At 55.0% G+C, this 41,258-nt stretch carries 42 protein-coding genes and 1 riboswitch; of the genes, 22 read left to right on the forward strand and 20 right to left on the reverse strand.

Going from position 1 to position 41,258, the window contains the following annotated elements:
- On the reverse strand, nucleotides 1-974 hold a 974-nt coding region (locus VI895_02790; protein ID HLG18728.1), incomplete at its 3' end, for a protein kinase.
- Nucleotides 975-983: 9 nt separating this feature from the next.
- A complete protein-coding gene (gene moaA, locus VI895_02795) occupies nucleotides 984-2,006 on the reverse strand; it encodes a GTP 3',8-cyclase MoaA (protein ID HLG18729.1) in 1,023 nt (340 codons plus the stop codon).
- 122 nt (nucleotides 2,007-2,128) lie between these two features.
- Between moaA and VI895_02800 the strand changes: the two genes are divergently transcribed.
- Both VI895_02800 and VI895_02805 read left to right on the forward strand, forming a co-directional pair.
- Nucleotides 2,129-2,704, forward strand: coding sequence for a hypothetical protein (locus VI895_02800; GenBank protein ID HLG18730.1), 576 nt, complete (start codon nucleotides 2,129-2,131; stop codon nucleotides 2,702-2,704).
- Between the two features lie 105 nt (nucleotides 2,705-2,809).
- Nucleotides 2,810-4,102, forward strand: coding sequence for a phosphoribosylamine--glycine ligase (locus VI895_02805; protein ID HLG18731.1), 1,293 nt, complete (start codon nucleotides 2,810-2,812; stop codon nucleotides 4,100-4,102).
- Here the strand turns inward: VI895_02805 and VI895_02810 are convergent.
- Complete coding sequence (locus VI895_02810) at nucleotides 4,090-4,680, reverse strand: hypothetical protein (GenBank protein ID HLG18732.1); 591 nt, start codon at nucleotides 4,678-4,680, stop codon at nucleotides 4,090-4,092. The genes VI895_02805 and VI895_02810 overlap by 13 nt on opposite strands.
- A gap of 80 nt (nucleotides 4,681-4,760) precedes the next feature.
- Here VI895_02810 and VI895_02815 point away from each other — a divergent pair, with 80 nt between their 5' ends.
- From VI895_02815 to VI895_02830, 4 genes are all read left to right on the forward strand, one after another.
- Entirely contained in the window at nucleotides 4,761-5,528 is a 768-nt protein-coding gene (locus VI895_02815) for a YggS family pyridoxal phosphate-dependent enzyme (GenBank protein HLG18733.1), read from the forward strand.
- Between the two features lie 207 nt (nucleotides 5,529-5,735).
- A complete protein-coding gene (locus tag VI895_02820; protein HLG18734.1) occupies nucleotides 5,736-6,803 on the forward strand; it encodes an AI-2E family transporter in 1,068 nt (355 codons plus the stop codon).
- A 157-nt stretch (nucleotides 6,804-6,960) separates the two neighbouring features.
- A complete protein-coding gene (locus VI895_02825) occupies nucleotides 6,961-7,311 on the forward strand; it encodes an RNA-binding protein (GenBank protein HLG18735.1) in 351 nt (116 codons plus the stop codon).
- 191 nt (nucleotides 7,312-7,502) lie between these two features.
- Entirely contained in the window at nucleotides 7,503-8,309 is an 807-nt protein-coding gene (locus tag VI895_02830; protein HLG18736.1) for a DUF1207 domain-containing protein, read from the forward strand.
- On the opposite strand, the gene VI895_02835 is transcribed toward VI895_02830, so the two are convergent.
- A complete protein-coding gene (locus tag VI895_02835; protein ID HLG18737.1) occupies nucleotides 8,292-9,230 on the reverse strand; it encodes a 2-dehydropantoate 2-reductase in 939 nt (312 codons plus the stop codon). The two genes, VI895_02830 and VI895_02835, sit on opposite strands and share 18 nt — an antisense overlap.
- 109 nt (nucleotides 9,231-9,339) lie before the next feature.
- Here VI895_02835 and VI895_02840 point away from each other — a divergent pair, with 109 nt between their 5' ends.
- The 8 genes from VI895_02840 to VI895_02875 all read left to right on the forward strand — a co-directional run bounded on the left by VI895_02840 (nucleotide 9,340) and on the right by VI895_02875 (nucleotide 17,695).
- Nucleotides 9,340-10,173: a biosynthetic peptidoglycan transglycosylase gene (locus VI895_02840; GenBank protein ID HLG18738.1), complete on the forward strand. Its 834-nt coding sequence runs from the start codon at nucleotides 9,340-9,342 to the stop codon at nucleotides 10,171-10,173.
- Between the two features lie 263 nt (nucleotides 10,174-10,436).
- The gene (locus VI895_02845) at nucleotides 10,437-11,099 is read left to right on the forward strand and encodes a MarC family protein (protein ID HLG18739.1); all 663 of its coding nucleotides are present in this window, start codon (nucleotides 10,437-10,439) and stop codon (nucleotides 11,097-11,099) included.
- 48 nt (nucleotides 11,100-11,147) lie between these two features.
- A complete protein-coding gene (gene efp / locus VI895_02850; GenBank protein HLG18740.1) occupies nucleotides 11,148-11,705 on the forward strand; it encodes an elongation factor P in 558 nt (185 codons plus the stop codon).
- Between the two features lie 8 nt (nucleotides 11,706-11,713).
- Nucleotides 11,714-12,313 (forward strand): nitroreductase family protein, encoded by a 600-nt coding sequence (locus VI895_02855; protein HLG18741.1) that lies wholly within the window; start codon nucleotides 11,714-11,716, stop codon nucleotides 12,311-12,313.
- A 119-nt stretch (nucleotides 12,314-12,432) separates the two neighbouring features.
- Entirely contained in the window at nucleotides 12,433-12,765 is a 333-nt protein-coding gene (locus tag VI895_02860) for a hypothetical protein (protein HLG18742.1), read from the forward strand.
- Between the two features lie 84 nt (nucleotides 12,766-12,849).
- Nucleotides 12,850-14,148: a dicarboxylate/amino acid:cation symporter gene (locus VI895_02865; protein HLG18743.1), complete on the forward strand. Its 1,299-nt coding sequence runs from the start codon at nucleotides 12,850-12,852 to the stop codon at nucleotides 14,146-14,148.
- 71 nt (nucleotides 14,149-14,219) lie between these two features.
- Nucleotides 14,220-16,658 carry a sodium-translocating pyrophosphatase gene (locus VI895_02870; protein HLG18744.1) on the forward strand — a complete coding sequence of 813 codons (2,439 nt, stop codon included), beginning with the start codon at nucleotides 14,220-14,222 and terminating at the stop codon, nucleotides 16,656-16,658.
- A complete protein-coding gene (locus VI895_02875) occupies nucleotides 16,655-17,695 on the forward strand; it encodes a cytochrome c peroxidase (protein HLG18745.1) in 1,041 nt (346 codons plus the stop codon). The genes VI895_02870 and VI895_02875 overlap by 4 nt, the downstream gene beginning before the upstream one ends.
- Before the next feature lie 14 nt (nucleotides 17,696-17,709).
- Here VI895_02875 and VI895_02880 read toward each other — a convergent pair whose 3' ends face one another.
- From VI895_02880 to VI895_02910, 7 genes are all read right to left on the reverse strand, one after another.
- Nucleotides 17,710-18,123 carry a putative toxin-antitoxin system toxin component, PIN family gene (locus VI895_02880; GenBank protein ID HLG18746.1) on the reverse strand — a complete coding sequence of 138 codons (414 nt, stop codon included), beginning with the start codon at nucleotides 18,121-18,123 and terminating at the stop codon, nucleotides 17,710-17,712.
- Complete coding sequence (locus tag VI895_02885; GenBank protein HLG18747.1) at nucleotides 18,120-18,338, reverse strand: ribbon-helix-helix protein, CopG family; 219 nt, start codon at nucleotides 18,336-18,338, stop codon at nucleotides 18,120-18,122. Before VI895_02885 ends, VI895_02880 begins: the two co-directional genes overlap by 4 nt.
- 36 nt (nucleotides 18,339-18,374) lie before the next feature.
- Nucleotides 18,375-19,058, reverse strand: a complete 684-nt coding sequence (locus VI895_02890) for a DUF554 domain-containing protein (GenBank protein ID HLG18748.1) — start codon at nucleotides 19,056-19,058, stop codon at nucleotides 18,375-18,377.
- A gap of 28 nt (nucleotides 19,059-19,086) precedes the next feature.
- A complete protein-coding gene (locus VI895_02895; GenBank protein HLG18749.1) occupies nucleotides 19,087-19,458 on the reverse strand; it encodes a type II toxin-antitoxin system VapC family toxin in 372 nt (123 codons plus the stop codon).
- A 3-nt stretch (nucleotides 19,459-19,461) separates the two neighbouring features.
- Nucleotides 19,462-19,698, reverse strand: a complete 237-nt coding sequence (locus tag VI895_02900) for a hypothetical protein (protein HLG18750.1) — start codon at nucleotides 19,696-19,698, stop codon at nucleotides 19,462-19,464.
- A gap of 77 nt (nucleotides 19,699-19,775) precedes the next feature.
- A complete protein-coding gene (locus VI895_02905; protein ID HLG18751.1) occupies nucleotides 19,776-22,508 on the reverse strand; it encodes a vitamin B12-dependent ribonucleotide reductase in 2,733 nt (910 codons plus the stop codon).
- 563 nt (nucleotides 22,509-23,071) lie between these two features.
- On the reverse strand, nucleotides 23,072-23,902 hold the full coding sequence (locus VI895_02910; protein HLG18752.1) for a hypothetical protein: 831 nt from the start codon (nucleotides 23,900-23,902) through the stop codon (nucleotides 23,072-23,074).
- Between the two features lie 212 nt (nucleotides 23,903-24,114).
- Nucleotides 24,115-24,213, forward strand: a riboswitch (TPP riboswitch).
- 32 nt (nucleotides 24,214-24,245) lie between these two features.
- Here VI895_02910 and thiC point away from each other — a divergent pair.
- The 7 genes from thiC to VI895_02945 are packed head-to-tail and all read left to right on the forward strand — an operon-like array spanning nucleotide 24,246 to nucleotide 28,934.
- On the forward strand, nucleotides 24,246-25,598 hold the full coding sequence (gene thiC, locus VI895_02915; protein HLG18753.1) for a phosphomethylpyrimidine synthase ThiC: 1,353 nt from the start codon (nucleotides 24,246-24,248) through the stop codon (nucleotides 25,596-25,598).
- Nucleotides 25,595-25,810, forward strand: a complete 216-nt coding sequence (gene thiS, locus VI895_02920) for a sulfur carrier protein ThiS (GenBank protein HLG18754.1) — start codon at nucleotides 25,595-25,597, stop codon at nucleotides 25,808-25,810. Before thiC ends, thiS begins: the two co-directional genes overlap by 4 nt.
- Before the next feature lies 1 nt (nucleotide 25,811).
- A complete protein-coding gene (locus VI895_02925) occupies nucleotides 25,812-26,597 on the forward strand; it encodes a thiazole synthase (GenBank protein HLG18755.1) in 786 nt (261 codons plus the stop codon).
- Nucleotides 26,575-27,261 carry a thiamine phosphate synthase gene (locus VI895_02930; GenBank protein ID HLG18756.1) on the forward strand — a complete coding sequence of 229 codons (687 nt, stop codon included), beginning with the start codon at nucleotides 26,575-26,577 and terminating at the stop codon, nucleotides 27,259-27,261. The genes VI895_02925 and VI895_02930 overlap by 23 nt, the downstream gene beginning before the upstream one ends.
- Nucleotides 27,258-28,235, forward strand: coding sequence for a glycine cleavage T C-terminal barrel domain-containing protein (locus VI895_02935; protein ID HLG18757.1), 978 nt, complete (start codon nucleotides 27,258-27,260; stop codon nucleotides 28,233-28,235). The genes VI895_02930 and VI895_02935 overlap by 4 nt, the downstream gene beginning before the upstream one ends.
- A gap of 55 nt (nucleotides 28,236-28,290) precedes the next feature.
- Nucleotides 28,291-28,623: a type II toxin-antitoxin system RelE/ParE family toxin gene (locus VI895_02940; GenBank protein HLG18758.1), complete on the forward strand. Its 333-nt coding sequence runs from the start codon at nucleotides 28,291-28,293 to the stop codon at nucleotides 28,621-28,623.
- On the forward strand, nucleotides 28,620-28,934 hold the full coding sequence (locus VI895_02945; protein HLG18759.1) for a helix-turn-helix domain-containing protein: 315 nt from the start codon (nucleotides 28,620-28,622) through the stop codon (nucleotides 28,932-28,934). Before VI895_02940 ends, VI895_02945 begins: the two co-directional genes overlap by 4 nt.
- A gap of 98 nt (nucleotides 28,935-29,032) precedes the next feature.
- Here VI895_02945 and VI895_02950 read toward each other — a convergent pair whose 3' ends face one another.
- On the reverse strand, nucleotides 29,033-29,461 hold the full coding sequence (locus tag VI895_02950; protein ID HLG18760.1) for a cupin domain-containing protein: 429 nt from the start codon (nucleotides 29,459-29,461) through the stop codon (nucleotides 29,033-29,035).
- A gap of 12 nt (nucleotides 29,462-29,473) precedes the next feature.
- Here VI895_02950 and VI895_02955 point away from each other — a divergent pair, with 12 nt between their 5' ends.
- Nucleotides 29,474-30,130 carry an MBL fold metallo-hydrolase gene (locus VI895_02955; GenBank protein HLG18761.1) on the forward strand — a complete coding sequence of 219 codons (657 nt, stop codon included), beginning with the start codon at nucleotides 29,474-29,476 and terminating at the stop codon, nucleotides 30,128-30,130.
- Between the two features lie 11 nt (nucleotides 30,131-30,141).
- Here the strand turns inward: VI895_02955 and VI895_02960 are convergent, their stop codons facing one another.
- The 8 genes from VI895_02960 to VI895_02995 all read right to left on the reverse strand — a co-directional run.
- Nucleotides 30,142-31,035: a methyltransferase domain-containing protein gene (locus VI895_02960; protein HLG18762.1), complete on the reverse strand. Its 894-nt coding sequence runs from the start codon at nucleotides 31,033-31,035 to the stop codon at nucleotides 30,142-30,144.
- Nucleotides 30,953-31,939 (reverse strand): glycosyltransferase family 2 protein, encoded by a 987-nt coding sequence (locus VI895_02965; protein ID HLG18763.1) that lies wholly within the window; start codon nucleotides 31,937-31,939, stop codon nucleotides 30,953-30,955. The genes VI895_02960 and VI895_02965 overlap by 83 nt, the downstream gene beginning before the upstream one ends.
- Before the next feature lie 39 nt (nucleotides 31,940-31,978).
- Nucleotides 31,979-32,563 carry a class I SAM-dependent methyltransferase gene (locus tag VI895_02970; protein ID HLG18764.1) on the reverse strand — a complete coding sequence of 195 codons (585 nt, stop codon included), beginning with the start codon at nucleotides 32,561-32,563 and terminating at the stop codon, nucleotides 31,979-31,981.
- Between the two features lie 69 nt (nucleotides 32,564-32,632).
- Nucleotides 32,633-33,958, reverse strand: coding sequence for a DUF2079 domain-containing protein (locus VI895_02975; GenBank protein HLG18765.1), 1,326 nt, complete (start codon nucleotides 33,956-33,958; stop codon nucleotides 32,633-32,635).
- A gap of 52 nt (nucleotides 33,959-34,010) precedes the next feature.
- Entirely contained in the window at nucleotides 34,011-35,942 is a 1,932-nt protein-coding gene (locus VI895_02980; protein HLG18766.1) for a hypothetical protein, read from the reverse strand.
- Nucleotides 35,918-37,930, reverse strand: coding sequence for a transketolase (tkt, locus tag VI895_02985; GenBank protein ID HLG18767.1), 2,013 nt, complete (start codon nucleotides 37,928-37,930; stop codon nucleotides 35,918-35,920). The genes VI895_02980 and tkt overlap by 25 nt, the downstream gene beginning before the upstream one ends.
- A 78-nt stretch (nucleotides 37,931-38,008) precedes the next feature.
- The gene (locus VI895_02990; protein HLG18768.1) at nucleotides 38,009-39,781 is read right to left on the reverse strand and encodes a tetratricopeptide repeat protein; all 1,773 of its coding nucleotides are present in this window, start codon (nucleotides 39,779-39,781) and stop codon (nucleotides 38,009-38,011) included.
- Between the two features lie 54 nt (nucleotides 39,782-39,835).
- Nucleotides 39,836-41,258 (reverse strand): radical SAM protein (locus tag VI895_02995; GenBank protein HLG18769.1); only part of this gene is annotated, 1,423 nt, incomplete at its 5' end.

Raw genomic sequence — 41,258 nt, forward strand, 5'->3', positions numbered from 1 at the left:
AGGAGGGAAATTCCAAAGATGAAAGCGGAGAGGAGTGTTCCCGCCGCGACGAGCTTCGCCACAGGAAGACGCGAAAACGGCGTCAGCGCGAAATCGGCTCCGGTCTGGACCGAAGCGCGAAGCGCGCGGAAAGGGGTTCGAAAGCGCGGCCAACCGGCCGTGCGAACTCTCTTCGGACCGTCCAGAGCCTCGAGAAGTTCGGAGGCGCTCGCGTAGCGCCGAACCGGTCTTTTCTGCAGCAATCTTTGCAACACCCTGCGAACTTTGGGCGTCGCTCCCATGATCTTGTATATCTCGTCGGCCGGTTCGGCGGACCAGATGGCTCGGATTTCGTTGAGCCAGCCTTCTCCCGGGAACGGATAACGGCCGTAGCACAATTCATGATAGATCACGCCGGCTGCGAAAAGATCGCTTCGAGGGGTCGGGCGGTAACCCCGAAGCTGTTCCGGAGAAAGATAAATCGCGCGCGAATCGTTCATTTTGGGCCACCAAGCCGGCGGAAAGGCCGACTCCGGGCTATCCACGATGACGAGCCTTCCTTCGTTCGACAGGATCAAATTGCCGGGGTGGAGATTCCCGTGCGCCATCCCCTTGTCGTGGAGCGCGCTGAGACCGTCGGCGATTTGGAGGAGCTTGGATGTCGCCGCAAAAGCGTCGCCTGCCGCCAGCGTTCGGATGACAATCGAGAGCGGCGTACCCGGAATGAACTCACGCCAGGTGTATACGATCCCATCTTCCTCCAGAAGCCCCATTACTCGGGCCAAGGAAGGCTGTTGGATCGACGTTAACCGAGAAACCCGTTTTCGGATTTTTCTTCGAGAGATCCCATCCGGGCGTTTTAATACGAAGCTCGAATTCCCACTCTCCGAGGCGACATGAAACGTCACGCCCCTTCGAAGGACGCCGATCACACGGTACGGGCCGATCCATTCCGCTTCCCGTTCCCTGCTCTCGACCGTCCCCGCCTCGTTCATCACGAGCGCTCAGCCGCCGCGTGTGTGCATTTCAAGGTGCGGGTCGCGGCGAAGGCGATCCAAGTCGAAGAGAGGACCTCGTTCCGCCGTCGCCAGTCGTTGTTCGGCCCCTCGATCCGTTCGGTTCTCCCATCTTCGTGCGATAGCGTTACGCAAAACATTTGAAGACGCCCCTCCACGGAGCATATTTCGCAGGTCGATTCCGTGCGTGGCGTACAGACAGGGGTACCAAACGCCGTCGGCCGTCAGACGACTGCGGTCACAAGAGCGGCAGAACGGCTCGGTCACCGAGGCGATGACGCCGAAGGTTGTCCCGTCCGGAAGCCGAAATCTTCCGGCGGGGGCGGAGGAATCTCCCTCCACCGGCTCGACCGACCCGTAGTGCCGGCGCAATCGCCGGAGAATCTCCTTGCGCGGGACCACTTGGTCGATCGACCATCGGGTGGCGCCCCCAACATCCATATACTCGATAAAACGAACCTCGGCTTTCATCTGCTTGGCGAATTCGATAAGGGGCACGATTTCGTCGTCATTGAGGCCTAGGATGATCACGCTGTTGATCTTCAGGGAAACAAAACCGGTCCCCCGGGCGGTTCGCAGGCCCTCCAACACGTTGGCGTGGCTATCGCGGCCGGCGATCTTTTTGAATCGGTCTGGGCGAAGCGTATCGAGGCTGATGGTAACGCGGTCGAGACCGGCGGCTTTTAAAGCCGCCGCTTGTTCAGCAAGAAGAACGCCGTTGGTCGTCAAGGCGATATCGACGATTCCCGCCTTCCCTCGAAGCATTCGGACAAGCTCGGCCACGTCTCGGCGCACCAGCGGGTCCCCTCCCGTTATCCGGATCTTGTCGACGCCGAGATCCAAGAAACAGTCCACCAAAACCGAGATTTCCTCGAATTGCAGAATTTCGTCCCGCGGGACCCAACGGTATTCCTCCTCCGGCATGCAATACTGGCACCGAAGATTGCACCGATCGGTGACGGAGATTCGAAGGCTCTGGAGCGGCCGTTGATATCGGTCCCTAATCGCCATGGAGGTTACCTAGCTGAAAATGGGGCAAATGAAAACGAGACGACTTTTTTGACAACGCCCGCCGTTCAGTATTTACAAATGAGCCAAATTTTAAACGGGGCGACGCCCCAGGAAGGCAGGAAGTGATGAAGAAGCTTATGTCGGCCGCACTTTTGACGAGCGCGGTGATCTGGAGCGTGGCGTCAGCCGCGCAAAACTACAGCGTGATGGCCGGAAACTGGGCCGGATCGGTCACGACGAACCTAAAAGACACGTCCGGCGGCGGAAAGCCAATGGCTGAGGAAACGGGAACGCCGGTCACGATCACGTTCAGCAAAGTGAATAACGGACTGGCGGGAGAGAGCTTGGTCGGCGCCACAAAAGAAAAGTGGGCCATCCAAGGGGACAACTATACGTGGGATGACGGCGAGATTACCGTGACCTCAACCGCCGTGACGTTTGACAAACTCCCCGAGTGGGTAAAAAAGGAATCCGGAGTTACGCCGACGGATACCTATTTTGCGTTCAAGTATCTCACCTGCACGGTCAACGCGACGAAGAAGCCTTGCGAGATCGGCAAACATCTTCCCGACGGAATCGACAAATCGGGGATTTGGGTGTTCGCCGTAAAGGGCAATAAGCTGCAGAGCAACGTCTATTACACCTATTCCAACGGTGGGAAGCGGATTCTGGAGCAAAGCTTGTCGGCGAAGAAGTAGTTCGGCGGTACAGACTTGTCTTTGAAAACCTCGTGACGGAAACGTCGCGGGGTTTTTTTCAAACTTCTCTTGAAGTGGACGGAGTAAATCTGAGACACTAGAACCATGCCCAACGGGGCGCCGAAGAAATTTCTCTTCGTTTCCGACGACGGCCTTATCCACGACCTGGCGTGGGTTGTACGCAAGGAAGGAAACGAAGTCCGCTATTACATCCACGCGAAATCTGAAAAGACGGTTGCGGACGGGTTTGTCGACAAGACCGAGAATCTGGAGGAATCGATTCTTTGGGCCGACGTGATCGTCTTTGACGACGTCGGTTTCGGCGCCCAGGCGGACAAACTTCGAAAGGCGGGAAAGTTGGTCGTCGGCGGGTCGGTTTACGGCGATCGCCTGGAGCACGACCGCGATTTCGGCCAGGAGGAAATGAAAGCGGTCGGAATGACGACGCTGACCTCCCTTGATTTCCAGACCTTTGATGACGCGATCGCGTACGTGAGAGCCAATCCCAACCGTTATGTCGTGAAACCGAGCGGCAAAGCACAGAACGACAAGGTCCTCTCGTTCGTGGGCCAGGAAGACCAGGGCGAGGACATTGTTACGATTCTGGAACATTACAAGAAGACTTGGGGGGGAAAGATCAAGAGTTTCCAGCTTCAGAAATACGCCGCCGGCGTCGAAGTGGCCGTCGGCGCTTTTTTCAACGGCAATGATTTCATCCTCCCGGTCAACGTGAACTTCGAACACAAACGGATGTTCAACGACGAGGTCGGACCGTCGACGGGTGAAATGGGAACGTCGATGTTCTGGTCCGGTGAAAACCAGCTCTATCGAACCACGCTGGGCCGAATGACGGCCAAACTTCGAGAGGCTAAATACGTTGGGTACATCGACGTGAACTGTATCGTGAACGGGCGGGGGATCTATCCGCTCGAGTTCACCAGCCGTTTCGGTTACCCGACGATCAACATTCAGATCGAGGGGATCCTCTCCCGGTGGAGCGATTTTCTCCGCGCGCTTGCTGCCGGCGAGAATTTTGCTCTTCGGGCGAAGAAGGGATTCCAGGTCGGCGTCGTGATCGCCGTGCCGCCGTTTCCGTTCACCGACCGAGACACGTTTGAGAAATACTCCGGTGACGCGCCGATCATTTTCAAGAAGCCGATGACCGAAGGGCTCCATCCGGGGGACGTAAAGATCGTGGACAATGAGTGGGTTTTGGCGGGAAGCAGCGGTTATGCGCTGGTCGTGACCGGTTCCGGCTCAACGATGGAAGCGTCCCGGAAGGAAGCGTACAACCGCGTTCACAATATTCTGATCCCCAATATGTTTTATCGCACGGACATCGGCGAGCGCTGGGCTCGCGAGAGCGACCTGCTCCACACGTGGGGTTATTTGACCTGAAGCGCTTCGAACTTCGGGTAAGCTTCGCATACAGCCACTATGGCGTCGGCCGCCGCCTGAATCGACGTTTCTTTGCAGAAAACTTTCTCGTGGTTGTAATCCCCACCCGAACAGGGGATTCCCAGGAAAAACGTGTGCGGGCATTTTTCGCGGTATACGTCCACTTCGTCGGAATCAGCGATCGGGTCGGGAGAATCCTCGAAGAGCCGATAACGGAACCCCCGGAGTGCTTGAGATACGAACTGCCGGGTCACCGGGTCCGCGCACTTTTCGATCGTGAAATCCCAATCCCCGATAATTCCGGTGACATCCACCACCACGACAAGGTCGGTTGGGCGGATCTGATCTCGAAGTTCATAGGCTCCCGCGAAGGTCGTTTCCTCATGGTCGGTGAGGGCGAGGCGAGTCTGATCGCCCGTCATTCGGCCGGAAAAATAGGCGCGCATGACCGCGTGCACTCCGGCGAAGTTGTCGAGGTGGCCGAGGTACCCGTCCCTTTCTCGCGTGAGCTCGTGGTGCGTGAAGTTCGTATCCGCATGGCAAGAGATAATGAGCATATTGGGTGAGCGGGGCGGCATAGCAGTCTCCAAGTTTCCCGGTCAAGGAATTCGTTTGGTCGTTGACGGGCCGCAAAAAGTGTTTAATAACAAGTAGTTCTATGCAACTTCCGTCCGCAGGCGAACCTCAAGTCCTGACTCCGGCCGCGCGCCGGATTCTCGAGATTCGCCAAAAAATCGCCCGCGCGGCCGAAAAAACCGGGCGAGATCCCCTCTCCATTCGACTTATAGCCTCCAGCCGCGGGCTCATGGTGGATCCGGTACTGGATGCGGTGAACGCCGGAATCCGCGAGCTTTGCGAGGAGTACTTGCCCGAAGGGATCACCAAACGGCCGCCGGTGGATCACCGGGTCCCCGGGATCACGTGGCATTTCGTCGGTGAACTGCCTCCGCAGAAAATTCATTTGGCCGTGGAGTTTTTCGAGTGGATTCATTCGGTGGATCGAATCACGACGATTCGTTCGCTGTCCGAGGCCGTGGCGGCAAAAGGGAAAAAGGAGCTGAAGCTTCTGGTTGAAGTGAACCCCTTGGGAAAGCGGAAGCGGATGGGCGCCTCGCCCGAGGAGGTTCCGTTTCTGATCGAGGCTGTTCAAAGGATCCCCGGTGTTCGGTTAATGGGGCTCTCCATGAAGAACGAATCGGCATTTTCGGCGAAGGAATCCGTGGAGGCGTTTCGCGCCATGGAAAAACTGCGAAACGAATTTCTGAACAAAGGAGTTCTCCCAACGCAGGCGATCGATTTAGCCATGGGGAGTTCCCGTGACTTTGAGGAGGCGATCAGCCGTGGGGCCACGATTGTTCGGTTGGGGAAAGCTGTCTTTGGAACGCGTGCAGAGCAACAGTGGGCGGATGAGGGGTGGGAATCCTAGTGTCCAGAGTCCGAGATATCTTGATCGTCGGCCGCCGCTTCATCCCGGCTGGCCGCGTTGCTCCTCCTCGACGTACAGCCTTGCAAGTACGCCTTCGTCGTCGCGCCTTGCCATCCGGGCGTATCGGCGTCCTTTGTTATCAACCTATCTCGGACTCGGGACACGAAGGCGAGACTTAGTTCTCGGTCTCGGATAAGAGAAGTCGCCATGCGCGTCCAAAACACCGAGCGGATCTTTTTCGGCGTTCTATTTATCCTCGTCCTTTATTTCACGTACCAAACGATGCGTCCGTTTCTCCCGGGAATTATCTGGGCCGCGATGCTGGTGGTCGTTTTTTCCTCCTCCTATGAAAGAGTTCGACGGGCCTTCGGGGGGCGTCGGTTGTTGTCCGCTATCCTCATGAGCACTGTGATTACGGCTTTTATCGTGACGCCGATCGTATTTGCATTGATCAAAGTAAGCCAAGGGGTATTTCTCTTTTATCAATGGGTGGAAGCTAAGATCGCGTCGGGCGCATTCGATCCGGGATTGCTTCTAAACCGGTTCCCGAATCTGGCATCGGTGTTCAGTTGGCTCGGCCGAACCGATCCACAAGATCTCAATCTTCAGGAATGGAGCGGTTCCGTCGCCAAGGCCGTGGGGAAACTGTTGAGCGGGACCACAAACGTCCTGGCCGGTTTGGTGGGAAACGTCTTTACGCTGGTTGTGTTTTATTTCACGGCGATCGTTCTTTTTCATCACTCCCATAAGATCGTGCTGTCTATCCGGCGATTTCTGCCGATCGATGAAGAGGAAAAAGATCGGACGTTTCGTGCCGTGCGTGACGTCACACGCGCGGTTTTTTACGGAATTCTAGTCACCGCGTTGGTCCAGGGACTCTTGGCGACCATCGGCTTCGCGGTGGTCGGACTCTCTCGGGCGGTTATGCTCGGCGCGATGACGTTTATGGTGTCACTCATCCCCGGTGGAACGATGTTGGTTTGGGGCCCGGCGGTGGTCTATTTGTTTGCTACAGGCGCGGCGTGGTGGAAGCCGATTCTCCTACTGATCTGGAGTGTGGGAGTGGTTTCGACGGCCGATAATTTCATTCGACCGATCTTCATCAGTCGCAGCGTCGAGCTTCCGGTGATCTTGGTCTTCTTCGGCGTACTTGGAGGACTGTTGGCGTTCGGTTTAATCGGTCTCTTCCTGGGACCGGTGGTCCTCACGGTTTTTCTTCTCTTGTTGGATGTGATCGGACGGGATCTTGCGAGGTCGGAAAAGGCTTCCCCCTAAGATCGCACCTCGCTCGACTTTGCAAAGCTCCTGCATTATAAAAAGGTGTTCCGTTTGGTCAGCTCGCCTTCCGGTCTTTCCTTGGTTTGATCGTGAATTCGGCCGCGCTCCAAAACGTTCCTGTTAACTTCAAAAAACCAGGGGAGGGCAATCACAAGTGAATAAGAAACTGTACGTGGGAAATCTCCCTTTCAGCGCAGACGAAAATGCGCTTCGAGAATTGTTCGCGGGCGAAGGACGAAAAGTGGCATCCTCTCAAATCATCAGCGACCGGCAGACGGGCCGATCCCGCGGTTTCGGTTTCGTGGAGATGGAGACGGAAGAAGACGCCGAAAAGGCGATTGCCGCTCTCAACGGAAAGGAATGGGAAGGGCGGGCGCTGGTCGTGAACGAAGCCCGGGAAAAGGGCCCCGGCGAGGGTCGCGGCCCGCAACGTTCCGGTGGTGGATTCGGTCGCGGGGGCGGGCGGCCCGGCCGAGGCGGTTCCGGCGGTGGAGACCGATACTAACCGGCTGTTGGAAAAGGCTCATTTGCTTCGTTGCCGCTGCACTCGCGGTCCTCACAGCCATCCCAAGGCTGCTCCGGCCGCTCGTTTGCGGCGGCCTCGCAACTGAGACCTTTTTGAGCAGCCCGGGAAAGCGCACTTTTTTCAGAAGAATATTTTTTGCGGCGGTGGCTCTGCTTTGGAGCGCTCCCGCCGTGGCGGATTCTTCAGATGTCTCCGCGTTTCCCCGGGGGCATTTATTTCTTCCGCTTTTGGCCGACCCGAAACAGCCTCAGTTTCGGCTGAGCACCTGGTGGGTAGATACGTCGGCGCCGCTGGATGTCGGAGGCTTTGCCGTTTTCGGCGAGACATTCGGATTGATGAGGCTTCAAAACGAGCCGTCGAATTCGGCGTTTCAGATTGAAGTGGCCGGAGGGGTTTTCGCCCAGTTCGATCTCGCATCGCCCTCGTCGGACTTGATCAATGCGGACTATACTGGCGGGCTTCCGATCACTTATCGGAAGGAGAATTTTTCGGCCCGGTTTCGCGTATACCACCAAAGTTCACACTTAGGGGATGAGTTCCTCATCAATCAGAATCCGGCACGAATTAACTTAAGTTACGAGGCGATCGAAATTCTCGGCGCGTACGATGTAGGTGGTTTCCGGTTCTACGGCGGAGGTGAATATTTCGTGCGTACCGATCCGGACGATGTGGACCCGGGTGTCATTCATCTTGGCGTGGAATACAGGCATGGAACCCCGTTCGCTCGTTTCACGGAAAACACGGCCGGAAGGTGGGTAGGGGGTGTCGATCTCAGAATGTGGCAAGAAGACGATTTCATTCCCGCCGTCAGCTTCAAAGGGGGCATGGAGATCGGCCCCGAGAGTAACCCGGAAGAAAAAGAACGGTACCTCCGAGTCCTCTTTGAATTTTATCGAGGCATTTCGCCCCACGGACAATTCTTCCTCCAGGACGTCCACGTCCTCGGCGTCGGAATGGGCTTACAGATCGGACTCTGAACCGGTCCGGCTCGTTTCGAGCGCGTGGACGAGCGTGACGATGGCCTGATTGATAGGCGTTGGGACCTTGCGGCTTGCGCCGTGGCGAACGACGGCGCCGTTGAGAAAATCGATTTCGGTCGGCTTTCCGGCCACGAAATCGGACCACATCGACGTGCGTGTATGCAGGATGCCCGAGCCTTGATCGTCTTTAGCGGAAAAGAACCGATTTGCGTAATCGGCCGCCAGACGGATTCCGAGAGCTTGGGCCACGGACATGACTTCGGAAGATATCTGATGCCCCAGGTCGGCGAGAGACGGTTGCTTCCGGATCTCTCCCACCGTCAGTCGGGTCAGAAGACAGAGTGGATTGAAAACGGCATTCCAGCTTAATTTTTTCCATTTGGTCAGACGAATGTCGGGAGCCGACGAAACCTGCACGTCGCTTTTTTGAAACGCATCGAGGATGGATTGGAATGAGCGGCTCGATTCGGCTCCCCATTTGCCCAACGCCAATCTTCCGGGGGACGTCACCTCAAGGACGCCGGGCTCCAAGATCTTGGCGTCGATATAAACCACGCCGCCAAGAATTTCGTTTTTCGGGAAAAACCCACTGCAAATCTCTTCGGCGTCCACGCCGTTCTGAAGCGTAACGAAGGTGACGTTTGAAGAAATATGTTCTTCGAGCGATTGGAGGGCGTTCTCCAAATCCGTGCATTTGAGTCCGAGGACAAGAACGTCGAACGTTCCGGCCGCTTTTACGTGATCGAACGTTTGTATCCGAACTTCCGCGTTTTCAAATCCCGTGTAACGCAATCCTTTTTTCGCAATCGCTTCCCTATGCGCGCCACGGACCACAGCTGCAACGTCCACACCGGCCTGCGCCAGCCTTGACGCGAAGTAGCCGCCGACGCCTCCGACACCCAAGAATACGAATCTCATTTTCGGAACTCATACCGGAGCTTGAGGAGCGAGACAAATGGGGCGTTCACGAAGACCCCTGAATTGTGCGGCAAACAGCGGTATGTTAATGGCGGCTGCCAAGGTCCGAATGCACCGCATAAAAATCGTCATTGCCATCCTGGCATTAGGGAGCATCGGCTTGGTTGCGTATCTCATCGTGCGCGGCGTGGCGGAAGTCGGTCAGCTCAAACATCGGTATCCGGTCATTCATTATAACGGCGCGAAAGAACAGCCCCTGGTCACTCTGGAGAAGAAGCGTCCGGCATCCTGGGTTACGATCGACCAGGTCTCTCGTTCCGTCGTCGGTGCGGTTTTGGTGAGCGAGGACTGGGCCTTTTATCAACATAAAGGTTTCGATCCGAAACAGATCGAAGAGTCCATCAAGGTTAATCTGAAAAAAAAGGGGCTTGTTCGTGGCGCCAGCACGATTACGCAACAGGTCGCGCGCAACGTGTTCTTAAGTCACAAGAAGAGTCTTTGGCGCAAATTCCGGGAACTCGTTTTGGCGATGTTGTTGGAGCGGGAGATGACCAAGCGGCAGATCCTGGAGGTCTATATGAACGTCGCCGAATGGGGGGAAGGAACGTACGGAATATCGGCCGCGTCGCATCTGTATTTCAACGAGCCGCCGGCGCGGCTCGGCGCCAAGGAAGGGGCGTTCCTGGCCATGCTTCTGCCAAGCCCAAAACGGTACGGCGTTTCTTTCCGGCAACGAATGCTCACACCGCATGCCGGAAGAACGATCCACGCGATACTCGATAAAATGGTTCAGGCGGGCTACTTGAGTCCTGCCGAATTGGAAAATGAAGAGTTGAAACCGCTGGCTTTTGAAAAACCGATCGGAGAGGAAGAGATGCGATTGGTCGATCCCAAGGAGTTGCAGGAGGAGGCCCTACCGGAGATCGCGGATGACTGGTATTAGACGGTACCGTCACCGGAGAGAATTCCTGTCGGTCGATGGAGTATGAGGACCCATTCGACGTCATGGGCTCGTTCGACATTGTATTTGACGCACCCGCCCCGATCGCAGCTCCAAAACCCCCCACGGGGTATTAAGACTAAATTATTCTTTCGCCGCATTTGGCGTAATCAATTTTGGAGCTAGCGCTCCGCGGCGGGATTTTTTGATTGCCAAAAGGGGGGAGAAGTCCCATCGTATCGGGTCGCAATCGATTGCAGGCGGCCATGTTCGCGGGTGTTTCCACAGAATTTCTTCTCGTCTCGATCGTCTCGCTTTTCACGATCGTCAATCCATTGGGGGCGACCCCTTTCTTTCTGGCTCACACGTCAAACCTTGGGAAAAAAGAACGAAATTCAATCGCTCGGAGAGCGAGCGTAGCTTGCTTTCTGGTGCTCGTTTTCTTCGCTCTGGCGGGTAAAGTCCTTTTTGAATTGATGGGAATTACGATCCCGGCTTTTCGTATCGCCGGAGGAATTTTGGTCGGTATGTCCGCTCTAGATATGGTGAAAGGAGCGAATGTTCGTAGCCGAACTCTTCCGGAAGAGCAGGAAGAAGCGCTGGCAAAAAGCGACATTTCGATCATTCCGTTGGCGATCCCCTTGCTTTCAGGTCCCGGGGCTATTTCCACGGTGATGGTACTTATGGCCCGCGGAAGGAGCTGGAACCAGGATGCGGTCATTCTGGGAATCGTGTTTCTCGTGAGCGTGTCGACCTATCTAATCCTGGTGCACTCATCGTATCTGTTGCGGATCATCGGGCCGTCGGGAGTTCGCGTGATGAACCGTCTCATGGGACTGATGTTGGCCGCGATTTCCGTCCAATTTGTGATCAATGGTCTCAAGGACATCGTCCCCGAGCTGGTCGGTTCGATTCACCGCGGACGCTGAACCTCCTGGTTGACATCGGCCGCCGGGACTCTATCATCCGCGGCCGCCATGATCGCCAAACAGCTTAAAGTCGGGATGATCGTGGAGTACCAGAAGGGGCTCTACCGCGTTCTCCACACCCAAATTATCGCTCCGGGGAACTGGAGGGCGTTCGTTCAGGCTAAGCTTCGGAATATCGTGTCGGGCACACAAACCGAAACCCGCTTTCGGACGGATGAGGATCTTCAGCGGGCCGTGCTGGATCGCAAAGACGTTGAATTCCTTTACGCCGACGGGGAGAGCTATCACGTGATGGACACCCAATCGTACGAACAATTTCACTTGACGGCCGAGCTCTTGGGAGACGCCGTCAGGTTCCTAAAACCGAACATGCGATTTGCCGTCGATAGTTACGAGGGGAGACCCGTGGGTGTGGAGTTGCCTCAGACGGTAACCCTGAAAGTGGTGGAAACCGATCCTTTTATGAAGAGTGCGACAGTGACCAACTCCTACAAGACGGCCAAGTTGGAGACCGGAGCATCGATTCAAGTGCCCGGATTCATCTCTGAAGGGGAGATGGTCGAAATCGACACGGCTACCGGCGAGTATCTCGGAAAGGCCAAATAAGAAAAAAAATGGAAAAACCCGCGCCGACGGAGTTCCCGGTTCACGATCTGATTCGCCGGCGGTGGAGTCCGCGGGCGATCGATCCGACGCGGCTTGTTGAGCGCGAAAAGCTTCTGGTTCTTTTGGAGGCTGCCCGTTGGGCGCCTTCCTGTTTCAACGAACAACCCTGGCATTATTTAGTATTCGAACCCTCGAATGCGGCTGTGCTTGAGGAGGCCCGCTCTTGTCTTGTGGAAGGGAATCGATGGGCCAAAAGCGCGCCGGTACTTCTTTTGTCCGTCGCCAAAGAGACCTTCACTCGAAACGGCAAACCCAATCGACATGCGCACCACGATGTCGGCTTGGCCTCCGAAAACCTGGTGCTTCAGGCGGTGGATGTGGGGCTGACGGCCCATCAAATGGCCGGGTTCGACGCCGAAAAGGCGCGTCAATTATTCGGGATTCCCGAAGGGTTCACGCCGATGGCCATGATTGCGCTGGGTTACGCGCCAGATCCTCAATCGTTGGCGGATGACGTTCGGAAACGAGAAGAAGAACCTCGTACGCGAAAGCCGATGATCGAATGGGCGCACGACGGCCATTGGTCGAAGCCGATGAACATGAAATAGTGATTTTGATCAGCCTGGCGCGGACGCTGGCGGTTTCTGGACTTTAGCGCGCGCTCGGGTACAAGGATGTCGCTGTCAGTTCAATTGGAATCCATTACTCTTTTAAGGAGGTCTTTTCGATGAAATTTTTTGCATTACTCGTTCTTGGAACTGCTTTGACCGTAGGATCCGCTTTAGCTGCGGACCCTGCCAAGAAAGCTGAGACAAAAGCAAAAACGACGACAACAACGACGGCTGCCACCACGGCGACGTGGACGGATCAGGCGAACGTGACCAAGCATGTGAAAGAGCATCTGACTTTCACGGCCACCGGCATGACAAAAGCGGAGATCCTGAAGGTCTGCAATAACATGACGGATATTTCCGAAAACGACAAGAAGCTGTTTGCTCAAAAGCTCCCGGAAGGGACCTACAAGAGCGCGGAAGAAGTCATTAAAGCCGTCGGGCTGTAAGGTTTTTTAGGGACACCCTATTTGGTTTCCGAGTGGTCGCCCAATCGGGGTGGCGCTCGGAAGCAAGTAGGGTGTCCTCTCGCGATGCCATTACACACGCGAATGTTGATCGGCGCTTTTACCGGCGCCGCCCTGGGAGTCGCCGCGTTTCTCCTGTTCGGACAGGATCCTCGTCTCGCTTGGGTCATTCGATACTTTACACAACCTGCGGGGCAAATTTTTCTGCGCCTGCTTTTCATGCTCATTATCCCCCTTGTTTTTTCGGCTCTCGTTCTGGGCGTCGTAGGCCTGGGGGACGTTCGGAGACTCGGTCGCATCGGTCTGAAGACGCTGATCTACACCATTTTTGTCTCGTCGATCGCCGTGGGAATCGGAATTTTTCTCGTAAACGTTCTGAGACCGGGGGAGGGGATGTCGGAAGCTGCCAAAGCCCGTCTCTTGGAGGGGGCGGCGCAGCGGGCCTCCATCCTTTCTACGGCGACGGCTCCAAAGACCGGAATGGACCTTTTGATTCAAATCGTTCCGGACAACCCGATCAAAGCCGCCGTCAATGGGGACCTCTTGGCGGTGATGTTCTTTTCTCTCATGCTCGGTATCGGTCTTTCAATGACGCAAACGGAGGCTTCCAAACGTTTTCAGGAGGCCGTGGAAGGCTTGTACGACGTGACGATGAAGTTGATCCACGTCGTCATCTCGTTCGCGCCGATCGGTGTGGCGGCACTTTTATTTACGCTCACGGCTCAACTGGGGTACGAGATCGTGTGGCAACTCGCGCGCTTCGTGGGGGTCGTTCTTCTCGGACTCGCGATTCATCAATTCGTTGTCTACTCGTTCACGGTGAAGTTCATGGGGAAAATGAGCCCCGTTACGTTCTTTCGGGGAATCAGCGAAGCGATGCTGACCGCCTTTTCCACCGCTTCAAGTAACGCAACCCTTCCGACGTCGATTCAGGTGGCGGAGGAAAATCTAAAGCTTCCCCCGCACGTCAGCCGATTTGTCCTTACGGTGGGATCCACGGCCAACCAAAACGGAACGGCTCTGTTTGAGGGGGTGACGGTTCTGTTCTTGGCGCAATTCTACGGAATTCACCTCGTCCTGACGCAGCAGCTGATGGTAGTGGGAGTTTGTATTCTGGGTGGCATCGGCACGGCGGGTGTTCCGGCCGGCTCGATACCTGTTGTGGCGATGATCTTGGGAATGGTGGGAGTCCCGGTGGAAGGGATCGGCCTCATCTTGGGAGTGGATCGGTTCCTCGATATGTGCCGGACGACGCTGAACGTAACAGGCGATCTGGCGGCGGCGGTCGTGATCTCGCGCGGGGAAGAATGGCTCGTTCCGGGAACCGTCCCGGTCTCACTCCAAAGCGGCGCTCCAACCACCTAGCTTTTTCTCGACCGGAACGTTGTCCCCTGATACAACCTCCCCGCTCTAGGATCTAACCCGTGGAGATAATTATGAATTTACGAACTCTTGGATCCCGCCTGGGCCTCTTTTTCACCCTCCTTTTCGTTCAGACTTCGGCGGCCTTGGCCGGCGAGGCGGAGCTCATCCTTCCGGATGTCCGGACGGTGACCTTCAGCGGCGCTTCCGGCGGAACCATCCTGACGTTTGGACTCCTCATCAGCGCCATCGGTTTCCTCTTTGGCGTCGTGATGTATTCCAAGCTCCGGCGATTGCCGGTGCACAGCTCGATGCTGGAGATTTCGGACCTGATCTACGAGAGCTGCAAGCAGTACCTCATCACGCAAGGGAAATTCATCCTTCTGCTCGAGCTCTTTATCGGGGCCATTATGGTCGTTTACTTCGGATGGCTTCGACACCTCCCCGTCAATCGGGTGGCCGTCATCCTCTTTTTCAGTTTGGTCGGTATCGCCGGCAGTTACGGCGTGGCGTGGTTCGGCATCCGGATCAACACGGTGGCCAATTCCCGGGCGGCGTTTGCGAGTCTTCAGGGTAAACCGTTCCCGACGTACGCCATTCCACTCAAGGCGGGGATGAGCATCGGCCTCGCGCTCATCAGCGTGGAACTCTTCATCATGCTCGCGATTCTTCTTTTTATTCCGGGGGACTATGCCGGCCCCTGCTTCATCGGGTTCGCCATCGGCGAATCGCTCGGGGCGGCGGCCCTTCGGATCGCCGGCGGAATCTTCACCAAGATCGCCGACATCGGCTCCGATCTCATGAAGATCGTCTTCAAGATTAAGGAAGATGACGCCCGAAATCCCGGGGTCGTGGCCGACTGTGCCGGAGACAACGCCGGCGACTCGGTCGGCCCCAGCGCCGACGGGTTCGAGACGTATGGCGTGACCGGCGTTGCGCTCATCGCCTTCATCCTGATCGCCGTAAAAGATCCGGCCATTCAGGTTCAGCTTCTCGTTTGGATCTTTGCGATGCGCATCATGATGATCGTGACCAGTATGGTTTCGTACTTAGTCAACGAGTCGTTCGCTCGTGCGAGGTATCTAAATGCCGAGAAAATGAATTTTGAGGCGCCGCTGACGTCACTTGTATGGCTGACCTCGATCATTTCCGTGGTCGTAACCTATATTGTTTCTTATCTCCTGATCCCCGGTTTGGGAGACGGGACGCTTTGGTGGAAACTCTCGACGATTATCACATGCGGCACGATCGCGGGCGCCGTGATTCCCGAACTGGTCAAAATTTTTACATCTACGGAGTCGGGCCACGTCCAAGAAATTGTCACTTCCTCGCGGGAAGGGGGCGCCTCTCTGAATATTCTTTCCGGTCTGATCGCCGGGAATTTCAGCGCGTATTGGATGGGCCTTGTCATCGTGGGATTGATGGGCATTGCTTACTACATGAGCCTTCAAGGGCTCGTTGTTTTGATGATAGCCCCGGCCGTCTTTGCGTTCGGCCTTGTGGCGTTCGGGTTTTTGGGGATGGGACCGGTGACGATCGCCGTGGATTCATATGGACCTGTGACGGACAACGCACAGTCGGTCTATGAACTTTCGACGATCGAGACGTTGCCGGGAATCAAGGATGATCTCAAGAAGAACTTCGGGTTCGAACCAAACTTCGCCCGAGCCAAACACCTTTTGGAGAGTAATGACAGTGCGGGGAACACGTTCAAGGCGACGGCCAAACCGGTCTTGATCGGAACGGCCGTCGTGGGCGCCACGACGCTGATCTTTTCAATCATCGTTCTCTTAACGCACGGCTTAGTCGAGAACGTGGATAAGCTCTCGCTGCTCCATCCGCCGTTTCTTCTCGGATTGGTGACGGGAGGAGCGATTATTTACTGGTTCACGGGCGCTTCGTGCCAAGCCGTGACGACCGGTGCTTATCGAGCGGTCCAGTTCATCAAGGCGAACATCAAACTGGAGGGTTCGACCAAGGCGTCCGTTTCCGACAGCAAGCACGTCGTCGAGATCTGCACGCAGTATGCGCAAAAAGGGATGTTCAATATCTTTCTGACCGTCTTTTTCTCGACGTTGGCGTTCGCTTGCCTCGAGCCGTTTTTCTTCATCGGCTATCTGATCTCTATCGCTCTCTTCGGTCTCTATCAGGCTATTTTCATGGCCAATGCCGGCGGCGCTTGGGATAACGCCAAGAAATGGGTGGAGGTGGAGCTCAACGAAAAGGGGACCCCCCTGCACGCGGCTACGGTCGTCGGGGATACGGTCGGGGATCCGTTCAAGGACACGTCGTCCGTGGCGATGAATCCGATCATCAAGTTCACGACGCTCTTCGGTCTTCTGGCTGTGGAAATGGCGATCGAGCTCAATCGGGGCACAAGCCGAATGCTGGCGGCCATCTTTTTCGCCCTTTCGCTGATTTTTGTTTGGCGGTCGTTTTACGCTATGAGGATTCCAGTGGCAGAAGCGGCTGCGAGGGAGGTACGCAAAAGCGCCACGGGAGGTGCACGATGAAGAGCTTGCCTGGGTTTTTCCTCGCGGTTTGGGTGACGTCGGCATTGGCGGCGCCGGATTGGGAAAAGGCGAATCCGATTCAGCCGCTGCCCAAACCGCCGCTAGGAATCGACAGTCAGTGGAGCGATCTGAAGGACCCGCCCACACCCGAAAGTGTTCGTCTCGGCCGGTGGCTCTTTTTCGATAAGCGTCTTTCGGCGGACGGAACGATCTCCTGCGCGTCTTGCCATGTCCCGGAACATGCGTTTTCGGAGCGGACTCCCGTATCGACGGGGATTCGCGGACAAAAGGGCGGAAGAAAGGCCCCCTCGTTCGTCAATCAGGCGTGGGCCCTCTATCCCAATTTCTTTTGGGACGGTCGGGCAAGTTCGCTGGAAACGCAGGCGGGCGGACCGATGGAAAATCCGATCGAAATGGGCAATACGCACGCGGCCGTCGTAAACACCTGCTCGCAAGTCAGCGGATACAAGAAATATTTTAAAGAAGCGTTCGGAAGCGAGGATGTCAGCATCGATCGGATCAAGAGGGCCATCGCCGACTACGAGCGCACCCGCATGAGCGGAAACTCCGCATACGACCGATTCATCGACGGCGACAAATCCGCGCTCTCCGCGGAAGCCCAAACAGGAATGGATCTTTTTTTTGGAAAAGCGGAATGCAATCAATGCCACCTTGGCCAAAACCTTTCCGACAGCCTTTTTCATAATCTGGGTATCGGATGGAATCCGAAGAGTAAGAAATTCGCCGATCAGGGGCGGATCGTCGTGAGCAAAAAGAAAGAAGATCTGGGGGCGTTCAAGACGCCCACGGTTCGCGACGTCACAAAGCATCCGCCGTATATGCACGACGGATCGATCCGGACGCTTCGTGAGGTCGTCGACCATTACAACAAGGGTGGCCACAAAAACCCGCAGTTGTCGCCAAAAATTCGGCCGCTCCATATGAATGAAAAGGAAGTCGCCGCTATCGTGGCGTTCATGGAGTCGCTGGACGGCGAGGGCTACATGGACAAAGCCCCCGCTTCGTTTCCACAGTAAAGCTTCCGTGTTTTTTATTGGCCGCTTATCCCCGATGTGAGGCGTGCCCAGAACTCTCTTGGGGTGAAAATCGGGATGCCCTGAAAGCTTTTTAGGACGAGTAGACCCATGTCACCCGTGACAATAGCGTCCGCTTTTCCGCTCAGCGCTGCGCCGAGGATCGAAAGATCCGTTGGATCTCGACAACTTGTGGGCGCAACGTCCTCGGGAGTCACCTGAGTCCATTCGGAGAGCAGGTATTTTCGGATCCCCATGACGAGAAGTGCGGGCAACTTAACTTTTTCGGCCAAAGCTTTCTGGACCTCGTCTAGGATCTGATCTGTTCCAATGATCTGGTGAGACTTAAGGCAGGTTTCGAACAGCGCCGCACAGAGTCCCCGCGTCGCTAATGCCGCGACAAGGACGTTCGAGTCCAAAAGAACCTTCACGACATTTGTTTAAAGATGTCTTCGTCGGTTAAAAGCCCTTGGGCTTCGGCAAAAGGAAGTACTTTTCGGCGAAGGTTCCGGAAGCGGCGGGTGGCCAGATATTGCTTCAACGAATCACGGATGATGTCACTAACAGAGAGCCTTTCGGCCCGGCTTAATTTTCGTAGCTCCTGCCGAAGACCGGCCGGAAGTCGTACAGTCAGCGTTGTTTTCATTTCGTGTTACAATGTAACACGTTTCGTAACGTGGGGTCAACGCGTAATCCACGGGGCGACGAGTAACACAAGGATAACGGCCGGGAAGTAGTCACCGACGGCGATCTTTTTGATGCCGGAGATGTTCACACCGATCATCAGGACTAAGACGCCGCCGACGCCGGATAGATCGTTAATAACCGACGGTTGAAGCAGAGCATTGATCTTGGGCGCAATCAAGGCGATCGTGCCCTGATACAGCAAAATCGTAATGGCCGAGAACGCTACGCCGATGCCGTAAATCGCACCTAGCGTAATTGAGAAAATTCCGTCCAACATCGATTTTGCCATCAGAACTTCATGATCGCCCAGGGCGCCTGAATTGATCGATCCAACGACCGCCATCGCGCCGGTACAAAAGAGGATCGACGCAAACGCAAAGCCGATGGGAAACTGGCTGTCCGAGCGTTTTCCGAAAATGCGTTTGAGACGTTCCCCAAGCTGTTCCATGTTGGCTTCGATCTTTAGCCATGCGCCGATCAGTCCGCCCGCCACCAAGCACGAGACAAGCAAAACGACACTTTCGTATTTGAGCGCCATTTTCAGACCCAGGGCAATTGTCGCGTAACCGATGCCGATCCGAATGGCGGATAAAAGCGATTCGGACAGAATCTTGCGAGTAGCGATCCCGAGCAACGTCCCGAAGACTATGGCTGCGGCGTTTACAAAGACACCTAACATAGGCCCAAATCCCGAATTATGGTTTCGTTCACGGCATTACGACCGGACGGTCGGTCCGCCGAAAATCTTTGTCGATGGCGAGAATAGGGCAGTTCTCAACAACGGCCAAGGCGTAGGCGAAACAGTCCCCGAGATTGAGGGGAAATCGCATCCGCGCGCCGGCCGCCAATCTGGCTTGTTCCACGTCTGGGGATACGAAACGAATCGCGCTTTCGAATAACAAGTTCTCCAACTCCTCCTTCAATTGAGGCTGCCTGTCGTGCGCACGGATTAAGGCCTCGGCCAAATTAACGGTACTCATACGGAGCTCTGAGCTGTGTTCGTTCAATTGCTGGACGGCCCATTCACCGGCCGGTTCCCGAAACAACACAGCCAGGATGACAGAGGTGTCCACGACCATGAATCACTTCCAAAGGTCGTCGTCGGAGCCGAACTTGCTTTGCGGATTTACCGGAGCGCGCAACCCGGCTCCGAGCCAACGGGTAAAATCATATGTGGTCTGGCGTTTTAGGCTGCGATTTAGACTTTCCTCGAGCGCCAAACGGACGGCTTGGGACTTATTCTTAATTCCCCGAAGCAGCATGAACTTCTTTAGCGCCTTTTCAAAGCCTGGAGAGAGATGAATATTCAGTTGAGACATATATATAGTATGTATACATATATTATAGAAAACAACAACAAATACATGTCTTAATTCAATAACTTAGAAATTAAAAACTACGAACACCCACTCGTCGTTCCGCAGTTCATGCACTTGTAGCAGATGCCGTTGCGCACCATGATCGACCCGCAATCGGGACAGGGGGGCGCGTCCTCCTGAAGTCGGAAGCTCCACTTCAGTCCGCCGGCCGATTCGGCGCCGGCCATAGCGGCTCGCGGTGCAGGCGCCGCTTTTACAACCCGCATTTCCTGCGAGGCGCCGTTGCCGTTGCTTCGGTCCAAGACTCCGACTTCCTGCTGATCCTCTTTCGTCAGGAACTTCGAGGCCAGCCACCGGAAAATGTAGTCGACGACGGATTTCGCGAACGGGATATCCCGGTTCCCGGTCAACCCGGACGGTTCAAATCGAGTGTGGCTGAATTTGTCGATGAGGACCTTCAGCGGCACGCCGTATTGAAGGGCCAGGGATATTCCCGTGGCGAACGAATCCATGAGACCGGAGACCACAGATCCTTCCTTCGCCATGACCAGAAAGATCTCCCCCGGTTGCCCATCTTCATAGATTCCCACGGTAATGTAGCCTTCGTGGCCCGCCACGGAGAATTTGTGGGTGATCGATTGCCGCTCGTCCGGGAGACGGTGCCGATAGGCCTTTCCCGCCAGAGCTTTTTCCTTGGTCTCCTTGGACGTATTGAGGGGTTGTGACCGTTTGCAGCCGTCGCGATAGACGGCGATCGCTTTCAACCCCAGTTTCCAAGCTTCCAAATAGGTCGTTCCGATTTCCTCCGGCGAGATTTCGTTGGGTACGTTCACGGTTTTCGAAATCGCTCCCGAGATGAACGGCTGCACCGCGCCCATCATCCGAATGTGGCCCCGGTAATGAATGAATCGCTGGCCTTTGAGCGGTTTGAATGCGCAGTCAAAAACCGCCAAATGTTCCGGCTTCAGGCTCGGCGCTCCTTCGATCGTTTCATGTTCATCGATGTATTTGAGGATCTTGCCGGTCTCTTCCGGCGTGTAGCCTAGCTTCTTGAGGGCTTGAGGAACGGTGTTGTTGACGATCTTTAGAAACCCACCGCCGACCAGTTTCTTATACTTGATCAAGGCGATGTCCGGTTCCACACCCGTCGTATCGCAATCCATCATGAATCCGATGGTGCCGGTGGGGGCCAAGACGCTGATCTGGGAGTTTCGGAAACCGTACTGTTTCCCGAGCTCGTACGCCGTTTCCCAATCCTCTTCTGCGGCCGAATAAAGCTCGGCCGGAATCAAATTGCGATTGATTCCTCGGACCGAATCGGCATGTTTTCGAATCACACGCAACATCGGCTCGCGATTTTTCGGATAACCGGCGAACGGTCCCCGATCCGCGGAGACTTCCGCGGAAGTTCGGTAGGTATGGCCGGATAGAATGGCCGTGATGGCCGCCGCATAAGTTCGTCCTTCATCTGAGTCGTAGGGCAAACCCATCGACATGAGCAACGCTCCCAAATTGGCGTAGCCGATTCCCAGCGGCCGGTAATCGTGGCTGTTTCGTTCAATCGTCGGCGTCGGATAAGAGGCATTGTCGACGATGATTTCCTGCGCGAGAATCGTGGTTCGAAGGGCAGCCCGGTACGACGTGGTGTCGAAGCCGCCGTCGGGCGTCACGAACTTCATGAGATTCAACGAGGCCAGGTTGCATGCCGTGTCGTCCAAAAACATGTATTCACTGCATGGATTCGAAGCGTTGATTCGGGCGGTATTCGGGCAGGTGTGCCAATCGTTGATCGTCGAATCGAACTGAAGACCCGGATCGCCGCACACCCATGCGGATTCGCAGATCATGCCCATGAGATCGCGCGCCTTGTACGTGTCCATCGGGCGCCCGTCGGTCACCGCCCGCGTGGCCCAGCTTCGATCTTCCTCCACGGCTCGCATGTACTCGTCGGTCATGCGCACCGAATTGTTCGAATTTTGAAAGAAAATGGAACTATAGGCTTCTCCGTTGAACGAGGCGTCATAGCCGGCGTCGATCAGCGCCCAAGCCTTCTTTTCCTCCATTTCTTTACAGCGGATGAAGGAAACGATGTCGGGATGGTCGATGTTTAAGATGACCATCTTGGCTGCTCGCCGGGTTTTACCACCCGATTTGATCACGCCCGCGAAGGCATCGTAGCCCTTCATGAAAGAGACCGGTCCCGAGGCTTGACCTCCGCCCGCGAGTTGCTCTCGGGAAGATCGGATCGGCGAAAGATTGGTTCCCGTACCGGAGCCGCCCTTAAAAAGCATCCCTTCGGTCTTCGCCAGATCGAGAATCGAGGCCATGGAGTCCTGAACCGAATTGATGAAACAGGCCGAACACTGGGGATGTTTCTCAATGCCCACGTTGAACCAGACCGGCGAGTTGAACGCCATTTTTTGATACACCAACAGATGCGTCAACTCGTCCTGAAATGCCTGCGCATCTTCTTCCGTAGCGAAATATTTCTGTGTCCGCGCCCAATCCGCCATCGTGTCGGCCACGCGCCGGACCAGCTGCTTCACCGAATGCTCTCTCTGGGGCGTTCCTAGCGGTCCGCGAAAATATTTGGAAACGACGACGTTCGTCGCGAGCTGCGACCAGAACTTCGGTGCCTCGATGTTCTTTTGGAGAAAAACGACTTCGCATTTTTCGTTGGTGATATTGGCTTCGCACAGTTCCCACTCGATCTCGTCGAACGGATGCACGCCGGCCTGTGTGAAATAACGAGGATGTTTGATGCCGCGTTGAGGCGCGGCGGTAGTTGAACGTTGTTGCGGTTTTCGCATCGGCCGGGCCGGTATCTTCAAGGTCTCCATTTCTTCCCCATTCGTCCCTTTAATGATCTCTGATTGCATCATCCATCTCCTCGCTACTATGTGTCACATCCGTTCCCACCGCCAGCTCCCGAAAGTCAAAAGCCCCTCAGCGAAGCAACTTTCCGCTCCGTCTTAGGTCCCCTTTCCGTTTCGGGTTAGCTCGTCACCAATGTAACGTATGGTAACGTACGAGTAATTTATGGCGAGGATTCGTGACCTGGCAAGAGGAAACATGAGGGAGACTGAATCGTCCACCGTTCGTGCGGGGAACCGAATCTTCCCGCAGCCATGAGCGAAACCAGGTTTTGACGAGCGCTTTAAATTATTGAAATAATACGCACAATTATCGATCGCGGTTGTTCGGCCGCATGTCGCGACCTTACGTCAGCTCCAAAATAAAATGTCGCTTGTATCGGTGCTTCAAGGGACGCTGACTTGCATCGCCACAATATTCTAGGCGTGGAGCCTCATTCGACCTGCATCGTAAGAAAAAACAACGATTTGCGAGCCTTGAGTCTATTTGGGACAGACCATTACGGTAGGCAGGTTGTGCCGTCCGTGTAGATCGTGTGACCATTTGCGTTATTGGCCACTTCAATCATGGTCGTACCGGGCGGAGCTGAAATACAGTGGTTATTTCCGCTCAGAGAATACCTAAGCCCCGGAGACGAAGGAATATAGCGGCAGTCGATTTTTTGGCCTCCACCTGAACCGGAGTCGATATCGACCAGCGGCGAAGAGTCGCTACTTTCTAACTTGATGGAGTTCGACCCGCCGGCGATCGCATTGTTGCAAAAGCCTTCGGTCATGACCGCATTCTGGACGACCAGTAGGTTGCTCTGACCCGACATCTTATTCAAATAAATCCGCTTTAGAGAGTTACCCTGAAGGTCGATGGTTACCGTGGTCCCGTTGCTTGATATATCTTGAATGGCTAAGTTGTCCGCTTTGGGTGCTCCTGTGTAGCTGCCTGATACAAGCTGCGTGGTTCCAAGCGCAAAACAGTTCCCGTCCGGGTCCCGCAGGACCGGTCCGCCGCTCGAACTCGAAGAACTGGAGCTCGAAGAGCTGGAGCTGGATGAACTCGAACTGGATGAACTGGAGCTGGAGGAGCTGGTGTCATCGACAATCGTCACATCCGGAATGCCGTCATTATTGGTGTCAATGGCATCGGCAATTCCATCCCCGTCGGTGTCCAAAACCGTAATCGTTTCTCCGGTCCCTTCGGGGAGGTTTTCCAGTGCCTCTTGAAGGCTCGAATAACCAAACTGGCTCGAGCTATTGCATGCCGAGCCATATGCGAAAGCCAAGGCTCCTGCGGCCATCAATAGCGCAAAAGTCGTTTCGATTCGGTTGATTCTCATGGCCTAATCCTCCATCTGCCCTCGCGGGCGTTCGTGTACGCCGGATTTAGAAAGCACATAACGTACCAAAATGTTACCTGAATAAGTACCTGGAAGTATATACAATTATTTTGAAGGTATATCCAACCGTAATCTTTTGTACCGCAATAATTGCGTGGATCCCGCAAAATTTTCAGAGCTTTACTTTTCGCCGTACGGGCCCTAAAAGGGAGCCTGAACTCTAGGGGTGGTTGGAGATTATCCAACCTGAGAGCAGACCCTGGAACCTGAACTGGGTAATGCCAGCGGAGGGAATGAGTTCGACTCCCCCTTCCTAGAGTTCTTCCGAACGGAGGAACCCAGAATGCGAGAAGAATGGATCGAGCGACGGCACGGAACGCCCAACGCGAGTCAAATGCATTTTGCGCGGAAGGGAATCGTGACCGAGGAGATGACCTTTGTGGCGGATAGAGAAGGAGTCTCCGCCGAATTCATCCGCGCGGAGGTGGCGCGAGGGAGAATGATCATTCCGGCGAACATCCGTCACCCGGAGCTGGAGCCGATGGGGATCGGAATCGGCATCTCCTGCAAGATCAACGCGAACATAGGGAATTCGCCGACAACCTCGACGCTCGAAGAAGAGGTCGAAAAATTGCAGCTCGCGGTCAAGTACGGCGCCGATACGGTGATGGACCTTTCGACCGGTTCGTGCATTCATGAAACGCGCGAGGCGATTATTCGTCATTCGACCGTGCCGATCGGAACGGTCCCGATTTATGAGGCGGTCGAGAAGGTCACACGAATTGAAGATCTCACGTGGGAACTCTTGCGCGATGTCATCGTGGGCCAGGCGGAACAAGGCGTCGATTACATGACGATCCACGCAGGCGTGTTGCGGGAATTTTTGCCTCTCATCGAACGGCGGAAGACCGGAATCGTCAGCCGGGGAGGCGCCATCATCGCGCAGTGGATGACGGCGCATCGAAAGCAAAATCCGCTCTTCGAACATTTTGATGAATTGTGTGAGATTTTTGCGAAGTACGATGTTTCGTTTTCTCTGGGCGACGGCCTTCGCCCAGGCTGTCTGGCCGATGCTTCGGATGAGGCGCAGTTTGCCGAACTCCGCGTGTTGGGTGAACTGACACAGAGGGCGTGGGATCGTGATGTTCAGATCATGATTGAGGGGCCGGGGCATGTGCCGCTGGATCAGATCGAAACGAACGTCAGGATCCAGCAAGAAATCTGCCGCGAAGCTCCGTTCTATGTCTTGGGACCTTTAGTCACGGACATCGCTCCCGGATACGACCACATTACATCGGCCATCGGCGCGACCATTGCGGGGACAGCGGGAGCGGCTCTCCTTTGTTACGTCACGCCGAAAGAGCATTTGGGACTTCCGAATTCCGAAGATGTTCGCCAGGGCGTGGTGGCCTACAAGGTTGCGGCGCATGCGGCCGATATCGCCAGGCATCGGCCCAAAAGCCGCGAACGAGACGATCGGCTTTCTGAGGCGCGTTTCCAGTTCGATTGGAAGCGGCAATTCGAGCTCTCGTTCGATCCGGACCGCGCCAAGGAATATCACGACGAGACCTTGCCCGCGGAAGGATATAAGACGGCGCACTTTTGCTCGATGTGCGGCCCGAAATTCTGCTCGTACAGCACGTCTCAGCGTGTGACGGAATCGTTGCGCAAGGTGGAACGGGAAGCTCAACCGTGAATGACGCATCTATAGAGATCACACTTAACGGTAAGCCGATGGCGTTACCTTATTCGATGACGCTTACCCAGTTGGCGGCGTTTCTTCAAATCGATACGGGGACGATCGCTCTTGGCCGAAACGCAGAAGTCGTCCCGAAATCTCAGTTCGGCGAAACCTATGTTTCAGCGGGGGATCAAATCGATGTCGTTCAATTCGTTGCGGGAGGTTGATATGGAAAATGACTTTATTTCGATCGGCAAACGGACCTGGAAATCGAGGCTTTTCGTCGGGACCGGAAAATACAGGACTTTTGAGGAAATGCGCGAATGCCTCGATGTCTCAGGCGCCGAAGTCGTCACGGTCGCTGTGCGCAGAATCAATCTCGACCGGTCGCAGGGGCCCTCGCTCCTCGATTACGTGGATCGAAAGAAGTTTACACTTCTGCCCAACACCGCCGGATGTTACACGGCGAAGGATGCGATTTACACGGCGCGGCTGGCGCGCGAAGCCGGTTTGTCGGATCTAATCAAACTGGAAGTAATAGGCGATGAAAAGACGCTCTTTCCGGACAACGAGGCGACGATTGAAGCGGCGAAAGAGCTGACCAAAGATGGATTTACCGTCCTTCCTTATATCGGCGACGATGTGATTGTGGCGAAGAAGTTGGAAAATCTCGGATGTGCCGCCGTGATGCCGCTCGCCGCGCCGATCGGTTCGGGTCTGGGGATTCGAAACCCGACCAATTTGATTCTGATGAAAGAGGCCGTGCGGGTTCCGGTCATCGTGGACGCGGGGGTGGGTACCGCCTCCGATGCCGCGGTGGTGATGGAGCTCGGAATGGACGGCGTCCTGATGAACACGGGAATCGCCGGCGCAAAAAAACCGCTTCAAATGGCTCGGGCGATGCGGCTGGCCGTTGAATCGGGAAGACTCGCCTTTCTTTCCGGGCGTATTCCCCGGAAATTGTACGCTTCGGCCTCAAGTCCGATGACCGATGTCCCAACCTTCCTCATATAAGACGGTGCTTCCGCGGTTGATCGGAATCACCGACCGAAGTTTGTGCTCCGGCGACGATTATTTCCGGAAGATCGAGGAAGTCTGCCGGAGCGGCCTTCCGGCCCTCCAGTTTCGAGAGAAAGATCTGCCGTTTGAAGAGTTTTGTTCTGTTGCGGCGGACGTGGCCGCCGTTGCAAAGTGCGTTTCGACAAAATTGTTTATCAATATTGGGGCCGATGCCGAGTCGATCAAGCGCGCCGAATTCGCTCTAAAAATAGGAGCGACGGGAGTTCACGTTCCAGATGGAGGGATCCATTTAGCCGATTTACGGCGGATTGTGGGATCGGTTTGGATCGGGCAATCGATTCACGAGGAAACGTTGGGCCGGATTCAAAGCAACGATAATCACGCTGATTTTTTTATCTTGGCTCCGGTTTGGAAAAGTCCGGACAAATTCTTTTCTCGACCGATTGACCTGGAAAGATTCAAAGCCGTTTGCCTTACGACATCCTCACCCATCTTCGCCTTGGGCGGAATAACGCCCGAACGTGCGGAGTCCGTTTTAAGGGTAGGAGCCTATGGGTTTGCGATTCGATCGGCACTTTGGAAATCCTCCGATGCGGCGGAAGTCTTGCTTCAATTCCGCCAGATTCTTCAAACCGAGCGAAAGGAAGAATCGATATGACTTGGTTACAGGAATACGACGCGGCTCGAAGCGATGCCGCATTTTATCCGCGTACAGATTTAGGTTTTGTCTGCGCGGAGGGGGAAGATCGGGTTCGATACCTACATGGAATGGTTTCGAACGATGTGAAAGGGCTCGCGCCCGGAAAATGGATTCTAGCGTCCATGCTGTCGCACAAAGGAAAGCTTGTGGCGCCGTTCTTGTTGGGGAATATCGACGATCGGCTATGGCTGCTGGTCGAGGAGGTCGCGCGAAAGAGTCTAGTGGAATCTCTCCAGAAGTTTGTGGTTCGGGACGACGTGCACATACTGGATCGTTCTGAATCGTTTCGAATCATTACTTTGTTGGGACCGAAATCCGGTGAAATCTTGTGTTCCATTTTGAAAATGAAAGACTTCGGGTCGGCGGGGGATTTTCGGACCTGGTCTGTCGATGGGCATTCCGTTTACGGGTACGTCGCGGCTCAACCTCTCTCTTCGAGCGTTCATGTCGTTTGCCCTTCGCAGGAATCCGATCGCCTCCTAAAACAAATGGAAGAAAAAGGGGCTCAACGGCTCGGCGCCCAGGCGTTCGAAGCTATTCGCATCGAAGCCGGTGTCCCGGAATTCGGGAAGGATGTGAACGAAGATCGTCTTCTTCTCGAAGTCCCCTATCTCGAGAAGGGGGTGTCGTACACGAAAGGATGCTACGTCGGCCAGGAGACCGTGGCACGATTACACTCCCGGGGAGAGAATGTCGCTTACCGATTGATGGGCCTTGCGGCGGAGGAAGAAATGACCCCGGTTTCCAAACTTTTATCGAATGGAAAGGAGGTTGGGAGAATTACAAGCGTGTGTATTTCACCCCGTTTGGGCAAACCTCTTGGAATGGGCATGGTTCATCGTTCAGCGTTTGAGCCGGGGACGTCCGTTACGATTGTTTCAGGGGATCGGAGCTTTCCGGGGACGGTGGTAAGCCTCCCGCTTCCCCTGTGAAGCTTGAAAAGGTCGGCCAAGTTGCGTACTATAACCAAATGGTTATAGTACCGAAGTGCGGGTTCGTTTCCATGTGTCGCGTACGGGCCGAAGCTACGTCGCTGACTTTCTGGACGAGCTGGACGTTCGGTCCCGCGCGGACATTCTTGCCGTACTCCAAGATATTCGGAATCATGGATTCGGAGCTGTCGGATGCCGGTTTCGCCAGATTGAGGGGAAGCTCTGGGAGATCAAGATCGGCACTTCAGGCGGTGCCTACCGATTCTTCTATGTGATGTTGGCGGCGAGCGAAATGTACGTATTGCACGCATATAAGAAAAAGACTTCGAAGGCGCCGCCGCGTGAGATTGAGGTTGCGAGAAAGAGACTAAAGGAGGTGTTGCCATGAAAAATCGTAGAGGTCAATCATTCGAGGAACTGCTTGCCAGGCAGTTGAGAAAGAAGGAGGTCAGGTTTCTTTTTGACGAGCGGCGATTTTACCTTCAGGTTGCGCACTTGATTTCCGAATTGCGTGCCAAGGTGGGTTTGTCACAGTTGGAACTGGCCAAGCGGGCGAGAGTGACACAGCCGCTTATTGCTCGACTTGAACGCGGTGACCGACAGAGAACCCCGACGTTCGACATGGTCTTTCGGATTCTTAAGGCACTTGGCTATTCGCTGGAGCTTTCCGCCCGCGCCGATCCAAGGTTGGCCGCGTGAAGCGGGTCGGATCACCAGCTGTTGTTATTCCTCAAAGCCTGGAAAGTGTTTGGGAATGGCCTTGGTTCACCGGTCGGCGTTTGAGCCGGGGACGTCCGTTACGATTGTTTCAGGGGATCGGAGCTTTGCGGGGACGGTGGTAAGCCTTCCGCTTCCGGCTTAGGCTCTTCGTACTCCGAAGTGGTTCCGAAGCCGATGATCTCGATCGCTTTCGGAAGAATCGACATAAAAAGACATCCGTCCGTTGTGTTCGCATCGTGAACCGACCCGGGAGGCGAATAAAGATAGTCTCCCGCTTTTAGTTTTCGGTCGCCGACCGTCATTTCCCCTCTCATGACGAAAATTTCCTCTCCCGCCGGATGACGATGGCGCGGATAGCTCGTTCCGGGATTCAATTTCAGGAGAAATGAACCCGCGCGCTCGTCTTCGTCGGCGTGCAGAGGAAGGTATTGGACACCCTGAATCTTGGAAGGTTTCCACGGGGCACTTGCGCTCTCGATGAGCTGGGATACATTCTTCGGCGTCATGTTCAGTGCAGTATGACGGAGCCCGCCCTATATTTCAAACAGCTGGAAATCGGCCCGATGGCGAATTTCATTTACCTGATCGGGGATCCGGCGTCGCGCGTGGCTGCTGTGGTCGATCCGGCGTGGGATGTAGACCGAATCGTTCAAACCGCCGAGAAGGACGGATATTCGATTGGGCATGTGCTGGTGACGCACGGTCACCCGGATCATATCAACGGCGTCGAGGAGCTCTTAAATCGCACCGACGCGCAGCTCCATATGCACAAGTCCGAAACGCCCTGGATGAAGGGATGGAAAGCGACGGCGACGCCGCGGAGTCATGGAGATGAGCTGAAGATCGGAAACCTCGTCCTCACGTTCGTCCATACGCCCGGCCATACACCGGGATCCCAGTGTTTTCTCGTTCAAAACCGTTTGGTTTCCGGAGATACGTTGTTTATTAATAGCTGCGGCCGAACTGATCTTCCAGGCGGCGATCCCGAACAACTCTATGACAGTCTCGCCCATCGGCTTTCGAAGCTCGATGACAATGTGGTCTTATTTCCGGGCCACAATTATGCCGGTCAGCCGACATCGACCATGGGGGAACAAAAACGCCATAACCCCTTCCTACGCTCGGCATCGCTGAACGATTTTCTCGCCATGGTCCGGCCGAAATTTTCACTTTAAGCGGATCTTTGTCAGTCGGCTTTGGTGCCCCAAAGAACTGTATTCCATGCGAGGTATCGGATGAGGGGCAGCTGGGTCAGTGCCCGGTCGATGGTCAGAAGGGGCGGAAACCACCAAAGGCTTTCCCGGGTCTCCCGGAGAATTCTTTTCCAATAGCGGTCTTGGTTTGGGTGAATTCGATCGATGGCAAAATACTTGAGAAATAGAATGAGGGAGGTCAGCCAAAACTCGCGGTGTTCCACATCGCGGAAGTATCGTCGGGCGAGTTGGATGTCCTTGACGGTCAGGGGCGCTTCTCCTTCGGTTCGCATCTGACTGGCCATTTTGCGATAAACATTGATGACTGGATTGTAGGCAAGCGGATCGACGGAAAAAAAACGTCCACCCGTTTTGAGCGTTGCCTTAAGCTGTTGAAAGAAGCGCTCTCGGTTCTGGATATGATGCAGGACATTGCCCAAATAGACGCAGTCGAAGAAATTGTCCTGCGTTTGAAGCGTATCCGGCGTTCCGAGGACCGTTTGGATCCGAACGCCATGATTCCTTGCCAATTTTTCGGCTAGTTCGAGCATCTTGGGGGATAGGTCCAGTGCCGTCACTTCCGCTCCCAACAGCGAGAAATAAACGGCGGCCTCTCCGAATCCTGTCCCAACGTCCAGGACTTTCTTGCCGCGCAAAGAACCCATTTGGTCAAGGATGAACTTGTTCTCGACGGCCGTTATCGCTTCAAACGGTCTCCTTATATCGACCTCTTTGGCCGATACGCTCTCTGCCCAGCGATCATGGAATTCCGCCTCTGTTTCAACGCGTTTCGATTTAGGCGCCTCACTCAGTGGAATTGCCTCGTTTCGATGAAATATTCGTCGTTCTTCCCACGATGTATAAGGGTCGACGTTTGATCTCATCATAGATTCGTCCGATATATTCACCCATCATTCCGAGCGAAATCAAAATTGCCCCTCCTATCGCGCTCTGGAGGATGACCAGCGTCGCCCAGCCGGGAACCAGATCGTTGTAGATGAAATAGCGCGCGACGGTGTAACCACTGTAAACCATGCCGAAAACAAGGACCGCACAACCCAGGTACGTCGATACTCTTAGAGGAGCGCTCGAAAACGAGAAGACGGCATCCAGCGCCAGTCCAACCATTTTTCTTGCCGGGAACTTCGTCTCTCCGGCGGCGCGGGGTTCCCTCTCGAACTGCAGACTCGTCTGACGAAACCCGACCCACGTGACCATGCCGCGCAGAAATCGATGTGTTTCCCGAAGAGACCGAAGGGCGGAGGCGGCCTCAGACGACATCAGGCGAAAATCCCCCGCATTTTGAGGAAGATCTCGGTGGATAAATTTACTCATGATCCAGTAAAACAAACTTGCCGAGGCCCGCTTGAGCAGCGTTTCCCCATGCCGCTTGACGCGAGTCGCATGAACGATGTCAAAACCTTGACGGTACTTGCCGACCATTTCGCCGATCAACTCCGGAGGATCCTGCAGATCGGCGTCCATCAAAATAACCGCGTCTCCCTGTGCGTGATCGACGCCGGCCGTGATCGCCGCCTGGTGACCGAAGTTCCTGGATAATTCGATCACCTTGACGGAACGATCTTGGGCCGCCCATCTTAATAGAATGGCGCCCGAGTCATCGGAACTCCCGTCGTTTACAAAAACAATCTCCGATTCGCACGGTACTTCCGTCCGAACCGATCCCAATCTGACTTGAAGTTTTGGGAGTACCTGAGCTTCGTTGAACACAGGAATCACGATGGAAAGGAGTTTCAGGTCTCTTGGACGGGCGATCTTGTCTTTTGACATTACGGGACCTTTAAGAATCATAGCTGTTTAGACAGCCCTTTACGATAATTGGCCGACTTGAAGAAAGTACTTTAGAAGGCCGTTGCGGGCGTAAAACGTTCGGGTAGACAGGTTCCGGAAATAAGGCTGGCAAAGGCTGGAGTATGTTTCAGCGTTTCGCACGTACCGACCACGATCCAGTGAACAAAAGAAATTATTGACCACATGGTATTTGGTGTAAACGGGATCAGAAAAGACGACACTCTTTCGAACCAGTCGGTGGAGTTCCTTCAGACAGAGATGGGCCCTGTCGTCGGGGAGATGATGGAGAAGACCGTAGCAAATCGCCTTGTCAAAACTCTTGTCGGGGAGCCGGGTTTCCGCGATATCGGCTCTAATAAAGCGACGGGTCGTGGTTTCTCCGTATTTTTCTTTGGCTCCTAAAATTCTAGCTTCGTTTGTGTCCACGCCGGTGTAGTCGATATCGCCGCAGAATTTCAAGAAGGTCCCGTAACCGCATCCCGCATCCAGCAAGTTTTCTCCATGTCGAAGGTCTAGTGCGGATACAATCGGCCGGACTCTTAACCCGACCAAAAACGCGAGGCGCAATCCCTCATAAATCAACGGTGAATCCGCTAGAGACATGCCAAACAAATAGTGTGGCCTTCGAGCCCTGTCACCAATTATTTCTTCCGCAGAGCGGCGGAAAGGACGTCATTGGCGCCGGGTACGGAGAAAGAGAACAAGATCTTTCCCTTCGTATTCCGGCCGATAATGGAAGCGTTCGGCCACATCTCGAATGATCCGAGGAATCGAGCGGAGCCTTTCCTTATAATTGCTCTCCGACTCTCCGAGCGTTCGAACGGGGTTCTTTTCCAAAATCAAGGCATCCACCCCCACCGCGACTTCCTTAAAAATCCACTTCCGCTCCGCCAAAGAGGCCAGCATTGCAACCGGCGCGGCGACCGACATCTCCGGCGAAATTTTGGAGAGAATAGCGTCGGCCGCCCTCGCATATCGATCTTCCATAAATGATCCGGGATCCCCATTTCGATTCCAGGGAGCAAGTGAATAACTCCAACTGATCACCACGGCGCATATACCGAAAACCATCATCGCGAGCTTTCGTTTGCGCGGGTCGATGGCTTCGAGGGCTTGAATCGAAGCAAAGGCCAAGAAAGGAATATAGAAAGCCGTGTAATGAAAATCGATTCGGCCGTACCAACCGGTGGGATAAGCAAGGAAAAACAACACCGGCAGCAAAATCCAGATCAGTGCCTTCGGCCGGTAAAGCGGGAGAAGTCCGAATCCCAAAAGGACCAGAAACGGGTCTCTCAGTTTCGTGCCAAGAATCTCAAGGCGGTTTGACGCGACTTGGGTCAAAGCCCTGGTGAAATGATCGGTCCAGACCTCTTGATTCCCAAATTTCACGAGCACGAGAGTCACAACCCACAGAATCGACAAGAGAAAGAGCGCACGTCCTTTCCATCGGTCATGCCGCATTCGATACAGGCCCCAGACGAAAAGAATACCCGCTGTCTCCTCCCGCGCCATGAGCGCGATCAAGAGCGCCAGAGTGGCCGCGTCGAAACGCCGCTGCGACCAAAAATAGAGGAAAAGTGCCAGGAACGGGAGTCCGAGCGTAAGTGGATGAAACTCAAAAAGGTTGGCGTTGTGGATGGAAGGGTGGAGAAGAACCGCTCCTCCAAGAAAAAGCGCAGCGGCAGGACCGAGCGCGCGTTTTGCTCCCAAGAAAGCAACCCAACCGGTGAACCCCAGAGCGAGGGACTGAAGAAAAAGAAGTAGCGGAATAATCGGAACCCATCGCCCTAACAATGCCGGGACATATAGAATCGGGTCGAAATGGGCGCCCCAGACATACGAGCCTCCCAGCAGCGGCACATAGGGGTCTCCGTGTATCAACCCCCAAACACTGCGCACGTAGTTGGCCAGATCGTAACTTGTCGCATGGAACGTTCGGTGCTTCGCCCAAGAAAGTGTGAAGAACAGTGCGACGTAACCGGCCACAGTCGACGCCATGACGATACTGGCGGAATTGCTCCTGACGAAGAATGGCAAATTTCTTCTCATTTTAGTTTGCTGTTTCCGACGGTAGAACCTTCAGGATTACGAATGTGTTGTTCTCGAAGGCGACGGCGAGCTCCGGATATAGGGTAGTGGGAAGGCGCCGTCGCCGAAAGAAGAGATAATCAATTCCCAATTCGCGCGCCAATTCATCGCCTCTTCGCCGATCCAAGGAGTCGAACATATCCTCGATCTTGTTCGCGATGGACTCGTACGCGGCGGAGTCGACGTTCATGAGGGCCCCGTGTGAGCGATCGAGGATCACGCTCCGTCTCCCGCTCAGCATGAGAAGATAATTGAATTCCCGAACCGGCGTCTGAACAACGGAATCTTTTGGAGTCTTATCGCGCAAAAATCGAGCGGCCTCCGAAAAATCTTCGGCTGTGACGTTCGGTTGAGATTGCGTCTGTAATCGCAAAATTCCATACGCAACCGTCTCGTAGAGCGAAGAAAGCAGTCCCGCGAACAAAAGTGGTGCCAGCCATGTCATATTCCATCGTTTCTTTGGCTCAAGGATTCCGAGTAAGGAGGGTGCCGCTACGATCGCCATCAGGCAATACGTCACAAAGATCGCATTCTTCGAAAAATCGTTGGCCAGGAGACCCGTGGATGAAATGAAGAGACTGGCTCCGAGCGACACGAAGAGTAGGGCGCGTTCCCAAGAAGAAAGGCTCGGCCAAAGAGATCGCGGTCGAAGGAAAGCCAAAACGAGATATGGAGCCATGCTCAAAATCAACCTTCCGGGATAGAAAAGAGACGGGAACCCGATATGAAACCCCGATGTCTTGGATAACTGGGCGGGCTTTATTTCCAGGGCGAATGTGGCGAAGAGGATCAGGGTTGCGGCCAGAGGGAAAAAAACATCCCGAAATTTCACCGAACGTATGGCACGCATGTAATATCGCGCCAGCAGCCAGACTCCTAAGAGTCCGAACCCCAGAATTCCCACGTAGATCGAACTTCCGATGGTGGTTAATACCCATAACGGCGCGAGGATGAGAATCCGCCTCGGGCTTGAGGCCCGCAGGATGAGTGCGGGGACGAGGAAAAATGTGGATGTGCTCAGGAGATGTTGCGGCATCCAGCCTGCCGTCGTGAGGAAGTCGAGAACGCTGGCAATCGTCTGATTCCAGCCGCTGGCGAGTCCCGGCGCCGTCGCCCACCAACATCCCCAGAGCGTTCCCGAACATCGGATCAGATTTGGAAGAAGTCGGACGAACAGAACGATAAAGTCGAGCCCACCGAATAAGGCGAGCAAACCCACGGCAGCTAGGCTTTCACCTGCAGATCTGTTTTGTGATCGTAGCCAAAATAGGAGTGCATACAGGAATCCAGCCGCCGTGAGAAAGGCGAATAGGCCGTAGGCGTGAGCCGTCGAGATTCCACCTCCGGCCGTCAGTGAGGCGGGGAGAAGATGAAAAAAATAATAGTAGGAGAGCGGAATATCCTGAAAAGGTCTGAAAAAGGGATTGACGGGCGGAAGTGAATGGTTTTGGAGAGCATAAATGACGCCCGCATGTTTCGGGTAATCGTAAAAGATCGGGAAGTAGCGAGAAGAATCTTGGGACTCAAAGAGTTTCAAGGTCAGCGTGATGAAAATGATCGCTAAGATTGCGAGGAATAGGGTTCGTTTTTTCCCCGACAACGTCGGTTCGATGGGCTCAACGTGGGTGGGCGGATAACGTCGAGAAAGGAATAAGAGAACAAGGGAAACGACGACCAGCCAGGCTGAAACCGACCACGGTCGAATCGGAAATAGGTGCCCCCCAATGAATAGAAGGGCGGGCGATAGAAGGAGGCTTAAGGAAATAGGGAGAAAAACCCGGTCGAACCGCCTGATCCGGTTCCAATATCCCAGATACGCAACGGAAGCGGCTCCCGGTAGCCAACCGACACAAAAAAGCGTGGTCAGGATTACGCCGAACGATTTCGAAGCCATTCGCTCACTTGCTTCGTCACGTTTGAAGTCGTAAATCCGAACTTTTCCGCCAGGACGTGATCGGGGGCCGATTCACCGAAGTGGTCGATTCCGATCACCAGCCCGCGAACTCCGATCCACTTGTACCAGAGGTCGCCTCGCGAGGCTTCGACAACCGCGGCGGGAATATCCTTGGGCAATACCTTTTCTCGGTATCCGTCACTCTGCTGAGCGAAGAGTTCCACGCACGGCATCGACACGACCCGGACGTCTATTCCTTGGGTCAATAGTTCCTTGCGAGCGGCCAGCGCCAGGTGGAGTTCGGATCCGGTGGCGAGAAGGACGGCGTCGGGGGACCCCTTTTTCGCTTCGGTCGCGACATAACCGCCCTTCAGTATGTCTTGTGTGGAGACGCTGGCATCCCGTTCAATGGCCGGCACTTTCTGGCGTGTCAGACAGATGGCGGTCGGTCCATTTTTCCTGGACAGCGCGATCTGCCAGGCCGCCGCACATTCTAGGGGATCCGCGGGGCGCACGAGAGTTAGATTGGGAATCAGTCGAAGAGAAGCCAGGTGCTCGATTGGCTGATGTGTGGGGCCGTCTTCACCCAAAAAGACCGAGTCATGCGTAAACACGAAAATAACTTGAAGCCGGCTCAATGCGGCGACCCGGATCGCAGGGCGCATATAGTCCGAAAAAATCAGAAACGTCGAGCCGAGCGGTATGAAACTCCCGTATAGCGCGCAACCGTTGAGGATACCGCCCATGGCATGTTCTCGAACGCCGAACGCGATATTCCGTCCCGCGAAATTCTCCGGTTGAATGGACGGTGCCCCCAAGATGCGGGTTTTCGTCGAAGTTTCGAGGTCAGCGGAACCGCCGATCAGCGAGGGGACTGCCTGTGCAACTCGCTGCTGCAGCTCGCCGGATATCGATCGCGTGGCGTTAGGCATTTTCGGCGGGTTTGAACAGAGATTGGTGAAGAGATCCTTCGGAACCGAGCGTTCCCAATGTTGATCCCACAGCGTGGAGAGGTCGGAATGATTCTTTCTCCAGCGGGCCAGGCCGTCACTCCATGCTCGAAATTCTTTTTCCAGCGTCGCCGCGCGGTCGGCAAACAGCTTACGGACGGAATCCGGGACCAAAAACTTCGGTTCCAGAGGCCAGCCGAGCGCCTCCTTTGTGGCTTTAACCTCCGCGGCTCCCAGAGGGGCTCCGTGGGATTCCGAACTGTCCTGTTTGCTCGGCGCTCCATGGGCGATGTGTGTGCGGGCGAGAACCAGGGATGGGCGGGCGGTTTCTGCGCGAGCATTTTCAATGGCCTTTTGAATTTGGGCATGGTTGTGTCCGTCGATCCGCTCCGTATGCCAGCCGTATCCTTCAAATCTCTTCGCAACATCTTCGGTGAACGTGATCTTGGTTTCGCCGTCGATCGAAATCTGATTGTCGTCATAAATATAGATGAGGTTCCCCAGCTTTAGATGTCCGGCGAGGGATGCGGCTTCACTCGAAATCCCTTCCATGAGATCGCCGTCGCTGACGATGGCGTAAACGTGGTGGTCCACGGGTGCGAAATCGGGGCGGTTGAACCGTTGCGCCATCATTTTGGCAGCGATGGCCATTCCGACTCCGTCGGCAAAGCCCTGGCCGAGCGGCCCGGTTGTCGCCTCGACGCCGGGGGTTCGACCGTATTCCGGGTGGCCGGGCGTTCGGCTTCCCCACTGACGGAAATTCTTGATTTCGTCGAGAGGGAGGTCGTAGCCGGACAGGTGAAGTAAGGCGTAGAGGAGCATCGATCCGTGACCGGCCGAAAGAACGAACCGATCGCGGTTCGGCCAGTTCGGGTGGGATGGATTGTACCGAAGGTATTTCAGCCAGAGGAGGCACGCATAATCCGCAGCTCCCATGGGCATCCCTGGGTGGCCTGCATTTGCTTTCTCCACGGCGTCCACCGCTAACATCCTGATTGTATTTATGGAAAGGCGAATCGGATCAGTCTCGGTCGTCACGCGGAATCCTCCAAAGGCCAGCGAGCGCATTTTTCTAACGTAGAGCCGTCCGAATGTCGAATCATCCTTCGCATCTCCCTATTCTTCTTGATCCACGAGCGAGGCGAGCTCATGGCTCGCCCGTTCCAATTCTGCAGCCGGGGTTCCCGACAAGGACAGGGCTTCGTGAAAAGCGCTTAAGGCTTGCGGTTTCTTTCCCTCATTCCAGTAGAGGCGCCCCAACGCCATGTAAAGAGGAGGTATGGCGGGAGCGCGTCGGAGGGCGTCCTTTAACGTCTTTTCAGCCGCTTTCGAACGGCCCGCTTGGATCTCCAGTTGAGCGGCCAGAAGCGCACACTTTGGAAATGCGCCTGGATAGATGTAGCCGTCCCGCAGGAGCTGAACCGCATCGTCCAAGCGCCCGTCTTTGGCCAACGATTTGGCCAACAGGGTTCGCCCGTCGACATGATGCGGTTCGAGAAGCAGCAGTCGGCGTAAACTTTCTTGAGCTTCCCTCTCCCTTTCCGACTTTCTCAATACGAATCCGAGATTAAACAGTGCTTCGGGATAAGTCGGATTTAGTGTGAGGGCATGGCGCAGGGCGACTTCCGCTTCTGTGTAACGTCCTTCGTCAGCGAGGGCGGCGCCAAGGTTGAGGTACGGGCGAGGTTTCTGCGGGGATTTTCCGACGGAATCCTGCCACAACGACACTTCACTATTCCATACCTGGTTTCGGGCATACGTCATTCCTGTCAAGAGGATGATCCAAGCAATTGCCGCAATGCCGACGGCTCTTTTGCCGAGCTGTTCGATCAGGACGACCGTCGCCAACGAGAGGCCGGCCAACGGAAGATAGAGATGTCGCTCCGCCATAAAGTCGCGGAACGGCACAATTGAATTGGTTGGCGACAACGTAACGGCAAACCAAGCCAGGCCTAATGTAAAAAGGGGAAGCTTCCGGTAGTACTTGACGGCCGCACCAAAGAGCAGGCCGAGGAGGCCGAACGAAAACAGGAAACGAGGATCGAAAAGACTCGTCGTGATTTCAAAGTCGTGATCGATGTTTTGACCGATCGGCACCAAATACATTTCAAGAAAACGGACCCAAACACCCGCTTGTGTAAGGAAGTGGTGCCGCGGACTCATCACCTCGAGTCCGATGGTTCGATAATGAGGCGTTTCAAAAAACATGTAGAGAGTTGGAATTACCGCCAATGCGAACCAGAACGGTGCATGAATCTTAAAGTCAGACCGCACCGACGATTTTGTTCGTCGCGGACAGAGGAAGAAATCCGCTCCAAGCAGGAGGACCGGAAGGACAACGGCATTTTCTTTGGAAAGGAGAGCACAAATTTCAAACAGGAGGGACGCACCGTAAAAGAGAATCGATCTCTGAATTGAAGGCGATCGTCGGAACTCAAGGAACGTGGCGACGCACGCCAGGACGAAAGAGGTCATGAGGAGTCCGGAACGACTGTTGATATAGATTACCGATTCGGTCTGTAAAGGATGCAAGAGGAAGATCGACGCGGCGCCGATAGGAACCCACCGGATTTTCCCGTTTCTGCGTTCCGGAAAGAAACTCTCGACGAGCATCAGGACGGCCAGAAATAGAAGGCCGTTTGCCAAATGAATCACGAGATTCGTGACGTGGTAAACCAACGGTGCGCTCCCTCCGGCAAAATAGTTGAGGGCCAGCGACAGGACGAAGATCGGCCTGGTTTCCTGAAAGCCGGAATGGAAAAGTGCGCGGAGGTTCGTCAGCGTGTGGATGCCGGTGTTCGCGACAATATGAAAATAATCGTCGTACACGAACGGCGCGTTAAGCGTGCTGAAATAGACGCCGGCAGTCAGGGCCAGGAGAGCCAACAAGCGAAAGCCCATAGATGTTTAGTCTACGGGCTTCCGATTTGAATTCTAGGAAACTTATCCGCAGCCGCAGGAACCCGCTGAAGCTTCGTGGCCGTGGGACGCTTCAGAGGAACAACAGCCGCTCGATGGCATCTCGTTCAACGTCGGCAGGGAGTTCGCTGGTGCCGCGAATTCCGCCACCGGGAGTGAACCGGAGCGAACCGTCGCGGCGTCTTCCTCTTTCATTTGGGATGGGAACATCCCGAGATCGGCCTGGTTCTTATACATGCCGAGCGAAACGCTGATCGACTCCTCGACGCGCTCCCGATAGTACGGGCCCGAATTATACGTGCAGAACGGATAGATCCGGCCGTCCCGCGCGCTGTAATGAATGATGCAGCGTTTTACCCGCTCAATGTCGTAATTGTACGGATCCTGGAAATGCATTCCCGCGACGAAGAGCGTCGGATAGCCGTGCTTCGTGTGATGCGTCGGGTTTTGCGAGACATCCTTGCTGTGATAGCCGTCCAAGACCCCCAAGAGACGTCGGAAGGACAAACCCTTCGGGGCCTTGTCGCCACGATAATACTTCCGAAGTATTCCGAGCGTCTTTGCTTTCGTAAAAATCTGCGTGGCAGCCGAAGAGGTGCCTCCGTTCTTCGCGTTTTTCTCCCGGACTTCTTTGGCCAGATTCGAAACGTCCACGAGCGCGGACCGCAGATCAAAAAAGTCGGTCAGCGAGCGGACTTCCTTTTTCTCATGTGGTTCGACGAACAGATAAGCGCCATTTCCGCAATCGGGATGGCACGTGATCGTCATCGCCGGCTCACCGGAGAGCGCTTCCGAAAGTTTGGAGAACGGAGAGGTGCAACCGAGCGGAAGCCAGCCCCCCTTGGCCGGAATCAGGCCGGTCTGTTTTTCCACGTCCAGCGCGAGATGCGTCATCGTGTAGCGCTTCTCAATTCGATTGCGTTCGTTGATTCGGCCCGTGAAGCAGACCGGCTGGAACGAAACGCCGGTGATTACGTCTACGTTTTCCACGGCGAATCGGATGATGTCTCCGACCTGGTGGTCGTTCACGCCTTTGACCAAAACGGGCACCAGAACGACGCGAAGGCCGACCTTTCGCGCGTTCTGAATGACTTTGCGCTTGGTGTCCATGATCTTCTCCGCGCGCGTCTTAAACTGGACATCGTCCGTGACACCGTCGAACTGAAGGTAAAGCGTGTGCATCCCCGCTTCCTTCGCCTTCTTGGCAAATTCGTAGTTGGAGAAATTCTTTCCGTTCGTTGCGACCTGGATGTGCCAGAAGCCCATCTCCTTGGCCATTTCGACGATCTTGTGGAACTGCGGGTGAATCGTCGGCTCGCCTCCGGCAAATTGAACGACCTTGGCCGGAACCGGTTTCATATCCCGGAGGTTTTGAAGCATCCGGCGGATGTCCACGAGATCGGGTTCGCACACATAGCCGGCCGCATTCGCATTCGCGAAGCAAACC

The sequence above is a fragment of the Bdellovibrionota bacterium genome (assembly GCA_035292885.1).
In the GTDB taxonomy this organism is placed as follows: Bacteria; Bdellovibrionota_G; JALEGL01; order JALEGL01; family DATDPG01; genus DATDPG01.

Excerpts from the sequence above, each read along its gene's own strand:
- moaA (HLG18729.1), bottom strand. The coding sequence starts at position 2,006 with ATGGCGATTAGGGACCGATATCAACGGCCGCTCCAGAGCCTTCGAATC.
- VI895_02805 (HLG18731.1), top strand. The coding sequence starts at position 2,810 with ATGCCCAACGGGGCGCCGAAGAAATTTCTCTTCGTTTCCGACGACGGC.
- VI895_02810 (HLG18732.1), bottom strand. The coding sequence starts at position 4,680 with ATGCCGCCCCGCTCACCCAATATGCTCATTATCTCTTGCCATGCGGAT.
- VI895_02815 (HLG18733.1), top strand. The coding sequence starts at position 4,761 with ATGCAACTTCCGTCCGCAGGCGAACCTCAAGTCCTGACTCCGGCCGCG.
- VI895_02820 (HLG18734.1), top strand. The coding sequence starts at position 5,736 with ATGCGCGTCCAAAACACCGAGCGGATCTTTTTCGGCGTTCTATTTATC.
- VI895_02835 (HLG18737.1), bottom strand. The coding sequence starts at position 9,230 with ATGAGATTCGTATTCTTGGGTGTCGGAGGCGTCGGCGGCTACTTCGCG.
- VI895_02840 (HLG18738.1), top strand. The coding sequence starts at position 9,340 with ATGCACCGCATAAAAATCGTCATTGCCATCCTGGCATTAGGGAGCATC.
- VI895_02845 (HLG18739.1), top strand. The coding sequence starts at position 10,437 with ATGTTCGCGGGTGTTTCCACAGAATTTCTTCTCGTCTCGATCGTCTCG.
- efp (HLG18740.1), top strand. The coding sequence starts at position 11,148 with ATGATCGCCAAACAGCTTAAAGTCGGGATGATCGTGGAGTACCAGAAG.
- VI895_02855 (HLG18741.1), top strand. The coding sequence starts at position 11,714 with ATGGAAAAACCCGCGCCGACGGAGTTCCCGGTTCACGATCTGATTCGC.
- VI895_02860 (HLG18742.1), top strand. The coding sequence starts at position 12,433 with ATGAAATTTTTTGCATTACTCGTTCTTGGAACTGCTTTGACCGTAGGA.
- VI895_02865 (HLG18743.1), top strand. The coding sequence starts at position 12,850 with ATGCCATTACACACGCGAATGTTGATCGGCGCTTTTACCGGCGCCGCC.
- VI895_02870 (HLG18744.1), top strand. The coding sequence starts at position 14,220 with ATGAATTTACGAACTCTTGGATCCCGCCTGGGCCTCTTTTTCACCCTC.
- VI895_02875 (HLG18745.1), top strand. The coding sequence starts at position 16,655 with ATGAAGAGCTTGCCTGGGTTTTTCCTCGCGGTTTGGGTGACGTCGGCA.
- VI895_02885 (HLG18747.1), bottom strand. The coding sequence starts at position 18,338 with ATGAAAACAACGCTGACTGTACGACTTCCGGCCGGTCTTCGGCAGGAG.
- VI895_02890 (HLG18748.1), bottom strand. The coding sequence starts at position 19,058 with ATGTTAGGTGTCTTTGTAAACGCCGCAGCCATAGTCTTCGGGACGTTG.
- VI895_02895 (HLG18749.1), bottom strand. The coding sequence starts at position 19,458 with ATGGTCGTGGACACCTCTGTCATCCTGGCTGTGTTGTTTCGGGAACCG.
- VI895_02900 (HLG18750.1), bottom strand. The coding sequence starts at position 19,698 with ATGTCTCAACTGAATATTCATCTCTCTCCAGGCTTTGAAAAGGCGCTA.
- VI895_02905 (HLG18751.1), bottom strand. The coding sequence starts at position 22,508 with ATGCGAAAACCGCAACAACGTTCAACTACCGCCGCGCCTCAACGCGGC.
- VI895_02910 (HLG18752.1), bottom strand. The coding sequence starts at position 23,902 with ATGAGAATCAACCGAATCGAAACGACTTTTGCGCTATTGATGGCCGCA.
- thiC (HLG18753.1), top strand. The coding sequence starts at position 24,246 with ATGCGAGAAGAATGGATCGAGCGACGGCACGGAACGCCCAACGCGAGT.
- VI895_02925 (HLG18755.1), top strand. The coding sequence starts at position 25,812 with ATGGAAAATGACTTTATTTCGATCGGCAAACGGACCTGGAAATCGAGG.
- VI895_02930 (HLG18756.1), top strand. The coding sequence starts at position 26,575 with ATGTCCCAACCTTCCTCATATAAGACGGTGCTTCCGCGGTTGATCGGA.
- VI895_02935 (HLG18757.1), top strand. The coding sequence starts at position 27,258 with ATGACTTGGTTACAGGAATACGACGCGGCTCGAAGCGATGCCGCATTT.
- VI895_02945 (HLG18759.1), top strand. The coding sequence starts at position 28,620 with ATGAAAAATCGTAGAGGTCAATCATTCGAGGAACTGCTTGCCAGGCAG.
- VI895_02950 (HLG18760.1), bottom strand. The coding sequence starts at position 29,461 with ATGACGCCGAAGAATGTATCCCAGCTCATCGAGAGCGCAAGTGCCCCG.
- VI895_02955 (HLG18761.1), top strand. The coding sequence starts at position 29,474 with ATGACGGAGCCCGCCCTATATTTCAAACAGCTGGAAATCGGCCCGATG.
- VI895_02960 (HLG18762.1), bottom strand. The coding sequence starts at position 31,035 with ATGATGAGATCAAACGTCGACCCTTATACATCGTGGGAAGAACGACGA.
- VI895_02965 (HLG18763.1), bottom strand. The coding sequence starts at position 31,939 with ATGTCAAAAGACAAGATCGCCCGTCCAAGAGACCTGAAACTCCTTTCC.
- VI895_02970 (HLG18764.1), bottom strand. The coding sequence starts at position 32,563 with ATGTCTCTAGCGGATTCACCGTTGATTTATGAGGGATTGCGCCTCGCG.
- VI895_02975 (HLG18765.1), bottom strand. The coding sequence starts at position 33,958 with ATGGCGTCGACTGTGGCCGGTTACGTCGCACTGTTCTTCACACTTTCT.
- VI895_02980 (HLG18766.1), bottom strand. The coding sequence starts at position 35,942 with ATGGCTTCGAAATCGTTCGGCGTAATCCTGACCACGCTTTTTTGTGTC.